Origin of the sequence: Nonomuraea ceibae, from assembly GCF_019396325.1 — a bacterium.
Taxonomy (GTDB): Bacteria; Actinomycetota; Actinomycetes; order Streptosporangiales; family Streptosporangiaceae; genus Nonomuraea; species Nonomuraea ceibae.
In genome coordinates, this window is the sequence record NZ_JAHKRO010000003.1 from 112,585 (window position 1) to 167,352 (window position 54,768).

General features: G+C 72.1%; 56 protein-coding genes and 1 tRNA gene (2 of these 57 cut by a window edge). 32 read left to right on the forward strand and 25 right to left on the reverse strand.

Annotation, left to right across the window (positions count from 1 at the left end):
• Both KME80_RS03475 and KME80_RS03480 read right to left on the reverse strand, forming a co-directional pair.
• Positions 1–375: the 5' portion of an SAF domain-containing protein gene (locus KME80_RS03475; protein WP_219500159.1), read on the reverse strand. The gene continues 189 nt to the left of window position 1, outside the view; only the first 375 of its 564 coding nucleotides appear in the window; its start codon is at positions 373–375; its stop codon lies off the left edge, out of view.
• A complete protein-coding gene (locus KME80_RS03480; protein WP_219500161.1) occupies positions 372–1,178 on the reverse strand; it encodes an S-methyl-5'-thioadenosine phosphorylase in 807 nt (268 codons plus the stop codon). Before KME80_RS03480 ends, KME80_RS03475 begins: the two co-directional genes overlap by 4 nt.
• A gap of 110 nt (positions 1,179–1,288) precedes the next feature.
• Between KME80_RS03480 and KME80_RS03485 the strand changes: the two genes are divergently transcribed.
• Positions 1,289–3,256 carry an MFS transporter gene (locus KME80_RS03485; RefSeq protein WP_219500163.1) on the forward strand — a complete coding sequence of 656 codons (1,968 nt, stop codon included), beginning with the start codon at positions 1,289–1,291 and terminating at the stop codon, positions 3,254–3,256.
• A 4-nt stretch (positions 3,257–3,260) separates the two neighbouring features.
• Here the strand turns inward: KME80_RS03485 and KME80_RS03490 are convergent, their stop codons facing one another.
• The 3 genes from KME80_RS03490 to KME80_RS03500 all read right to left on the reverse strand — a co-directional run bounded on the left by KME80_RS03490 (position 3,261) and on the right by KME80_RS03500 (position 5,720).
• Positions 3,261–3,551 (reverse strand): FmdB family zinc ribbon protein, encoded by a 291-nt coding sequence (locus tag KME80_RS03490; protein WP_219500165.1) that lies wholly within the window; start codon positions 3,549–3,551, stop codon positions 3,261–3,263.
• A 69-nt stretch (positions 3,552–3,620) separates the two neighbouring features.
• On the reverse strand, positions 3,621–5,126 hold the full coding sequence (locus KME80_RS03495; RefSeq protein ID WP_219500167.1) for a potassium/proton antiporter: 1,506 nt from the start codon (positions 5,124–5,126) through the stop codon (positions 3,621–3,623).
• Positions 5,127–5,150: 24 nt separating this feature from the next.
• Positions 5,151–5,720: a 5-formyltetrahydrofolate cyclo-ligase gene (locus KME80_RS03500; protein ID WP_219500169.1), complete on the reverse strand. Its 570-nt coding sequence runs from the start codon at positions 5,718–5,720 to the stop codon at positions 5,151–5,153.
• 24 nt (positions 5,721–5,744) lie between these two features.
• Between KME80_RS03500 and galU the strand changes: the two genes are divergently transcribed.
• From galU to KME80_RS03535, 7 genes are all read left to right on the forward strand, one after another.
• On the forward strand, positions 5,745–6,647 hold the full coding sequence (galU, locus tag KME80_RS03505; protein ID WP_219500178.1) for a UTP--glucose-1-phosphate uridylyltransferase GalU: 903 nt from the start codon (positions 5,745–5,747) through the stop codon (positions 6,645–6,647).
• A complete protein-coding gene (gene glp / locus KME80_RS03510) occupies positions 6,634–7,818 on the forward strand; it encodes a molybdotransferase-like divisome protein Glp (protein WP_219500180.1) in 1,185 nt (394 codons plus the stop codon). The genes galU and glp overlap by 14 nt, the downstream gene beginning before the upstream one ends.
• Complete coding sequence (gene moaC, locus KME80_RS03515; protein ID WP_219500182.1) at positions 7,815–8,285, forward strand: cyclic pyranopterin monophosphate synthase MoaC; 471 nt, start codon at positions 7,815–7,817, stop codon at positions 8,283–8,285. Before glp ends, moaC begins: the two co-directional genes overlap by 4 nt.
• Positions 8,282–8,761, forward strand: coding sequence for a MogA/MoaB family molybdenum cofactor biosynthesis protein (locus KME80_RS03520; protein WP_219500183.1), 480 nt, complete (start codon positions 8,282–8,284; stop codon positions 8,759–8,761). The genes moaC and KME80_RS03520 overlap by 4 nt, the downstream gene beginning before the upstream one ends.
• A 40-nt stretch (positions 8,762–8,801) precedes the next feature.
• Positions 8,802–9,446 (forward strand): GNAT family N-acetyltransferase, encoded by a 645-nt coding sequence (locus tag KME80_RS03525; RefSeq protein WP_219500184.1) that lies wholly within the window; start codon positions 8,802–8,804, stop codon positions 9,444–9,446.
• Between the two features lie 124 nt (positions 9,447–9,570).
• On the forward strand, positions 9,571–10,158 hold the full coding sequence (gene sepX, locus KME80_RS03530; protein WP_219500185.1) for a divisome protein SepX/GlpR: 588 nt from the start codon (positions 9,571–9,573) through the stop codon (positions 10,156–10,158).
• Positions 10,159–10,223: 65 nt separating this feature from the next.
• A tRNA-Ala gene (locus KME80_RS03535) sits at positions 10,224–10,297 on the forward strand.
• Between the two features lie 1,231 nt (positions 10,298–11,528).
• Here KME80_RS03535 and KME80_RS03540 read toward each other — a convergent pair.
• Entirely contained in the window at positions 11,529–11,912 is a 384-nt protein-coding gene (locus KME80_RS03540) for a winged helix-turn-helix transcriptional regulator (protein ID WP_308125601.1), read from the reverse strand.
• Between the two features lie 130 nt (positions 11,913–12,042).
• Here KME80_RS03540 and KME80_RS03545 point away from each other — a divergent pair, with 130 nt between their 5' ends.
• Entirely contained in the window at positions 12,043–12,501 is a 459-nt protein-coding gene (locus tag KME80_RS03545; RefSeq protein ID WP_219500187.1) for a nuclear transport factor 2 family protein, read from the forward strand.
• A gap of 557 nt (positions 12,502–13,058) precedes the next feature.
• Positions 13,059–16,358, forward strand: a complete 3,300-nt coding sequence (locus KME80_RS03550) for a WD40 repeat domain-containing serine/threonine protein kinase (RefSeq protein ID WP_219500188.1) — start codon at positions 13,059–13,061, stop codon at positions 16,356–16,358.
• 64 nt (positions 16,359–16,422) lie between these two features.
• On the opposite strand, the gene KME80_RS03555 is transcribed toward KME80_RS03550, so the two are convergent.
• Genes KME80_RS03555 through KME80_RS52575 form a run of 3 tightly spaced genes read right to left on the reverse strand, consistent with a single transcriptional unit; the run spans position 16,423 to position 19,949 of the window.
• Positions 16,423–17,196 (reverse strand): alpha/beta fold hydrolase, encoded by a 774-nt coding sequence (locus KME80_RS03555; RefSeq protein WP_219500189.1) that lies wholly within the window; start codon positions 17,194–17,196, stop codon positions 16,423–16,425.
• Positions 17,197–17,239: 43 nt separating this feature from the next.
• Positions 17,240–17,884 carry a response regulator gene (locus KME80_RS03560; protein ID WP_219500190.1) on the reverse strand — a complete coding sequence of 215 codons (645 nt, stop codon included), beginning with the start codon at positions 17,882–17,884 and terminating at the stop codon, positions 17,240–17,242.
• Complete coding sequence (locus KME80_RS52575; RefSeq protein WP_219500192.1) at positions 17,862–19,949, reverse strand: sensor histidine kinase; 2,088 nt, start codon at positions 19,947–19,949, stop codon at positions 17,862–17,864. The genes KME80_RS03560 and KME80_RS52575 overlap by 23 nt, the downstream gene beginning before the upstream one ends.
• 233 nt (positions 19,950–20,182) lie before the next feature.
• Between KME80_RS52575 and KME80_RS03570 the strand changes: the two genes are divergently transcribed.
• From KME80_RS03570 to KME80_RS03585, 4 genes are all read left to right on the forward strand, one after another.
• Complete coding sequence (locus KME80_RS03570; RefSeq protein WP_219500195.1) at positions 20,183–21,088, forward strand: NADP-dependent oxidoreductase; 906 nt, start codon at positions 20,183–20,185, stop codon at positions 21,086–21,088.
• Between the two features lie 137 nt (positions 21,089–21,225).
• Positions 21,226–22,305, forward strand: coding sequence for a hypothetical protein (locus KME80_RS03575; RefSeq protein WP_219500197.1), 1,080 nt, complete (start codon positions 21,226–21,228; stop codon positions 22,303–22,305).
• Between the two features lie 9 nt (positions 22,306–22,314).
• Positions 22,315–23,301, forward strand: a complete 987-nt coding sequence (locus KME80_RS03580; RefSeq protein WP_219500199.1) for a sensor histidine kinase — start codon at positions 22,315–22,317, stop codon at positions 23,299–23,301.
• A gap of 16 nt (positions 23,302–23,317) precedes the next feature.
• Positions 23,318–23,944: a response regulator gene (locus KME80_RS03585; protein ID WP_219500201.1), complete on the forward strand. Its 627-nt coding sequence runs from the start codon at positions 23,318–23,320 to the stop codon at positions 23,942–23,944.
• 48 nt (positions 23,945–23,992) lie between these two features.
• Here the strand turns inward: KME80_RS03585 and KME80_RS03590 are convergent, their stop codons facing one another.
• Positions 23,993–24,859: an LLM class flavin-dependent oxidoreductase gene (locus tag KME80_RS03590; RefSeq protein ID WP_246643896.1), complete on the reverse strand. Its 867-nt coding sequence runs from the start codon at positions 24,857–24,859 to the stop codon at positions 23,993–23,995.
• A 218-nt stretch (positions 24,860–25,077) separates the two neighbouring features.
• Between KME80_RS03590 and KME80_RS03595 the strand changes: the two genes are divergently transcribed.
• The 6 genes from KME80_RS03595 to KME80_RS03620 all read left to right on the forward strand — a co-directional run bounded on the left by KME80_RS03595 (position 25,078) and on the right by KME80_RS03620 (position 30,693).
• Positions 25,078–27,180, forward strand: coding sequence for a hypothetical protein (locus KME80_RS03595; RefSeq protein WP_219500205.1), 2,103 nt, complete (start codon positions 25,078–25,080; stop codon positions 27,178–27,180).
• Between the two features lie 54 nt (positions 27,181–27,234).
• Positions 27,235–28,095: an SDR family NAD(P)-dependent oxidoreductase gene (locus tag KME80_RS03600; RefSeq protein WP_246643898.1), complete on the forward strand. Its 861-nt coding sequence runs from the start codon at positions 27,235–27,237 to the stop codon at positions 28,093–28,095.
• A gap of 10 nt (positions 28,096–28,105) precedes the next feature.
• The gene (locus KME80_RS03605; protein WP_219500207.1) at positions 28,106–28,594 is read left to right on the forward strand and encodes a MerR family transcriptional regulator; all 489 of its coding nucleotides are present in this window, start codon (positions 28,106–28,108) and stop codon (positions 28,592–28,594) included.
• Positions 28,595–28,757: 163 nt separating this feature from the next.
• Entirely contained in the window at positions 28,758–29,345 is a 588-nt protein-coding gene (locus tag KME80_RS03610; RefSeq protein WP_219500209.1) for an RNA polymerase sigma factor, read from the forward strand.
• The gene (locus KME80_RS03615) at positions 29,338–30,042 is read left to right on the forward strand and encodes a hypothetical protein (protein ID WP_219500212.1); all 705 of its coding nucleotides are present in this window, start codon (positions 29,338–29,340) and stop codon (positions 30,040–30,042) included. The genes KME80_RS03610 and KME80_RS03615 overlap by 8 nt, the downstream gene beginning before the upstream one ends.
• Before the next feature lie 219 nt (positions 30,043–30,261).
• Complete coding sequence (locus tag KME80_RS03620; RefSeq protein WP_219500213.1) at positions 30,262–30,693, forward strand: hypothetical protein; 432 nt, start codon at positions 30,262–30,264, stop codon at positions 30,691–30,693.
• A gap of 18 nt (positions 30,694–30,711) precedes the next feature.
• Here the strand turns inward: KME80_RS03620 and KME80_RS03625 are convergent, their stop codons facing one another.
• The gene (locus KME80_RS03625; RefSeq protein WP_219500215.1) at positions 30,712–31,134 is read right to left on the reverse strand and encodes a MarR family winged helix-turn-helix transcriptional regulator; all 423 of its coding nucleotides are present in this window, start codon (positions 31,132–31,134) and stop codon (positions 30,712–30,714) included.
• A gap of 82 nt (positions 31,135–31,216) precedes the next feature.
• On the opposite strand from KME80_RS03625, the gene KME80_RS03630 reads away from it, so the two are divergent.
• Entirely contained in the window at positions 31,217–32,026 is an 810-nt protein-coding gene (locus tag KME80_RS03630; RefSeq protein WP_219500217.1) for an SDR family NAD(P)-dependent oxidoreductase, read from the forward strand.
• 339 nt (positions 32,027–32,365) lie between these two features.
• On the opposite strand, the gene KME80_RS03635 is transcribed toward KME80_RS03630, so the two are convergent.
• Both KME80_RS03635 and KME80_RS03640 read right to left on the reverse strand, forming a co-directional pair.
• Positions 32,366–32,770 (reverse strand): hypothetical protein, encoded by a 405-nt coding sequence (locus tag KME80_RS03635; RefSeq protein ID WP_219500224.1) that lies wholly within the window; start codon positions 32,768–32,770, stop codon positions 32,366–32,368.
• A gap of 115 nt (positions 32,771–32,885) precedes the next feature.
• A complete protein-coding gene (locus KME80_RS03640; RefSeq protein ID WP_219500226.1) occupies positions 32,886–33,626 on the reverse strand; it encodes a carbohydrate-binding protein in 741 nt (246 codons plus the stop codon).
• A gap of 197 nt (positions 33,627–33,823) precedes the next feature.
• Between KME80_RS03640 and KME80_RS03645 the strand changes: the two genes are divergently transcribed.
• Positions 33,824–34,411: a hypothetical protein gene (locus KME80_RS03645; protein ID WP_219500227.1), complete on the forward strand. Its 588-nt coding sequence runs from the start codon at positions 33,824–33,826 to the stop codon at positions 34,409–34,411.
• On the opposite strand, the gene KME80_RS03650 is transcribed toward KME80_RS03645, so the two are convergent.
• Positions 34,383–34,751, reverse strand: a complete 369-nt coding sequence (locus tag KME80_RS03650) for a MerR family transcriptional regulator (protein ID WP_219500229.1) — start codon at positions 34,749–34,751, stop codon at positions 34,383–34,385. The genes KME80_RS03645 and KME80_RS03650 overlap by 29 nt on opposite strands.
• 79 nt (positions 34,752–34,830) lie before the next feature.
• Here KME80_RS03650 and KME80_RS03655 point away from each other — a divergent pair, with 79 nt between their 5' ends.
• The 3 genes from KME80_RS03655 to KME80_RS03665 all read left to right on the forward strand — a co-directional run bounded on the left by KME80_RS03655 (position 34,831) and on the right by KME80_RS03665 (position 37,269).
• A complete protein-coding gene (locus KME80_RS03655) occupies positions 34,831–35,496 on the forward strand; it encodes an SDR family NAD(P)-dependent oxidoreductase (protein WP_246643900.1) in 666 nt (221 codons plus the stop codon).
• Positions 35,497–35,644: 148 nt separating this feature from the next.
• Complete coding sequence (locus KME80_RS03660; RefSeq protein WP_308125602.1) at positions 35,645–36,847, forward strand: glycerophosphodiester phosphodiesterase; 1,203 nt, start codon at positions 35,645–35,647, stop codon at positions 36,845–36,847.
• A 62-nt stretch (positions 36,848–36,909) separates the two neighbouring features.
• Positions 36,910–37,269 carry a DUF1801 domain-containing protein gene (locus tag KME80_RS03665; protein ID WP_219500232.1) on the forward strand — a complete coding sequence of 120 codons (360 nt, stop codon included), beginning with the start codon at positions 36,910–36,912 and terminating at the stop codon, positions 37,267–37,269.
• Between the two features lie 78 nt (positions 37,270–37,347).
• On the opposite strand, the gene KME80_RS03670 is transcribed toward KME80_RS03665, so the two are convergent.
• From KME80_RS03670 to cuyB, 3 genes are read right to left on the reverse strand one after another with little or no spacing between them, the layout of a single operon-like run.
• Positions 37,348–37,716, reverse strand: a complete 369-nt coding sequence (locus tag KME80_RS03670; RefSeq protein ID WP_219500234.1) for a MerR family transcriptional regulator — start codon at positions 37,714–37,716, stop codon at positions 37,348–37,350.
• 36 nt (positions 37,717–37,752) lie between these two features.
• Entirely contained in the window at positions 37,753–38,958 is a 1,206-nt protein-coding gene (locus KME80_RS03675) for an MFS transporter (RefSeq protein ID WP_219500236.1), read from the reverse strand.
• 35 nt (positions 38,959–38,993) lie between these two features.
• On the reverse strand, positions 38,994–39,737 hold the full coding sequence (gene cuyB / locus KME80_RS03680; protein ID WP_219500238.1) for a cysteate racemase: 744 nt from the start codon (positions 39,735–39,737) through the stop codon (positions 38,994–38,996).
• Between the two features lie 109 nt (positions 39,738–39,846).
• On the opposite strand from cuyB, the gene KME80_RS03685 reads away from it, so the two are divergent.
• Positions 39,847–40,875 (forward strand): AsnC family transcriptional regulator, encoded by a 1,029-nt coding sequence (locus KME80_RS03685; protein ID WP_219500240.1) that lies wholly within the window; start codon positions 39,847–39,849, stop codon positions 40,873–40,875.
• Between the two features lie 12 nt (positions 40,876–40,887).
• Here KME80_RS03685 and KME80_RS03690 read toward each other — a convergent pair whose 3' ends face one another.
• Both KME80_RS03690 and KME80_RS03695 read right to left on the reverse strand, forming a co-directional pair.
• Positions 40,888–42,063 carry an amidase gene (locus KME80_RS03690; RefSeq protein ID WP_219500242.1) on the reverse strand — a complete coding sequence of 392 codons (1,176 nt, stop codon included), beginning with the start codon at positions 42,061–42,063 and terminating at the stop codon, positions 40,888–40,890.
• 39 nt (positions 42,064–42,102) lie between these two features.
• Positions 42,103–42,978: a LysR family transcriptional regulator gene (locus KME80_RS03695; RefSeq protein WP_219500244.1), complete on the reverse strand. Its 876-nt coding sequence runs from the start codon at positions 42,976–42,978 to the stop codon at positions 42,103–42,105.
• A gap of 112 nt (positions 42,979–43,090) precedes the next feature.
• Here KME80_RS03695 and KME80_RS03700 point away from each other — a divergent pair, with 112 nt between their 5' ends.
• From KME80_RS03700 to KME80_RS03715, 4 genes are read left to right on the forward strand one after another with little or no spacing between them, the layout of a single operon-like run.
• Positions 43,091–44,659 carry an amidohydrolase gene (locus KME80_RS03700; protein ID WP_219500246.1) on the forward strand — a complete coding sequence of 523 codons (1,569 nt, stop codon included), beginning with the start codon at positions 43,091–43,093 and terminating at the stop codon, positions 44,657–44,659.
• A 16-nt stretch (positions 44,660–44,675) separates the two neighbouring features.
• The gene (locus tag KME80_RS03705) at positions 44,676–45,629 is read left to right on the forward strand and encodes an ABC transporter substrate-binding protein (RefSeq protein ID WP_219500248.1); all 954 of its coding nucleotides are present in this window, start codon (positions 44,676–44,678) and stop codon (positions 45,627–45,629) included.
• 1 nt (position 45,630) lies between these two features.
• Positions 45,631–46,539, forward strand: a complete 909-nt coding sequence (locus KME80_RS03710; protein WP_308125603.1) for an amino acid ABC transporter permease — start codon at positions 45,631–45,633, stop codon at positions 46,537–46,539.
• A gap of 29 nt (positions 46,540–46,568) precedes the next feature.
• Positions 46,569–47,336, forward strand: a complete 768-nt coding sequence (locus tag KME80_RS03715) for an amino acid ABC transporter ATP-binding protein (protein ID WP_219500383.1) — start codon at positions 46,569–46,571, stop codon at positions 47,334–47,336.
• 7 nt (positions 47,337–47,343) lie between these two features.
• Here KME80_RS03715 and KME80_RS03720 read toward each other — a convergent pair whose 3' ends face one another.
• Positions 47,344–48,378, reverse strand: a complete 1,035-nt coding sequence (locus KME80_RS03720) for an iron-containing alcohol dehydrogenase family protein (RefSeq protein ID WP_219500385.1) — start codon at positions 48,376–48,378, stop codon at positions 47,344–47,346.
• Positions 48,379–48,551: 173 nt separating this feature from the next.
• Here KME80_RS03720 and KME80_RS03725 point away from each other — a divergent pair, with 173 nt between their 5' ends.
• Positions 48,552–48,824 carry a hypothetical protein gene (locus KME80_RS03725; RefSeq protein ID WP_219500250.1) on the forward strand — a complete coding sequence of 91 codons (273 nt, stop codon included), beginning with the start codon at positions 48,552–48,554 and terminating at the stop codon, positions 48,822–48,824.
• Here KME80_RS03725 and KME80_RS03730 read toward each other — a convergent pair.
• From KME80_RS03730 to proS, 3 genes are all read right to left on the reverse strand, one after another.
• Positions 48,778–49,659, reverse strand: coding sequence for an alpha/beta fold hydrolase (locus KME80_RS03730; RefSeq protein WP_219500252.1), 882 nt, complete (start codon positions 49,657–49,659; stop codon positions 48,778–48,780). The two genes, KME80_RS03725 and KME80_RS03730, sit on opposite strands and share 47 nt — an antisense overlap.
• Positions 49,656–50,330: a TetR/AcrR family transcriptional regulator gene (locus KME80_RS03735; RefSeq protein WP_219500254.1), complete on the reverse strand. Its 675-nt coding sequence runs from the start codon at positions 50,328–50,330 to the stop codon at positions 49,656–49,658. The genes KME80_RS03730 and KME80_RS03735 overlap by 4 nt, the downstream gene beginning before the upstream one ends.
• A gap of 76 nt (positions 50,331–50,406) precedes the next feature.
• Positions 50,407–51,840, reverse strand: coding sequence for a proline--tRNA ligase (gene proS, locus KME80_RS03740; protein ID WP_246643905.1), 1,434 nt, complete (start codon positions 51,838–51,840; stop codon positions 50,407–50,409).
• A 65-nt stretch (positions 51,841–51,905) separates the two neighbouring features.
• Between proS and KME80_RS03745 the strand changes: the two genes are divergently transcribed.
• Positions 51,906–52,409: an SAM-dependent methyltransferase gene (locus KME80_RS03745; protein WP_219500256.1), complete on the forward strand. Its 504-nt coding sequence runs from the start codon at positions 51,906–51,908 to the stop codon at positions 52,407–52,409.
• Here the strand turns inward: KME80_RS03745 and KME80_RS03750 are convergent.
• Both KME80_RS03750 and KME80_RS03755 read right to left on the reverse strand, forming a co-directional pair.
• A complete protein-coding gene (locus KME80_RS03750; protein WP_219500258.1) occupies positions 52,394–53,935 on the reverse strand; it encodes a DUF5722 domain-containing protein in 1,542 nt (513 codons plus the stop codon). The two genes, KME80_RS03745 and KME80_RS03750, sit on opposite strands and share 16 nt — an antisense overlap.
• Before the next feature lie 92 nt (positions 53,936–54,027).
• Positions 54,028–54,768, reverse strand: partial view of a LacI family DNA-binding transcriptional regulator gene (locus KME80_RS03755; protein WP_308125604.1) — the 3' portion only. It continues 294 nt past the right edge of the window; only the last 741 of its 1,035 coding nucleotides appear in the window; its start codon lies beyond the right edge, outside the window; the stop codon is at positions 54,028–54,030.

The window sequence follows — 54,768 nt, forward strand, 5'->3', positions numbered from 1 at the left end:
CGTGGAGCCGGGGGAGATCAGGCGCACGACGTCGGGGTCGGAGATGCGTACGGGCGTGGCGACGGCGCCGGGAGGCAGGCGGAGGGAGTGGAGCAGGCGGACGTCCGTCAGCGGCTCGCCGCGGCGCATCGCGCCGGCCAGGACCCGGCCCACCGCGCCCGAGCGCAGGGCGCCGTCGGGCGGGTGGGGGAGCGGGACCGCGCGCAGGTCGCCGGGGCGCAGCACGCCGGGGGCGAGGTCGCGGGCGGCGACCAGCACCGTGGGGCCCGGAGCGGGCCGCAGGGCGACGAAGGCGGCCAGGACGCCCGCTGCGGCCAGGGCGGCCGCGACGAGGCGGCGGCGGCGCTCGCAGCGCCGCAGCCACAGGCGGATCACGGCAGCTCGAAGGGGAGCTTGATGCCGTCGAGGGCCGCGCCGCAGGGGCAGGAGCGCTCCTCGGGCAAGGACCGGACGGCGTCGGCGACCAGCGAGCGCATGCGGGTGACGTTGCGCGCGAAGAACTCCAGGACCTCGTCGTGCGTGACGCCCTGGCCCGCCTCCACACCGGCGTCGTGGTCGGTCACCAGGGACAGGGACGTGTAACACAGGGCCAGCTCGCGAGCCAGGACGGCCTCGGGGAAGCCGGTCATGCCGACGATGGCCCAGCCGTTGCGCTGGAACCACTGCGACTCGGCCCGGGTGGAGAAGCGCGGCCCCTCGATGACGACCAGGGTGCCGCCGTCGAGCGTCTCCCACTCGCCGGCCCGCGCCGCGGCGACGGCGACCGCGCGGCCGGCGGGGCAGTAGGGGTCGGCGAAGGAGACGTGCACGGCGCCGCCGGTGTCGTAATAGGTCTGGACGCGGCCGGAGGTGCGGTCGACCAGCTGGTCGGGCACGACGATCGCGCCGGGGCCCAGCTCGGCCCGGAGCGAGCCGACGGCGCTGGGGGCGAGGACCTGGCGCACGCCGAGCGAGCGCAGCGCCCACAGGTTGGCCCGGTAGGGGATGCGGTGGGGAGGGAAGCGGTGGTCGCGGCCGTGCCGGGGGACGAACGCGACCTGGCGCGAGCCGATGCGGCCCACGGTGACGGTGTCGCTGGGCGGGCCGTAGGGGGTCGTGACCTCGACCTCCTCCGCGTCGTCGAGCAGGGAGTAGAAGCCGGAACCGCCGATGACGCCGATGTCTGCGCGAGTGAGCATGGCGCCGACATTAGCGGCGCGCCGGGTGGCCGCCGAGACCCCGAACCCCGTTCTGTGGATAACCGGCAGCGGAACGTGTTCGAATCCTCACGATGAGTATGATCGCAGGCATGCGGCAACGTGGCCTGGGGCTCATCATCGTCGCGCTCATGCTCGGCATGCTGCTGGCAGCGCTCGATCAGACGATCGTGTCCACGGCGCTGCCGACGATCGTGAGCGACCTCGGCGGGCTGGAGCACCTGTCGTGGGTGGTGACGGGCTACATGCTGGCCGCCACCGTGTCGACGCCGCTGTGGGGCAAGCTGGGCGACCAGTACGGGCGCAAGAGACTGTTCCTGGCCGCGATCGTGATCTTCCTGGCGGGGTCGGCGCTGTGCGGGCTGAGCCAGAGCATGGGGCAGCTCATCGCGTTCCGGGCGATCCAGGGGCTCGGCGGCGGCGGGCTGATGGTGCTGGCCCAGGCGATCGTCGGTGACGTGGTGTCGGCCCGCGACCGGGGGAAGTACCAGGGGTTCTTCGGGGCGGTGTTCGCGGTGTCGAGCATCGTGGGGCCGCTGCTCGGCGGGCTGTTCGTCGACCATCTGTCGTGGCACTGGGTGTTCTACGTCAACCTGCCGCTCGGCGCGGTCGCGCTGCTGGTGATCGTGGCGGCGCTGCCCGGCGACGCGAGCCGCACCCGCCACACGATCGACTACGCGGGCGTGGCGCTGCTCGGCGGGGCGACCACGTGCCTGGTGCTGATCACGACGTGGGGCGGCAACACCTACGCGTGGACCGAGCCGGTGATCATCGGCCTGGCGGTCGCGGCGGTCGTGCTGGTGGCCGGCTGGATCCGGGCGGAGCGGCGGGCCAGGGAGCCGGTGCTGCCGCTCGGGCTGTTCCGCAACAGGGCGTTCGCGATGTCGTCGGTGGTCGGGTTCGTGGTCGGGTTCGGGATGTTCGGCGCGCTCACGTACCTGCCGCTCTACCTGCAGATCGTGCACGGGGTGACGCCGACGCTGTCGGGGGTGTTCCTGCTGCCGATGATGGCGGGGACGCTGACGCTCTCCATCGTGAGCGGATTCGTCATCTCGAAGACTGGCAAATACCGATATTTCCCGATCGCCGGCACCGCGATCGCCAGCGTCGGCATGTTCCTGCTGTCCACGCTCACCGAGCACAGCGGCACCGCCGTCATGGCCGCCTACCTGCTGATCCTCGGCATCGGGCTGGGCATGACCATGCAGGTCCTGGTGATCGTCGTGCAGAACGCCGTCGACTTCAAGGATCTCGGCGTGGCCACCTCCGGGGCGACCTTCTTCCGTTCGATCGGCGGCTCGTTCGGGGTGGCGACGCTGGGCTCGGTCTTCGCGGCCACGCTGAGCACCGACGTGGCCCAGGTGCTGCGCACGACCACGCTGCCGCCCGGCTTCGACCCGGCGCAGATCCAGCGCGACCCGACCGCGATCCAGCGGCTGCCGTCCGACCTCGCCGCCGACTTCCTGCACGTCTACGCCGACGCGATCGCCGCGGTGTTCCGGGTGGCGGCGCCGATCATGCTGGTGGCGTTCGTGCTGACCTGGTTCATCCCGGAGCACCGGCTCAGGCAGACCACCCGGGCCTCCGACATCGGCGAGGGGCTCGGCGCCACGTCGGCAGAGCGGTCGTCGCTGGCCGAGGTCGAGCGGGGCCTCGTCCGGCTGGCGGACGCCGACCTGCGCAAGGGCTACTACGCGCGGATGGGCGACTTGGCCGGGCTGGAGGGCATGCGGCCCGAAGGCGTGTGGATCATCGCCAGGCTGGGCGGCGAGGGCTGGGTCAAGGCCGTCGACCTGGCCGAGCGCGCCCAGGTCAGCAGGGCGCGCGGCAGACCGTACGTGGACCGGCTCGTCGCCGACGGCTACGTGGAGCGGTCGGCGGACGAGGAGTGGCTGCGGCTCACCGAGCGCGGGCAGGCGGCGGCGCTGCGGCTGCTGCGCAGCTCGCGCGAGGCCCTGGGCCGGCTGGTGGCCGACTGGGGGCCGCACCCGCAACTGGAGGAGCTCCTCGACCGGATCGCCCCGGAGCTGCTGGGCGCAGCGGGCGACAGGCCCCGCTAGCTCGTCAGTTGGACGCGGCGGCCGGAGCGGGCTTCGACTCGGCGGGCTTCGACGACGACTCGGCCGACTTGGACTCCGCGGGCTTCGAGGAAGCCGTGGCCGGAGCGGACGTCGACGACGAGCGGTTGTCGGTCTTGTAGAAGCCGGAGCCCTTGAACACGATGCCCACGGCGGAGAACACCTTGCGCAGGTTGCCCTGGCACGCCGGGCACACGGTCAGCGCATCGTCGGTGAACTTCTGAACGACTTCGAGCTGCTCACCGCAGTCGTTGCAGGCGTACTGGTAGGTCGGCACGCGCTCCTCCTTCAGGGGTTTGGCACTCGAGCGATGCGACTGCTAATGGTAACCGATACGGTCAAACGACTATTCCACTCCCCGCTCCCCGTACCATCCGGCCAGCTTGCCGCGGCGGCTGACGGCGCGCATGCGGGTCTCGGCCTGGTCGCGGCAGGCGGCGGTGGTGACGAGCAGGATCTGGTCGTCGACGCGGACGCGGGTGTTGGCGGCCGGCACGAACGACCTGCCCTCGCGGACGATGAGCGTCACCTGGGCGCCGGCCGGGAGCCGCAGTTCGAAGATCTCCACGCCGTGCAGCTTGGAGCCGGGCGGGACCTTGATCTGGAGCAGGTCGGCGTTGAGCTCCTCCAGCGGCGCCGACTCCACCTCCAGGTCGTGCGCCTCGCCGGGCGCGGCCACCTTGAGCAGCCGGGCCGCGAAAGGCAGCGTCGGCCCCTGGAGCAGCGTGAACACGATGACGATCACGAACACCTGGTTGAAGATGTCCTTGGAGCCGGGGACGTCGGCCGCCCACGGGATCGTCGCTAGCACGATGGGGATCGCGCCGCGCAGCCCGGCCCACGACAGGAACGCCTGCTCGCGCCAGGTGATCGTGGCCAGCCGGCCCACGCGGGCGACGGCCGCGCTGACCATCACCGACAGCGGCCTGGCCACCAGCGCGAGCACGGTGCCGGCGATCAGGCCGGGCACGATGGCCGACGGCATCTCCTTGGGGCTGGCCAGCATGCCGAGCATGACGAACAGCCCGATCTGCGCCAGCCAGGCCGCCGCCTCCGCGAAGCCCCTGGTCGCCGCCCGGTGGGGGAGCCGCGAGTTGCCGAGGATGAGCGCGGTCACGTACACCGCGAGGAATCCCGAGCCGTGCAGCATGACGGCGCCGCCGTAGGAGGCGAGGGAGAGCGCCAGGACGGCGATCGGGTAGAGGCCGGACACCGGCAGGGCGATGCGGCGCAGCGCGTAGGCGCCGGCGGGGCCGACGGCGAGGCCGACGCCGCCGCCGATGAGCAGCTCCAGCGTCGTCTCCAGCAGGAACGAGCCCATGCTGGGGGTCGGCTGGGCGGCGCTGCTCAGCAGCACGACGGCGATCACGGTGGGGGCGTCGTTGAAGCCGGACTCGGCCTCCAGGGTGCCGGACAGCTTGGAGGGCAGCGGCAGCCTGCGCAGCACGGAGAACACGGCCGCGGCGTCGGTGGGGGCGAGCACCGCGCCGAGGATCAGCGCGGTGGTCAGGCCGACGCCGAGCAGCGCCTGCACGGCCGCCGCGACGACGACGATGCTGACCGCGACGCCGATCGTGGCCAGGATGAGCGCCATCGGGACCGCACGGCGTACGTGGTTCCAGTTGGTGGTCAGGCCGCCCTCGGCCAGGATCACCGCGAGCGCGATCAGGCCGATGCGCTGGGCGACCTCCGGGTCGCTGAACGGGATGCCGAACCCCGCGTCGCCCAGCAGCAGGCCGAACCCGAGGAAGAGGAGCAGGCTGGGCAGGCCGCTGCGGTGGGCGACCCGTACGGACACGACTGCGGCGATGACGATGGCAGCGCCGAGAAGGAGCCAGACATCAAGCGTCATCCAGTCCCCTCTGTGCGTGCGTAGTCACTTTAGACTAGTCAGTCCCTCGGGGGTGATCGCAAAGCGGACCCGGCGATCATGCGGCTCGGCGGGCACGTCCTCGCGCAGCTCGCCGTCGTGGAGCAGGGCGACCGTGGGCACGTTCGGCCCGACCCTGCTCAGGGCCCGGTCGTACGATCCCCCGCCGCGCCCGAGACGTACCCCGGTGTGCCGGTCGACGGCCAGCGCCGGGACGATCACCAGCGCGGCCGTGCGGATCGCGCCGGTGCCGCGCCGCGTGTCGACCGGCTCCATCAGCCCGAACCGGCCCGGCGCCAGCGTGTCGGGCCCGTCGTACACCGCCCAGTCGAGGTCGTCGTCCTCGCGCAGGACCGGCAGCATCACGGTCGCGCCGTGCTTCCACAGCGCGAACACCAGCCCGTGCGTCTCCGGCTCGGTGCCGATCGACCAGTAGCAGGCGACGAGCCCGGCCATCTGGACCCACGGCTGGTCAAGGAGGGTTTCGCGGATCTTGATGGAGTTGGCGCGCAATTGGCCGGGAGTGAGGGAGGCACGCGCCGAAATCAGCTCACGGCGCAGGTTGAGCTTGTCCACAGGGTCCTCCACTAGGGTCTACTCATGGCTGACTTCGACCCTGTGACGAAAGCCGTGGTGCCCGCCGCGGGTCTGGGCACCCGGTTCCTTCCGGCGACCAAGGCGACACCCAAGGAGATGTTGCCCATCGTCGACAAGCCCGCCATCCAGTATGTCGTTGAGGAGGCGGCCTCCGCCGGGCTCCTCGACGTGCTGATGGTCACGGGCAAGAACAAACGGTCGATCGAGGACCATTTCGACCGCGCGTTCGAGCTGGAGGAGGTGCTCGAAGCCAAGGGCGACGAGCACCGGTTGTCCCAGGTCCGTGAGCCGGCCTCGCTGGCGACCCTGCACTACGTGCGGCAGGGCGAGCCGAAGGGGCTCGGGCACGCGGTGCTCTGCGCCAAGCAGCACGTCGGCGACCATCCGTTCGCGTGCCTGCTCGGTGACGACCTGATCGACAGGCGTGACCCGCTGCTGCAGCGCATGATCCAGGTGCGCGACACGTTCGGCGGCAGCGTCATCGCGCTGATGGAGGTGCCCAAGGAGCAGGTGTCCCTCTACGGCGTGGCGACGATCGAGGCGACCGACGAGGACGACGTCGTCCGCGTGACCGACCTGGTGGAGAAGCCGCCGGTCGACGAGGCGCCGTCCAATTGGGCGATCATTGGGCGTTATGTCATCGACCCGGCCGTGTTCGAGGTGCTGGAGAACACGCCGCCCGGGCGCGGCAACGAGATCCAGCTCACCGACGCGCTGCGCACGCTGGCCGGGCGCGACTCCAGCGAGGGCGGGCCGGTCCACGGCGTGCTGTTCCGGGGCCGCCGCTACGACACCGGTGACAAGCTCGACTATCTGCGCACCGTGGTGAAGTTCGCCGCGGACCGGCCCGATCTGGCTCCCGAGTTCCTGCCGTGGTTGCGAGAGTTCCTCGATGAAGTCGGTTGATCAGCACCTCGCTGACATCCTGTCCACCGTGCGGCCGCTCGCGCCGCTCGAGGTGGAGCTGGAGAGCGCGCTCGGCACGACACTGGCGGAGGAGATCGTCTCGCCGGTGCCGCTGCCGCCGTTCAACAACTCCGCCATGGACGGCTATGCCGTACGCGCCGTCGACGTCCAGGACGTGCCCGTCACGCTCCCGGTGATCGACGACGTGGCCGCCGGGGCCGGCGAGATGCTCGCCATCGGCCCCGGGCACGCCGCGCGGATCATGACCGGCGGGCCCATGCCCGCCGGGGCCGACGCGGTGGTGCCCGTGGAGTGGACCGACGGCGGCAAGGTCTCCGTCCGCGTCGACCGCGCCGCCTCCGTCGGCAACGCGATCCGGCTGGCCGGCGAGGACGTGGCGGCCGGTGACACGGTGCTCCGGCCGGGCACCGTGATCGGCCCCGCTCAGCTCGGCATCATCGCGGGCGTCGGCCGCCGCCGGGTTCTCGTACGCCCCCGGCCCCGCGTCGTCGTGCTGGCCACCGGGGCCGAGCTGGTCGAGCCGGGGCTGCCGCTCGGCCACGGGCAGATCTGGGACTCCAACAGCTTCACGCTCACCGCCGCCGTGCGCGAGGCGGGCGGCGACGGCTTCCGCGCGCCGACCGTGGGCGACGACCCGGCCGCGTTCCTGGAGCAGCTCGACGCCCAGCTCGTCCGCGCCGACGCCGTGATCACCAGCGGCGGGGTGTCGATGGGCGCGTACGAGCCGGTCAAGGAGGCCCTGGGGCCGCTGGGCACCGTACGGTTCGAGAAGGTCGCCATGCAGCCCGGCATGCCGCAGGGCTTCGGCGTGGTGGGCGACGACCAGGTGCCGGTGTTCGCGTTGCCCGGCAATCCGGTCTCGTCGTTCGTCTCCTTCATGCTCTTCGTACGGCCCGCGCTGCGGCGGATGCGTGGGCTGGAGGCCGGGTTCCCGGAGACGACGGCCGTCCGGCTCGGCGCCGACGTGCGCTCGCCGGAGGGCAAGAGGTCGTTCCTGCGCGGGCGGCTGGCCGGCGACGTCGTCGAGCCGGTGCGCGGGCAGGGCTCCCACCAGCTCGCGGCGCTGGCCTCGGCGGACGCGCTGATCGTGGTGCCCGAAGAAGTCACGGCGCTGACCGCCGGAGAGGAAGTGCGGGTGATCCGGCTTTGAGCGAGTTCACGCATCTGGACGAGACCGGCGCGGCGCGGATGGTGGACGTCTCCGCCAAGGACGTCAGCGTCCGCACCGCCACGGCGACCGGGCGGGTGCTGCTGTCCGGTGAGGTCGTGGAGCTGCTGCGGTCCGGCGAGGTGCCCAAGGGCGACGCGCTGGGCGTGGCCCGCATTGCCGGGATCATGGGCGCGAAGCGGACGCCCGACCTGGTGCCGCTCTGCCATCCGATCGCGCTGCACGGGGTGAAGGTCAGCCTCGACGTGGAGGACTGGGGCGTGGCGATCACCTGCCGGGTGAAGACGGCCGACCGCACCGGCGTCGAGATGGAGGCGCTGACCGCCGTCACCGTGGCGGGGCTGGCGCTGGTGGACATGGTGAAGGCCGTCGATCCGGCCGCCGTGATCAGTGACGTGCGGGTGGAGGAGAAGACCGGGGGCAAGACCGGGATCTGGAGGCGGGGATGATCCGGGCACTGGTGGTGACGGTCTCGAACCGCGCCTTCACCGGCGTTTACGCCGATAAATCAGGACCTGTCCTGGTTTCCCTGCTCCAGGACGCCGGGTGCACCGTCGACGGCCCCACCGTGGTGCCCGACGGCGACGCCGTCGAGACCGCCCTGCGCGAAGGCGTCGCCTCCGGCTACGACGTGATCGTGACCACCGGCGGCACCGGCCTCACCCCGACCGACCTGACGCCCGAGATGACCGCCCGGGTGATCACCCGCGAGATCCCCGGCATCGCCGAGACCATCCGCCAGGCCAACCGCGACCAGGTTCCCACCGCCGTCCTGTCCCGCGGCCTCGCCGGGCAGGCCGGCAACACGCTGATCGTCAACCTGCCCGGCTCGACCGGCGGTGTACGCGACGGGGTGGCCGTCCTCGCGCCCATCCTGCGCCACGCCGTCGACCAGATCCGCGGCGGCGACCACCCCGGTTCCTGACCCGTGGCGGCATCGCGCCGGTTGGGGGGATGATGGTGTGGTGGATCGACTACGCGGCTGGCCTGCGGCGCTGAGCGAAGGTCCGGTCGGCCTCCGGCCGCTCCGGCTGGCGGACGTGCGCGTATGGCGCGACACCCGGGTGCGCAACGCCGACTGGCTCCGCCCCTGGGAACCCAGCAACCCGGAGACCCCGCTGTTCAAGACCGGGCTCAGCCCGTACGTCTCCATGGTCGGCACCCTGCGCCGCGAAGCCCGCCAGGGGCTCGCCCTGCCGTGGGTCGTCACGTACGGCGGCCGGTTCGCCGGCCAGCTCACCATCGGCGCCATCGTCTGGGGCTCGGCCCGCTCCGCCCAGGTCGGCTACTGGATCGACGGCGCGCTCGCCGGCCGCGGCATCACCCCGACCGCCCTCGCCCTGGCCGTCGACCACTGCTTCTTCACCACCGGACTGCATCGGCTCGAAGCAAACATCCGCCCCGAGAACCAGGCAAGCCGTAGGGTGGTTGAGAAGCTCGGCTTCAGGGAAGAAGGCATACGGCGTCGCCAACTCCACATCGACGGAGCCTGGCGCGACCACATCTGCTACGCGCTGACCGTCGAGGACGTCCCCGGCGGCCTGCTGGTGCAGTGGCGTCGCGCGCGTGAGTCAGCGGCTCACGGTGGTTCTCCGGTTGAAGAGGTTTGACGATCTCGCGACACACCGCACCGAATGCTCGTCAATCAGTGACACGCGGTCTTACGGTGCGTGACGTGAGCACTTTGAAGACGCCGATGACCCACAGGCGTCTTCATGCTGCCCGGAGGTGGCCGTGAGCGGTGCCCTCCTCTACCTTGCCATCGTCATCATGTGGCTGTGCGTCCTGGTCCCCATGTGGCTGCGCCGGGACAAGACGAACCTCGCCGAACTGGCCGAACTCGAGGAACACTACACCGGCGAACACCAGCTCCCCGACCTGACCCGCTCGCCCCAGGACTCGGGCACGGGCCTGGAGGACGACGCGCCGCCGGCCGACTACGTCGACCCCCGCCAGTTCCGCGCCCGCCGCCGCGCGATCATCGTAGCGCGGCGCAGACGGTTGCTGTTCTTCACGCTGCTGCTGGTGGCGGCCTCCATCGCGACGGCCGCCTTCCAGCTCATCCCGTGGTGGGCCGTGGCCCCCTCGGGCGTGATCATGATCGGCTACCTGGCGTTCCTGCGGATGGCCGTACAGGTCGACCGCGAACGCCGCCAGCGCGCCGCCCGAGCCCGCGAACGCGCCCGCCGCATCCGCGAACGCCGCGCCGCCGAGCTCGCCGCCCAGCAGGCGGAGGCGGAGATCATCGAGTTCGAGGCCCGGCAGGCGGACGTCCTCTTCGACCAGTACGCCGAACCGCCCCGGCGCGCGGTGGGCGACTGACGGGGTGCGCGACCGAAAGGGTGGCGCGAGGACCCTCTGGAGTTTGCTAATCTGGTCGAGTCCTTGGGGATGTAGCGCAGTCCGGTAGCGCACTTCGTTCGCATCGAAGGGGTCAGGGGTTCGAATCCCCTCATCTCCACCCAGGTCGAAGGCCGCTTCCGAGTGATCGGGAGCGGCCTTTGCGTTACTAGGCGAGTAACTGAGTGACTGTCCGGTTGAATGCGAAGATGATCAATCGGCTGGTGGCGGCGACCGTGAGTGCGGCGCGCCGAGGCCATCGGGGTGCAAGGTGATGGTGGTCTGAGCACAGATGTGTGCTGGGTCGCCCTTGCCTCTGGGGGCGGAAGGGGTTCGTCGGCGGGCAGGGGGACGGTCGGCTTGGCAGTGCCGTGGGCGGCGCGCTGGCGGCTGTTGGTCAGGTCCACCGCGGTGGGTGGCGCGGCCGGGCTGCGGTGGAGGCGGTTGAGGCGGGGGCAGGTCACCGAGGGGGAGGTGCCGGCGGCCGGGTATTGCAGCCGGATCCGTCTCTGGGTGCCGGCGCCTTGCTTGAGCTTGAGCCAGTAGGGCTCGCGGGCGGCGATCAGTTGGGTGAGCTGCTCGGGTGGCCTGCGGATGATCTGATCGTCCAGACCGGTGGTGGCCTGGGCCAGCCGTTCGGGCATGAGGGGGGGGCAGGCCAGGTTGCCGTCGATGAGCAGGGCGTTCGTGGACGCTGCCTTGGACGCCGGCTGATCCTGTTTGTAGTCCAGGACGAGTTGGTAACCCAAGGCGCGGGCGGGCCGGGGGAAATGATCGGCCCGCCTGGTCGCTATAGGCGCGGTCGACGGCGAGGATGCCGGTGGGCAGGTCGAGCGGGAGGAAGCCCTGCAGAGTGGCGATCGCGTTCGCACCGATGCGCTTGTACGGAGTGTCGATGACCAGGCAGAGCGCGAGGATGAAAAGCGTTCACGGGGTGAGCCGGGAAGCGGTCTTCCCAGCCCTTACTCCACCCCTGGGTCCGTGCCTTTCGTGAACACCCCACCAGGAAGATGCAGGTGACCGCCGTCCGGGCCATCTGACCAGCGCGGACGCTCTACTTTGCGTCTGGTGACAGACCCGAGCCCCGGGCCTTCAAAATCGGCCCCTCCGCTGCCTACGAGGCGCTGACCCAGCGCTGAGCAGCGGCTCTGCTGTCCCGCGGCCCGTTTCTGCCAGCGTGGTACTCGTTCATAATCCACTCAATGTGGGTTTCGGGCTTATGTGGTTCTGACCGCCAGAATTCCAGAGTTCGCGAATACCGCAGGGCAACCTGATTGCCCTGCGAACCCCTAGCTCAGCAACAGTGTTCGCCGTTTGGCACCGCACAGGCATTGGTGTGCTCCGGCAGTTGCCTACCGTGGCCGAGGGGCTGTGGTGGTCGAGCCCCACTCCCACAGCGCCTGCAGGACCGGTGCGAGGGCGCGGCCGCGTTCGGTGAGGGCGTAGCCCACTCTTGGCGGCCAGCCCGGCTTGCGGTGGCGGTTGAGGGCGCCGGCCTCGACCAGTTGGGTCAGCCGGTCGGTGAGGACCTTGTCGGAGAGTGTGGGCAGGGCCTGTGCGAGCTGGCTGAAGCTGCGCGGACCGTGCAGCAGTTCGAGGATGACCAGGGCGGTCCACCGTCCGCGCAACGTGGCGAGGGTGATCTCTACCGGGCACGACGGGTCGGGCTCGACCACCGGGCCCGGGCAGCTGTGCAGGAACTCGGTCGCTGTGTAGCTGACCGTTTGGTGAGCCACGTAGGGCCTCCTTAGTGTTGCCGTCACATCCCAGCATGCAGGGCCGGGAGCCGGCCCCGGACATCGGTGCGGCATGTCCGGTCAACCGGCCAGGCGACCATTCAGGCGGAGGAGCGACGTGGTGCAATCCATGGAGAAGATAGCGATCGCGGAGTTGGTGACTCGGCTCTTTCATGCGCTGGACGCGCATGATTGGGAAACGATCGGCGCACTGGCAACGGAATTCGTTGATCTTGATTACCCGTCGAAACAGGGTGGTCCGGAACGGGTGTCTGCAGGCGATTTCGTATCGGGCCTGCAGAGTTTCCTTCCTGGCTTCGATGCTACGCAACACCTGCTGGGTCCGATCGTGGTCGACCTGGGTGAGGAACCCGAGGCGACGGCGCGCTTTGACGCCCGTGTCACGCACCTGATCACCGAGGCCGCCGATGCCCCTATCTGGGTGATCGGCTGCCACTACACGCTCGGCCTCGAACGGCGAGACGGTGAGTGGAAACTGTGCTCTTCCCGTGTCCGGGTGCTGTACGAGGAGGGCAACCGCGACCTGGAAGCCGCAGCGCGTCAACGGGCGCAGCCATCGTCCCAATAGTTGCTCGCCCCTGAGGAAGTCGCCGGGGTAAGTGCTTCCGAGCTCGGCAATTACAGCGCTGTGAGGCCTGGCGGGTTGAGAATGACGTTGCTGTCATTTTCGTCGGAGGTGGTGGCCGGTGCTGCGGTCTCGGGACGACAGGCCGCGTAGGTGGCGGCCTTTCTGACGCTGCCGGCGGTTCCGAATCCGGATCTTGTACATCAACTGCGTAGGTGTCTTCGGGCGGAGGCTCGCGGTGGTCGTGGGCTTGCCGCCGGGTGCGTCCTTCGAGAGCTTCGCTTCGTCCGGCTTCGGCGCTGTGCACACCTTGGAGCCGCAGACAGGTGCTGTCAGCAGGCCAGCGCTTTCCGGACCTCATCCAGGTGCGTGACGGAGGCTGCACCGGGCAGCGGGCCGCGTACGTGCTCAGGTGTCAGCCGGATGCCCGGTGAACGCCGGCCAGTGCCGTGGCTGCCGGCAGCGGGCGAACCGCGTCGCGCGTAGCCCTCTGCCTGCAGCGATGCGTACGTGGGTGTTTTGGGCGGAACTTCGTCGGTGATGATCGCATCAAACCAGGCGTGTTGATCGAAGGAGACCCACAGCGGCTCGGTCGTTACTGGCTGGCCGGGCGGCTCGGCGCCGGCGGCCAGGGAGTGGTGTATGAGGCATATGCCGAGGACGGCCGCCGGGTGGCGATCAAGGTGCTTCACGGCGATCAGGTGGCCCAGCTCGGCCGGGAAGCGGCGGCCGCCCAGCGGGTGGCCTCGTTCTGCACCGCGCCGATCATCGAGGCCAAGCTGGAGGGCCCGCGTCCCTACATCGTCAGCGAGTACGTGGAGGGCCCGAGCCTGCGTACGGCGGGCAGGATCTTCGCGGGTGACGACCTGCACCGCCTGGCCACCGCCATCGCGACGGCGCTGACCGCCATCCACGACGCCGGGGTGATCCACCGCGACCTGAAGCCCGACAACGTGCTGCTGGGCCCGGACGGCCCTCGCGTGATCGACTTCGGCATCGCCAGGACCGCCGAGATGTCGCTCACCGCGACCGGCGTGGTGAGCGGCACGCCCACCTACATGGCCCCTGAGGTGTTCATCGGCCAGCGAGCGGACGCCTCGGCGGACGTGTTCGCCTGGGGGGCCGTCATCGTCTTCGCCGCCACCGGCCGTGATCCGTTCCACGCCGAGAACCTGGGAAGCGTCATGCACCAGGTGTTGTCGGCCACCCCCGACCTGTCCGCGCTGCCCGGCACGCTGCGCCGGTTGGTCTCCTCGGCACTGGCCAAGGAGCCGGCCCAGCGGCCGACCGCCCGCGAGCTGCTGCTGGCGCTGGTCAGCGGCGACGGCGACCTCGACACCGCCCGCCTGCTCGCCCAGGGCGGCCACCGGGCCGCCGGGATCGGCGCGCAGGGGCACGATCCCGCACTCGGCACGCTGGCCGAGCAGGCGTACGCGATGCTCGATCCGGCCGAGCGCGAGCTGGTCCCCGAAGTGTTACTGCGGCTGGTGACGGTGGACGAGGTGGGCGAGCTGTCGACCCGGCACGCCGAGCTGGCCGAGCTCCTCGAGGGGCGGGCGTCGCACGAGGTGGCCGCCGTGCGCAGGATCCTCGCCGTGTTCGGCTACTTCCTGGCCAGGCAGGACGGCGGCGTACGGCTGGCCAGGCCGGCCCTGCCCCAGGCCTGGCCGCGGTACCGCCGGTGGATCGAGACCAACCGCGACGGCCTGGCCGTACACCGGCAGATCCTCACCGCGGCGCGACGATGGCAGGCGGCGGGACGCCGGGACGGCGACCTGTTCCAAGGCAGCAGCCTGGACAGCGCGTTGGAGTGGGCGGCCACCGCCCGCCGCGACATCACCCTGTCGCCCACCGAACGTGACTTCCTGTCCGCGGCGGCCACCCTGACCAGGCACAGGGCCAGGCGGGCCCGGCTGACCTCGCTGAGCCTGGGCGGGCTGCTGGTGATCGCGCTGGTGGCCGGCGGGCTGGCCGTACAGCAGGGCGCGGTGGCCGACGACCGGGCTGAGCAGATTGCCGGGCAGCTGACCAGGTCGGAGGCGGCCAGGCTCGCGGGGGTGGCGACCACGACCCGCGGGAGCGACCCTCACCAGGCGATGCTGGCGAGCCTGGCGGCCTGGCGGCTGGACCGCACGCCGGCCACCAGGGCGGCCCTGGTGGCCTCGCTGGCGCAGCGCGAGACGGCGATGTTCCGCGACCCGTCGACCGCGGGCGACACGGTACGCGCGCTCGGCGCCGACGGCCGGACGCTGATCAGCGCCGATTCCACCGCGACGCGCGTGTGGGACGTGCGCAACGGCCGGCTCCTGCGGACACGCGCCGCCCGGCGGGCCGAGCCGATGGACAGCGTGACGCTGAGCCCGTCGGGCAAGGTGCTGGTGACCGTGACGGCCAGGCGCGCGTCCGCGGTGGACCTCGCCAGCGGCAGGAAGATCAGCGACCACGTCTTCCCCGCTGCCAAGGATTTCACGAACGAGTGGGTCGACGTGGCGTTCGAGCGGGACGATTCCGTCCTGCTCGAGGAGGCTGACCGGCGTACCCGCTGGGACCTGCGAACCGGCGCCGCCAAGGCGCTCGGGCCCGCCGCCGCGGGCACATTCAGCCGGGACGGGGCCTGGCGGGCCGCACGGCGCGGTCGCCTGCTGGAGCTGACCAACCTGCGGACCGGGGCGAAGGACTTCATCGGCGACAAGGACGGCGCCGGCACCCAGGGCACCTGGAACGGTGGCGCGGCCGTGTTCGGCGCCGGCCTCGTCGCGACGGTGGCATCGCGGTCCATCCAGTTCTGGCGCAGGTCGGACACGCAACTGCTCACCACGGTCCAGGTACGGGGAGGAGTCGACGAGGCGGTTCAGGGGGCCTTCGACGGAAGTACGTTCCGCTATCTGGTGGGTGACCAGGTTTTCTCGGTGGACGTGGCCGACCTGACCACCGAGGACGACGATCGCCTGGTGAGCGCGGCGGCGCTGAGCGGCGACGGGCGGCTCGTGGTCCGCGACGGCGAGCTGTCGACCGTCGGCGGGAGGAAGGCCGGCGCGCTGCCGGAGGCGGAGTACGCGGTATTCAGCCCGGACGCCCGTTTCGTCGCCATGTTCGGGCCCGGGGTGCGGATCGTGGACACCGCCTCGGCCGCCGTCCAGGGCACGCTGCGTACGTCCGCCGCGCAGGTGGCCTTCTCTCCCGACGGCGCCAGGCTGGTTGTGGTCACCGAGAAGGGCGGGGTCGAGCTGTGGGACCGGCAGACCGGGCGGCGCATGTGGTCGGCCGCGGCGGGCGCGGCGAAGTACGCGGCCTTCTCCTCCAACGGGCGGACGCTGGTGGTGGCGGGCGACCGCGTTCACCTGCTGGAGACGGCCGCAGGCAAGGCGCTGGGGCCGGCGTTCGGCGGCGGTGGCAGGAACGCCGAGGGGGTGCGCGCGTATTTCACCCGCTCCGGCAAGGCGGTCGTGGTGCTCGACGCGCGGCGACGGATGACGGTCTGGGACGTGGCCACGCGCCGCAGGCTCGCCACCGCGCGCGGGTTCGGCGACCCCGCCGCCTACTCGCCGCGCGAGGACCTGCTCGCCAGCCTTCAGGTGGGGGGAAGGGTGCGGCTGGTCGACGTGATGTCGGGCACGGACCTGGGCGCGCTGCTCGACCAGGGCGGCGGGCAGGACCCGGAGATCGGGGCGCCGCTCGACGTGGCGTTCACCGGCGACGGGTCGGCGGTGCTGACCGTGAACGGCAACGGCGCGGTCAGGCGGCACGCCGTGGGCGGGGAGGCGTTGGCTGCGGCGGTGTGCGCGAAGGCGGGCGGGCTGAGCGCGGCGCAGTGGCGGGTGATCGTGCCCGCGCTGCCGTACAGAAAGGCGTGTCCCTAGCCGGCGACCCCGACGAAGACGCGCGTGCGCGATGCTCGCCTTGGACGTCGGGGGTCGTACCTGGTCAGGGTGATCGGAGGAACGTCAGCGCATCGGCTGCGAAACGCGGGTCGGTGAACGTCGCGCCGTGGCTTCGGCCCGGGTAGACGATCAGCTTGGCGCCGGGGATGCCGGCCGCGGTCTGGCGGGCCAGGTCGAGGGGGTAGGCCAGGTCTTTCTGGCCCTGGATCAGCAAGGTGCGGGCGGTGATCTCCGGTAGCCGGGCGCGCAGGTCGAAGCCGATTTCGGCGTTGAGCATGGTGGCGCCGTCGGTGTGGTCCCCGCGGCCGTCGGCCAGCCAGGCCAGCGCGGCGACGAGAGTCCGGCCGATCGGCGACTCCGTCACCAGGTCGGCCAGAGGGGGGCTCGGCCGCCGGCCGCGCCTGGCGCGCTCGACGTAGGCGCGGTTGGCGCGCTCGCAGATCGGGCCCGGTGCGGCGGCCGTACCGCCCAGGACCAGGCGCGCGACCAGGCCGGGGTGGTCGGCGGCCAGTTGCAGGGCCAGGGAGCCGCCCGTCGACAGGCCCAGCACGTGCACCGGTCCGGTGAACGCGGCCTCGATCCCCTCGGCGTAGTGGGCGGCCAGTTCGGCCATGGTGGTGTCCGGAGGCAGGCCGGGACGGCGGGTGAGGGCGTGGACGGTGAAGTGCTCGGTGAAGGGCTTGACCAGCCGCATCAGGTAGCGACGGCCCCAGCCGGCCGGCACTGCGGCCTGCGGGGTGAAGAGGAGGACGATCAGCGGCGGTCCTGTCCCGAGGGAGAGGCAGGGCAGTCCGCCCAGGGAGTGCGCAACTTCCATAATGGGATTACTGTAATAGTCTGATTATCAGAATGGCAAGATGCTAGCCGTTCGCGCCCAGGCCCGACTCCCGGGCGCGGACGATGGCCTGCGAACGGTCGGCGACCTGGAGCTTGGTGAAGATGGCCGAGACGTGGTTGCGTACCGTCTTCTGACTCAGCCCGAGCCGGGCGGCGATCTGCGGATTGGTCAGGTGCCTGGCGACCAGGTCGAGGATCTCGCTCTCGCGCTGCGTCAGGCCGGGCAGCGCCGCCCCGGACCGTTCGCCGCCGCCGCTGAAGTAGTCGGCCAGGCGATGGCCGAGCGCGGGGCCGAAGACGGCGCCGCCCTCGGCCACCACCTGCACCGCACGGACGATCTCCGCCTTGCGCGCCCCCTTGAGGACGTAGCCGCGGGCCCCGGCCCGCACGGCCGCGAACACCGAGTCGTCGTCGTCGGACATGCTGAGCACCACCACCCTGATGTGCGGATGGTCGCGGACCAGCAGCTCGGTCGCCGCGATCCCGCCCATGCCCGGCATCTCCAGGTCCATCAGCACCACGTCCGGCTGCGCCCGGCCCGCCAGCGCGAGCGCCTGCTCCCCGCTGCCCGCCTCGTCGGCGACCTCGATCCCGTCGGCTCCCGACAGCAGCGCGCGCAGCCCCGCGCGGAACCCCGGATGGTCGTCAACCACCAAGATCCTGATCATCGCCGTTCCCCCTCCCACCCGCGGGCAGCTCGACCCGGACGCGGGTGCCGCCGCCGGGACGCTCCTCGACGGTGCAGGATCCTCCCAGCTCCAGGGCACGTTCGCGCATCGACGCCAGCCCGACCCCCAAGCCCGCCGCGGCGGACTCCCGCCGCCCGATCCCGCGGCCGTCGTCGCAGATCTCCAGGTTCAGCCTCCCGCCGGCGAGCTCGATCCGCAGGCGGGCGTACGTGGCTCCCGCGTGCCTGCGCGTATTGGCCAGAGCCTCGCTCGCGATCCGGTACGCGGCGACCTCGGTGGCGGCGGGCAGCACGGGCACGTCGTCCGGGGCGTGCACCTCCACGCGCAGCCCTGAGGGCTGGCGGGCGGCGTGGGCGCGCAACGCCCCGGCCAGGCCCAGCGAGTCCAGCGCCGGCGGGCGAAGCCCTTCCACCAGGGTACGCACGTCGGCCAGCGCGGCCTCGGCGTCGCCGACGATGTCGGCCAGCAGTTCCCGTACGCGCTCGTCGGCCGCCAGGTCGTGGGCGGCCTCGGCCCGCATGGTCAGCGCGGCCAGGGTCGGCCCGAGGCCGTCGTGCAGGTCGCGCCGCAGCCGGCGCCGCTCCTCCTCGCGGGCCATGACGAGCCGCTCCCGCGACCGCCGCAGGTCGGCGGAGAGCCGTGCGGCGTGCACGGCCACGGCCACCTGCCGGGCCAGGTCCGCCAGGACGCGCAGGTCACGGGGGCCGAACCCGGTCTCCCCCGGCCGGGGGCGCAGGATCAGGCCGCCGACCTGCCGGCCGTTGTGCGTCAGCGGCAGCCGGGTCAGGCCCGCGTCGCCCGTCGCGGCCGGGCCCGGCGCGGTGTAGGCGTGGCGCTCGCCCCCGGCGGTCTCCACCGCCGCGTAAGGCAGGCGCAGCGCCTCGGCGATCGACCGGGCGATCCCGGACAGCCCGGCGTCGGGGCCGGCGGCGTTCTCCAGCCTGCGGCCCAGCCGGGTGAGCGCGGCGTACGGGTCGTCGGCCTCGCCGTAGGTCAGCAGGTTGACCCAGCCCTGCAGTCGCTGGCGCAGCGGGGCGAAGGCCAGCGCGACCAGCCCGGCGGCCCCTACGGAGATCGGCAGGTCCTGGGCGGGGAAGAGCGCCCCCAGATAGCCGACCACGAGGACGTACCCGCCGGTCACGCAGCCCGACAGCAGCACGTAGACCAGCGTCCGGTTGATCACCAGGTCGATGTCGAAGAGCCGGTGACGCAGGATCGCCACGCCGATGGTGACCGGGACGAGGGCGGCGCCCAGGGCGGCGATCAGCTCCCACACGGGGTCGTGGGCGGGCCACACGGAGCCGGGGACGTCGTCGGTGAGCCCCGCCACCAGCCTGGCCCCGATCACCAGGGCCTCGATCCCGGCCCCGTAGAGCAGCCAGGCGACCTGGCGGCGTTCGGGGCCGTCGCTGCGCAGCAGCCGCCTGCCCAGCCCGGCGGCGCCGACGGCGAACACCGCCACCAGCACGCCGTCCAGCACCGGCTCCAGCACCGGCGCGACGGGGGCCAGGGCGGGCACGCCGAGCGGGTTGGGCACCCCGGCGCCGGCGCCCACCTGGGTGTCCGGCCCGGGGCGCAGCGCGCTCAGCACGGCGACGACCGCCGCGACGGCCACCGCCGCGGCCGGCCACGGGCGTAAGGAGGCGGAGGGCAGCCGCCCGCCGGGGAAGAACAGCGGGACCAGGGCCGCCGCCGTGTTGGCCGGCACCCACAGCCAGGTCTGCGGCCAGGCCAGCGGCGCGGCCAGCGGCAGCCCCGGATGGGTGATCAGCCCGAGGATCGCGTACTGGCCGGTGGCCTCGTACAGCGCGAAGCAGAACGAGGACAGCGCGAGCAGCCGGCCCACCATGTGCCCGGGCCGCCGGGCGCAGATCAGGCCGCCCACCAGGGCGCAGGCCGTCACGAACAGCAGGTGGAGCACCGGCGCCGGCGCGCTGCCGTTGGCGCCCGCCAGGGCGGCGGCCGTCGCGGCCAGGGCCAGGGTCAGCCCGCACCACCACCACGCGGCCCGGCCCGTCGCCGGCTTCACCTCGGTCGCCGTCACGATCCCTCCGATCAGGAGCCAAGGTAGCCGTTCACGAGCCCGGCGGGGAGGGACGCCGTCCTGGGACACACAGGACATTCATCCCGGCCGGGCGGTCCGGAACGATCACCGTGCAAGGCGTCGCCGCGTCCGCGACCGTCACGATGGCACTGGAGGCTCGCCGGGTCTGCCGGCGGCGCGAAACGGGCCACCGTTTAAAGTTGGACGCTCATCGAACTCTAGGGGAGTTGGGTATGCGTGCTCTGCGGATCGACCGCTTCGGAGATCTTGACGTGCTGGCGCTGGTCGACGTGCCGGAGCCCCGGCCGGCCGAGGGCGAGGTGCTGGTGCGGGTCATCGCCTCGGCCGTGAACCCGGTTGACGACAAGACGCGGGAAGGGGCCATCGGGGAGGGCACGCCGCCGTTGCCGATGACGCTGGGCTGGGAGCTGGCGGGGATCGTCGTCGACCCGGGCACGAGCGGGCTGTCCGTGGGCGAGCGGGTGTTCGGCATGTCGCACCAGCTCGCGACCGGGCGTGGCTCATGGGCCGACCTCGTCGCCATCCCGGCTGCCTCCATCGCCCAGGCGCCCACGTTGATCAGCCTGGCCGAGGCGGCGACCCTGCCCCTGCCGGGACTGACCGCGCTGCAGACCCTGGACTGGCTGCAGGTCGGCCAGGGAGACAAGCTGCTGGTGGCAGGTGCGGCGGGAGCCGTCGGCGGGCTCGCCGTGCAACTCGCGGTTGCTCGCGGAGCGCAGGTGGACGCGCTGGTGTCCAGGCAGGCGCAGGTCAAGGTGGTACGGGAACTGGGGGCCGAGCACGTCACCACCGACCGGACCACCCTGCCGGCGGGCGGCTACGACGCCGTCTTCGACACCTTCGGCGCCTTCGTCACCGACGCGGTGGCCGCCGGCGGCCGGTACGCCTCGATCGCCACTCAAGCCGGGCCCGTCCCCGACCTGTCGCATCGTCGGGTGCGCACCACGGTCAACCAGGTACGCGAGGACGGCCGCGGCCTCGCCGAACTCGCCGCGGCTGTGGACGGCGGGCGACTGAGGGCGCGGGTCGACGCGCAGTACGCCGTGCAGCACGTCAAAGCCGCGCACGAGCATTTCCGGCGGGGGAGCCTGAACGGGAAGATCGCGCTGATCTTCTGAACGGACCATCCGGGAAGGGCGCGCCGCCGCCCTCTGTCCTTTTGCAGAGGCGGTGGGGTGGACGCCGGGGAAGTTCTGCCGTTCGGCGGATAGGGCGGCGCGGGGCCGGGATCGAGGCTTGAGCCATGAGGAAGGTCATGGTGAAGTGGCCCCACTGGGCCGGGTACGCGGCGGCCGTCTGGGCGTTGGGCTACGGGGCGCTCGGGCTGTACTGGGCGCTCGGCGGCAGCGGGTTCCCCTTCGGCAGGAGCGATCCCGACTGGGAGCCGGGGCTGTCGGTGCTCGGGGAGGCGACCCCGGAGCGGGCGGGGCCGGTGATCGCGGTGCTCGGCGTGCTGGGGGCGGTCGCCGGGCTGGCGCTCGCGCGAGGGGTGCGGCGGGGCCGTGCCGTGCTGCTGGGGTTCGCCTGGGCGGCGGCGGTCGTCCTGACGGTGGTGGTCACCGACAACCGGGTGCTGATGCTGGTGGCCTATGCGCCGCTGCTGGCGGTGTTCGCCTTCACCGGGGTGCCGGGAGGGCAGCCGATGTCGGAGCTGGTGCCGTGGTCGCGGGTCAACCTGTTCGTCGTCCTGGTGGGCGGGCTGCTGTGGGCGATGGCGGCGCTGGCCTGCCAGCGGCGTACGGCGGCCAGGTGCCTGATGTGCGGGCGGGGCGCGTACGGGCCGGCACGCTGGGCCACGCCGCAGGCGGCGCGGCGCTGGGGCCGGTGGGCGGTGGTGGTCGCGGCGGCCGTCCCGGCCCTGTACGACGCCAGCCGCTTCGCCTGGGCAGCGGGCATCCCGCTGGGGATCACCGAGGAGTTCTGGCGGTGGCTGGACGAGTCGGGGCTGCGCTGGGGCGGGCTGTTCCTCAGCCTGATGGGGCTGGCCGGGGCGATTCTCACGCTGGGGCTCGTGCGGCGCTGGGGTGAGGTCTACCCGCGGTGGATCTGGTTCAGGGCGGGCCGGCCGGTGCCGCTCATGCTGGCCGTCGTTCCCGCCTCGATCGTGTCGGTGATCGTATTGTCGGGCGGGCTCACTTACTGGCGCCTGCGCATGGTGCGCGGGTTCGAGGACTGGGGCATGTGGGCGACGTGGTTGCCGCCGCTGACGTGGCCCCTGTGGGGCGTCGCGCTGGCCGCCGCCGCCCTCGCCTACTACCTGCGCCGCCGCGGGGTCTGCCGGGTGTGCGGAGGCGGTGCGCGCCGGGAAGCCGAGCCGGCGGCCGAGCGTGGTTAGGCTTTCGGCATGAGGGCGTACGGCGAGGCGGAGGGCCGGCGTGGTGACGCGGCACGCCGGCTCCCGGTGGCCTGGGGAGCGGGAGCCGCCGGGGCGCTCTCGCTGGCCGTCACGCTGGCGCATCCGCTGACCGGGACGGTCAGCGGCAGCGCGCCGTTGCAGGTGGGCGAGGTGTCGGTGCTCCTGGTCCTGACCGCTGTCACCGTCCGGCGCTCCCCAGGAGGGCGGGCGGCCGTGTGCGCGGGGCTGAGCGGGCTCGCGGTGGCCTTCATCCTGCTGCGGGCCGTGTGGCAGGGGCCGCCGCAGCTGGCGTTCGGCGCCTGTGCCGGGTGGGCGCTCGGCGCTGTGGCGGCCGTGGGGGCCGGGCTCTACCTGCGTGGGCTGGACGACAAGCGGCGGCGTGCGGTCGAGGAGGCCGAGCGGGCGCAGCGGCTCGGGCTCGCCCGTGACCTGCACGACTTCGTCGCCCACGACCTCAACGGCATGCTGGTGCAGGCGCAGGCCGCCCAGGTGGTGGCCGGCACGCTGCCGGAGCCGGTCGCCGAGGCGCTGCGGCGCATCGAGGACGCCGGGCAGCGGGCGCTGGCCTCGCTGGACCGGGCCGTGCACGCGCTGGGCGAGCGGGGGCCGGGGATCGAGGAGCTGGAGCGCCTGGCGGACGCGTTCTCGCCGGCCGTGCGGGTGGAGCTGGCCGTCGAGCCGGGCATGGCGGTACGCCACGAGGTCTCGTCGCTGGCCTACCGGGTGGTGACGGAGGCGCTGACCAACGTACGCCGGCACGCACCGCGTACCACGACCGTGCGGGTGGACATTCGTAAGGAAGGGGAGGTCCTGCGCGTACGGGTGGAGGACGACGGCGGGGGCAGGTCGCAGAGCACCAGAGCCGGCGGTTTCGGGCTGGCGAGCCTGGCCCACCTGCTGGAGGCGCGTGGCGGGAAGCTGGCGGCAGGCCCGGACCGGCGAGGCTGGCAGGTAACCGCGCGGATCCCCGCATGACGGCCGGCGGTTACGGATGACGACGCGGATTCTCATCGCCGACGACCAGGAGGACGTGCGGATCGGGTTCCGGCTGATCCTCGACGCGCAGCCGGACATGACCGTGGTGGGCGAGGCCGCCGACGGCGCGCGGGCGCTCGAGCTGGCCCGTCACCTGCGTCCCGATGTGGTGCTGGCCGACATCCGCATGCCGGGCCTGGACGGGCTGGAGGTCACCCGGCAGCTCGCCGCCGAGACCCGCGTGATCGTCGTGACCACCTTCGACCTGGACGAGTACGTCCACACCGCGCTGCGGGAAGGGGCGTGCGGCTTTCTGCTCAAACGGTCGGGCCCCACCCTGCTGGTGGAAGCGGTCCGCGCGGCGATGGCAGGTGACACGCTGATCAGCCCGCAGGTGACCCTCCGGCTGCTCCGGGGCCTGATCCGGACGGCCCCGCCGCCGCTGAAGGACCCGCTCACCGCGCGTGAGCTGGAGATCGCCCTTCTGGTGGCGCGAGGGCGCACCAACGCTGACATCGCCGCCGAGCTGGTCATCAGCCCGGGCACGGTCAAAACGCACATTGCGCATATCCAGCGCAAGGTGGGAGCCGCCAATCGGGTCGGCATCGCCGCCTGGGCCTGGAGCAGCGGTCAGGTCCGCTGAGCGCGGACCCGTCGAGCGGCTCGGGTCCTGGTTCGCGGGTCGCCTGCTTCAGGCGTCCCGGACATGGGTCAGTTGTGCTCTGGCCTCCGCGAACGCCTCCGCCTGCCGGGTCCAGTCCCCGCCGTCGAGGCTGAGCCCGACCGTGTCGGCGCCCGCCTCCGCGTAGGCGTGGAGGCGGTCCGCCACCTGTGCCGGGGTGCCGGTGACGGGTACGGCTGCCGCTTCCTCCGGGGCCATGCCGTGCACGTCCACCAGGATGCGGGTGAAGGAGGCGACGGCGGCCGGGTCGTCGACGAGGATCGCATGGCCGCCCACCGAGATCGTCGGAACCGGGCGGCCCAGCTCGTCGGCGATCTCGCGCAGCCGTGCCGCCTTCTTGCGCAGAGCCGCGGGGCTGATCAAGGAGGGCACCCAGCCGTCACCGAGGCGGACGGCGCGGCGCATCGCCGCCTCGGAGTTCCCGCCGACGAGGATGGGCGGGACCGGGGCGGCCGGGCCGAGAGTGACCTCGTCCTCGCCCAGTTGGGTCGCCTCACCACGGATCAGGCCGGGGAGCGCTTGCAGGGCTTCGTCGGCCCGGCGCCCCCGGCCCTGAACGGGCGCTCCGACCGCACGCCAGAACGGCGAGCCGGGGAAGCCGCCGATCCCTACGCCCAGGGTGACTCGGTTGCCCGACAAGTGCTGAAGTGTCTGTATCTGCGTGGCGATCCAGGCGGTCGGGCGCAGCGGGAGGCTGAGCACGCCGAACTCCAGCCCGATCGTGTCGGTCACCGTTGCGGCGGCGGACAGGACGAGCATGGCGTCGAAGCTCGGCGTCCCGTCTCCGACGATGAAGTCGGCCATGCCGAGCGAGTCGTAGCCGAGGTCCTCAAGGCGCTTCGCCATCGCGATGTCAGGCACGCCGGTCTTTGTCATGGGCAAGGTGGTGCTGATCCGCATGGTGATCCTCCTGGACGTTCGGACCGGAATTGCAGATCACGCTAGGAACTCAAGGCGGGTTGAGGTCAAATTGCGGGGCGCGTGGGGAGATCGTTCGCCGGGGGACGGAATTCCTCAAGGGAGGGAGTCCGCCTGTTCCGGGAACGGCCGGAATTGTTCAGTGAGTTGAAAGCGGGCCTGGTTGGATCTTCCGCATGGCAGAGAATTCCGGCGCGGTGGCGGACGTCTGGGCGGAACGCATGCGGGCCGCGCTGGTCGGAACGTCGGCATTGAGCATCGTGGGCACGCGCGTCCTACGCCACCTGTTCACGCTGATGGTGCCCACGACGGTGCTGTCGATCCCGGTCGGCCTGCTGGCGGCGGCGCTGTTGCCGATCGCGGCCGCCGGGCGGCTTCTGGTGGTCAACGGGCGGATCGACCTGGTCGGGGACGCGGATGTGCCGCTGTTCGCCTGGCTCGGCGTGCTGGTGCTGATCGGCGTGCCCGCCGCCGCGGTCGCCGGGGGCGCGACCATGCTCATGGCCGCGGGCCGGGTGCTGGGCTGGCCGGTGCCCTGGCGGTCCGCGCTCCGGGTGGCGGTACGTCGGGGGCGAGGGCTCACCGCGCTCGCCTTCGTCCAGGTCGCCTTCCTGGCACTGACGGCGGCTGCCGGGGTGGCGTTGACCGTGTTCGTGAACCCGTGGGCGGGCATCGCGGCGATCGTGGTCGTCGGACTGGCCCTGATGCCCGGCCTGCTGGCGATGCCCGCCATGCTGCTGGAGGAGCTGGGGCCGTTCGCGGCGCTGCGCCGGGCGTACCGGCTCGTGGCGACGATGCGGTTCACCTCGCCGCTCCTGCTGGCGATCGGCGTGATCATCCTGCCCGGCCTGGCCGCCGGCGGCTTCGACTGGGTGGCCGACCGCCTGCCCTATCCGGTGAACGTCGCGGTGAACTCGGCCGCCGCCGTCCTGCTGTCCGCGTTCCAGGCCGCCGTGCTCGCCGTGGTCTTCCTGAACCGCATCGCGAAGCAGTGGCACGAGGTGAGCCGTCCCGAACTGCGCGCCATCGTCGACCGGTTACCGGAGCGGGACGGAGCGCGTACCCGGACGGCACCGATCCTGGCGCTGCTCGTGCTGCCCGGCCTGGTGACCGGCGCCGTCGCCGCGGTGAACCCGCTGGGGTGGGTGGAGGTCTCCGACCACGTGGCCGCGTTGTCCCCGGCGGACGAAGCGGACGACGACGGCGGCGACCGCGGGCCTGTCGTGTGGTCGCGGGACCTCACGGCGCTGTACGTCTCTCCCGGGCCGAAGCTCGCGATGTACATGCAGGGCTTCGACGACGACGCGCCCAGGATGCTGACCTGCCCGGACCTCACCTGCGCCGACCTGGACATCTTCTACGCGGGCGACAACCGTACCGACCGGTTCGCCGCGACCGCGGCTCTGCCCGACGGCAGGACGGTGGTCGCCTCCTGGGACTGGGACCAGGCGGAGCGCAACTACCGGCTCCGCTTGGCGGCCTGCGACCAGGCCCGCTGCTCGGCTCCCGGGAAGCCGATCGCCTGGTGGTCCAAGGACGACGGGCAGTTCCTGTGGTCGAGGCTGGCGGTGGCGGCCCACCCGGGCGGCGTGGTCCTGGTTCAGGCCGACAGGCCCGACGACGCCAAGACGCTGACCTTCACCTCGTGCCGCGACCTCGCGTGCGCCGATCCGGTGCGGCATACCCCGGTACGGCTGAGGCGTGACATCGCGGGGACCACCGACAAGCACGCGTTGAAGGTCGCCTTCGGCCCGGACGGCCGGCCTGTCGCCGCCGTCCGTGACGGTGACAGCGGCGCGGTCTCCCTGGTGACCTGCGAGACAGCGGACTGCGCGTCGGCCACGGTGACCACACCGGGACCGCCGCTGACGGCAGCCGGGGCCCGGATGCGCGGCCTGTCCCTGGCCGTACGGCGGGACGGGCGGCCGGTCATCGCCTACGGGGACCCGGCAGCCGGCGCGATCAAGCTGCTCGACTGCCAGGACCGGGCCTGTTCCAGGGCGGAGAGCGCCACGCTCGCCGGGGATCGTCACGAGGACCCGCCCGGCCTGGTGCTCTCCGGCGACCGGGCGCTGGTGGCGACGTTCGCCGACGCGCACCTGGTCGTCCATTCCTGCCGGGGCACCGCCTGCCGGGCCACGAGGATCGCCAAGGCACGGAACGTCCCGGAGCGGCTGGCCATGTCCCTCACCGGCACCGGCCGGCCGGTGATCGCCTGGATCGACGCGAACCCGCGCGTGGACGAGTGGTCCCTGCGGGTGACCTCGCCCCTCATCTGACCGAGCCGGCGACGGTTTGCGTTTGAGCGCGCTCCAACGCCTAGCGTCCACGCCATGACAACACGGACTTGGATCATCACCGGCGCGTCCCGCGGATTCGGGCGCGCACTGGCGGAGGCGGCGCTCAAGGCGGGCGACCGCGTGGTGGCGGCGGTACGCAGGCCCGGGAGCGTGGCCGACCTGGCGGCCGAGTACCCGGACAGTTGCCTGGTCGCGGCGTTCGACGCCCGGGACGTCGCCGGGGCCGAGCGCCTCGTACGGGACAGTCTCGACCGTTTCGGTCAGATCGACGTGCTGGTCAACAACGCGGGCCGGGCCGTGGTCGGAGCGGTCGAGGAGGTCAGCGACGCGCAGTTGCGGGAGCTGATGGATCTGCACCTGTTCGGCCCTGCCGCGCTCATCCGCGCGGTGCTGCCCGCCATGCGCGAGCGGGGGACGGGGACGATCGTGCAGATGAGCAGCCAGGGCGGGCGGACGTCGTTCCCCGGCGTGTCGGCGTACTCGGCGTCGAAGTTCGCGCTCGAAGGCTGGTCGGAGGCCCTGGCCGGGGAGGTCGCGCCGTTCGGCGTCCGCGTGATGATCGTCGAGCCGAGCCGGTTCAGGACCGGTTTCAACGGGGGTGACGTGCTGGAGTTCGTCGAGCCGTCCGCGACGTACCGGGACCTGCTCGCCAACGTCCGGGCGGACATGGCCGGGACCGACGGCCGCCAGGAAGGCGACCCGGTGCGGGCGGCCGAGATCATCGTGTCCCTCGCGCACGGCGACGAGGTGCCGCTGCGGCTGCCGCTGGGGCGGGAGGCGGTCGAGCGCATCTCGGGCGCCTACCGGCGCGGCCTGGACGAGGTCGAGCGGTGGGCCGAGGTCGCCCGCAGCGCCGACTTCGCGGGTGTCCCCGCATCGGTACGGCCCGTCTAGGCTCGTGGTCATGGCTACCGACGAGCTGATGGCCAGGGCGCTGGCGGCGCTCGGGGACGATGGGCCGCTGTCGGTCGAGGCGATCCACCGCCTGGCCGACCTGGGCGATCTGCCCGAGACGATGACGATCGCCGAGGTCGCGGACCTTCTCGACATCTCGCCGCACACGCTGCGCTACTACGAGCGGGCCGGGCTGGTCGAGGTGGCCCGTGACGGCAACGGGCATCGCATCTACGACGCCGACGTGGTCCGGCGGCTGGTGTTCCTCACGCGGATGCGGCTGTCCGGCATGCCGATGCGCGACCTGCAGCACTACATCTCGCTCGTCGACTCCGGGGCGCACACGGTGCCGGAGCGGCTCGATGTGCTGGTCGAGCATCGCGACACCATCCGCCGCCGGATCCGTGAGCTCACCCTCTCCCTCACGGCGGTCGAGTACAAGATCGCCACGTACGGGGGCGCGACCGGGCCGGACGTCCAGGACCCCGGCCCGGCATGACCCCCTGACCAGGCATAGCCGACGGGATCCCGTCCGATCATCGCGATCGGGCGGGATTCGTCGTTTCAGGACCCCGGCGACGGCACCGGTGAACACTTCCGGCTCTCGTGACAAGACACAGATGACATCTCGAAGGGGGTCCCATGCTGGAAACAGATCATCTATGGTGACCGACACGTCACCAGCGGTGGTGGACTCCGAGATCATCGCAGGCTCGCTCGATGATCCGGAGAAGTTCGCCGCCCTGTTCGACCGCCATGCCGCGACGCTCTACCGGTACATCTCCTTCCGGCTCGGCCCGGAACTCGCCGAGGACCTTGTCGGGGAGACGTTCCTGATCGCCTTGCGCCGGCGCGACGCGTACGACAGCTTCTACCGCGATGCCCGGCCGTGGCTGCTGGGGATCGCGACCAGGCTCATCACCGGCCACCGCCGGACCGAGGTCAGCCGCTACCGGGCGCTGGAACGGCAGAGCCCGGCCCGGCCCGTCGAGGGGCCGGAAGAGGCGATCACCCGCGAGCTGACCGCCCAAGGGTCGCGGACGGTCCTGCTGAACGCGCTCACGCTGCTGTCGCGGGGCGACCGCGACGTCCTGCTGCTGGTCGCCTGGAGCGACATGACGTACGAGGAAGCGGCCCGCGCGCTCGGCATCCCGGTCGGCACGGTCAAGTCACGGCTCAACCGGGCCCGGCGCAAGGTCCGCCACACGCTGGGCGGAGTCAACCCATTGGAGGAGAACGATCATGGATGACCTGAAGACGCTCATCAAGGAACTGGAGCACGAGCCGCCCCGCTCCCTGGCCCGGCAACGGCTCCGGCTCGTCCGGGAGGCGACCGCGCCGCCGCCCCGGTTCGGTCGGCGCACCGGGCGGTGGCTCGCGATGGGCGCGGCCGTGGCGGCGGCCGTCGCGGTGGGCGTGGCCGTGCCTTCCCTGCTCGGTTCCGCCGAGCCTGCGTACGCCCTGACGAAGAACCAGGACGGATCGATCAACCTCAAGATCTACGACTTCCGGGACCCCGAGCACCTTGAGAAGGAGCTGGCCGATTGGGGGGTGCGGGCCGACATCACCTACCTGCCTCTCGGCAAGCGCTGCGGAAACAACCGGGCGCCCTTCCTCAAGGGTGACCACTTCGGCGCGACCAGGGAGGAGCTGTCGAGCAACGATGCCGCCACGCAGGCCAGGCTTCGGCAGAGACTGCAGAAGTCGATCTCGTACCAGGCGATTCGCCCGCAGGACGGCATCACCATCTACCCGCGCCACATCCAGCCGGGCCAGATCGCGATGATCGAGGTCAGCGAGAATCCGGTCACGCCCACGGTGGAGCGTCCCGGGGTCGCCTGGCAGTTCAGCGGGCGGCTGACGACCGGGCCCGTCGAGCCGTGCGAGGTCGTGGCGGACCCTTCGGCGGGCGACATCGGTGACGCCACGCCGCCGCCCGGCGGGTGATGCTCAGCTGAGGGCGGTCAGGGCGGTCTCGTCATGGACGCCCGCATGACGGCCGGCACCGTACGTGACGGCATGCGTACCCCGGCCATGTGGCTCAGCAGGGACGCCTGCCGGCCTTCTCCGGCGTGCGCGCCGAGACCACGCCGGCCGCGGGCTCCCTGCACCGGATCCGCACACACGCTGCGCGTCGTCCGCATACGGGTCTGCTTCGATGACGCCGTGACGGTGCGGCGAAGGCCACAGGCGCGTGAGGTCTACTGGGCGTTCGGCTGCGGGCTCTCCGCGGTCATCGCCCTGGCGTGCGCGACGTTCGGGACGTTCCTCGATATTCACCTGGTGGCTCGGGCGCAGCTCTACTGCCTGGGTGACCTGGGCTCCGGTGAGAAGTTCGCCGGCACGGGCTGGGCCCTGAGCAGGATCGTGATCTTCCCGGCCGTCTCGGTGCTGTCGGCGCTCGGCGCGCAGTCCTTCCACCTGCTGGCCCGGCTGCCGTGGCCGGCCGGGCGGGTGTGGCCGGGGGTGCTTCTGCTCGCTCTCACCGTCGCCGGCTCCGTCGCCGGGCCCGTGGCCATGACGGTGTACGACCTGGCGGGCGAGGGCACTCCCGGTGATTGCGTGCTTCCCTGGTGGCCCTCGTGGCTCCCCTCGTAGGCCACGACCGGGTCGGCCTCATCGCGCCCTGGTCAGCACGCGCTGGAGGATTTCGGCGAGCCGGCTCAGGTCTTCGGGGTCGCAGTGGGCGAACGGGGTTTCGGCGAGTGTGACGTCGATGACGCGTTCGCGTGCCTGCCGGCCTTGCTCGGTCAGCACCACGACCCGCGAACGCCGGTCGCCCGGGTCCACGGCGCGTTCCGCGTATCCGCGATCGGTCAGCTGGTTGACGACGAAGCTGAGGTTGGGCGCGTTGCAGAACAGGCGTTCCGCCAGGGCCTTCATCGACGGCGCGGGCTCCGCGGGGTCGATCGCCCAGAGCGCCTGGGCCGTCGCGTAGGTGAGGCGGAGCTCGTCGAGTGCCTTGGCGATGCGGTCACTGGTCAGCATGAAGAGCTCGTGGTTGGCCCGTACCACCTGCTCCAGCATCTGCCTCGTCATGCCGTGAGAGTACCAGTTTGTTTCGAGTCTCGAAGCTGATAGCGTCCATTTCGTTTGAGTCTCGAAGTAGATAGGAATGATCATGTACGGATACCGTGGCGTCACCGCGCTCGTCACCGGCGCGTCCAGAGGGCTCGGCACCGCCTACGCCCGCGAGCTCGCGCGGCGCGGGGCGAACCTCGTCCTCGTGGCCCGCTCCGGCGACGCGCTGGACCGGGTCGCCGGCGAGATCCGCCAGGCGCACCAGGTCGAGGTGACCCCGGTGGCCGCCGATCTCGCCGGGCCCGGCGGCGTGACGGGCCTGGTCGAGGAGCTGGACCGGCAGGGTCGTACGGTCGACCTGCTGGTCAACAACGCGGGCGCGGGCGCCGTCGGCCCGTTCCTGACCAGCTCGCTCCAGCGGAACGTCAGCTCGGTGGAGCTGAACGTCACCGCCCTGATGAAGCTGAGCCACGTGCTCGGCAGGCGCATGGTCGACCGGGGACATGGCGGGATCATCAACGTGGCCTCGACCGCCGCCTTCCAGTCGATGCCGTACCAGGCCAGCTATGCGGCGACGAAGGCGTTCGTGCTGTCGTTCACGGAGGCCCTCGCCGAGGAGCTGCGCGGCACGGGGGTCCGCGTCATGGGAGCCCATCCCGGGGCCACCGACACGTCGTTCTTCGACGGCACCTCCGCCACCATGAACCCGGCGTTCACCGACGCCCCCGAAGGCGTCGCGGCCAGAACCCTCGACGCCTTCGCCAAGGGCGCCGTCAACTCCTACCCGGGCCGTACGATCAACCGGGCGATGACCTGGGCGCCCCGCCTGCTGCCCCGCGTCACGGTCACCCGGCTGACCGGGCGCCTGAACCGGAGCCTCGGCCTCCACCGGGCCCAGGACCTCGGATAGCGGCGCTCAAGCCGCCCGGCGGCTCATGATGAGATCGGCGGGGATGCGTACCGGCAGGCACAGGGTCTGACCGTGCCGGTCGAACAGGTCGTCACGGGAGTCGAAGCAGCCCAGATCGGCCAGGACATGCCCGGACAGGTCACAGGAGGAGCAGGTGCTGCCATCCCAGCAGCGCCATCCGCCGGCTGCACGAACCCCGCCCCAGGCGCAGGGTCGTCGATTCGTTCATCGCGTACACCGGGCGTACGCGGGCCGCGATGAGCCGGTGGGCAGTGGTGAGGAAGGCGCGCTCTGTCTCAGGTGCGGCGTCGCGGATCGCGGGATCATAGCCGCGCTGCCCTATTTCTTCCCCTTGTGAATGCCGGCCACCATCACCGTCCAGCGGGCGTCAGGCGGCGCCTTGATGGTCAACGTGCGCGGTCTCGGTTTCTTGGCGGGGTAGTTGTCCAACGTGAACGTGGTATAGCCAGCGCTGCACCGCCGCGTCGTCCGGAAGCTCTCGCTGAGTACTATTGCCAGCTCCCCCCAGGAGCCGGTGCAGTCCACGGCCAGCTTGTACGAGTTCCCCACCTTCAGTTCGCCTGTCCAATCAGTCTCGCCGCTTTTGGCAATGTGGTGCAGCAGGACTTTCCCTTTCCGCTTCACCTCCTTGCGCAGATCGACCAACGGCCGCGCCGATGGGCTCTTTTCCGTAGGTACGGAGGCGCCCCTTACGCGCTCTGAGCAGGCGGTCAGCAGAAGCATGGCCGTGAGTAAAGCGACAGGAAACCGGGCGGATCGGCTGGAAAGAATCACGAAAGCACTCTAACGACGTGATGCACGCCGATAGGGGAGACCGTCTTTGCGTGCGGAAATCTGGTCAGGTGATTTCGATGTAGTCCAGTTCGGCGAACCTGGCGTGATGCTGGAAGCGCAGCGTGTTCCAGCCCTGGTTCAGCTTCACCGGGAGCGAGGCGGTCGCCCAGGTTCCCCAGCCGAGCGCGGGATATTCCAGGATTTGCCTGTCCTGGCCATTAACCGTCACGAAGTGGCGCGCGTGGCCGTCGCCGGCGCGGTAGCGCACGTGCGCGGTGTAGGTGCCGGCCTGGGGTGCCTGTACGCGGATGTCCACCCAGCTGTCGGGCTCGTTCAGATAGCCCATCGAGGCGCGGTTCGACGCGCCGTCGACACCGTTGAGCGGCACTGCCTTGTGGGGCACGCCCGCCTCGGCCTCGTAGCGGGGCGGGCCGCCCGGCAGCGCGACCCAGACGACGGCCAGCACGATCAGGGCCGCGGCGGCGGGGACGGTCGCGAGCAGCATGGTCGTACGACGTCGGGGGGCCGGGGTGACCGTGGGGGAGTGGACGGTGTCGGCAGGACGGTTCTGGAGTTGGGCGCGCAATCCCAGGGTCGCGATGACGAGCCCGGCCGCGCCGGTGAACATGCCGATCACGCTGGCCCGTTGGTCCAGCGCCTCCAGCACGTCCTCAGGCACGTGGAGCGGGTCGGTGAAGAACCAGGTCAGCGCCGAGACCCCCAGCACCGTGATCGCGGCGATCCGCACGGCCCGCCACGGCTGCGGACCGGCCGTCCGCCCCTGCTCTGCCGGATTCTTCGACATGGTTCCAGACTGCCCCTTCGATCACTCCTGGGTGCGCGTGGGTAGGGAGAATGTCACCCCCCGTACGTGGGATGGGCGGAGGTCGGGCGTTCTGGCATGGTGGGCGGGTGCGGGCGACTGCGGGTGATCGGGCTGAGCCGATCTCGACGTGCTGGAATTACTGGATCGCGGTTCCCACCGGTGATCAGGCCGGGGTCATGGCGATCCTGGGGTTGTCGTCGCCTCGGCCGGTCACGTTCGCCGAGGCGCGTGCGGGGATCGACGCCGATGGGCATGGCGAGCCGGGGGACCGTGAGCACCTTTCGCGGGTGTTCGTCTCTCCCGAGGTGGACGGCTGGACCCTGGTGATGGGGGCCTGGTGCGATCCTTGCGGTGAGCGGCATGCGGAGGTGCTGCGGTCGTGCCAGGAGCTCAGTGACCGGTACGGAGCGGCGCAGGCTTACTACTTCGGCGCGCAGGACGACGGGTCGGCCTGGCTGGTGGCGGAGAACGGCCAGGTGATCCGCCGGTACGCGGCAACGGGCGAGCCGGACGACGCCTCGCTCACCCTCGGCACTCCGCTGCCCTGCGAACGGGTGAAGCTGCTGGAGCTCGGGCTGCCGGCCGACGGTGATCTGCGGGCGGCGAGCGCCGAGCAGGTCGAGGAGTGGACGGTGGCGGCCTTCGAGCTGGCTCCCGAGGTGGCCGCCGCCTTCGGCGTCACGCCGTTCACGCTGAGCGGCGACACGAAGGTGCGGGGGACCGGCCTGCTCGCGGTCACGCCCGACGGCGCTGGGCCGTGTTGAGGAGGGCGTCCAGGAGGTCCTGGGAGGTCTGGAGTGCGGCGATCGCGTCGGCGATGCGGGTGCGTTCGTGGTGCAGGGCCTCGATGAAGGCCGGGCAGTCGGCCGGCACGGGCAGGCCGGTGTCCGTGTCGTGGACGCAGTGCAGGACACGGCCGATGACCGCGGTGGGGAGCCCGGCGGCGAGCATGGCGCGGATGTGGCGCACGGTCGCGATGTCCGCCTCGCTGTACTCGCGGTAGCCGTTGACCAGCCGGGCCGGGCTGAGGAGGCCCTGCTCCTCGTAGTAGCGAAGCAGCCGCCGGTGCACCCCGGTCCGGTGGGCGAGATCGCCGATGCGCATCCGGCTCCTTCCGCTTGACCTTCACATCGATGTGACGCCTTACCGTCCCCAATTATCACTGGTCACGAAAAAGGGGGAGATGTCGGTGTCGAGTGCGGTGATCATCGGGGCGGGGCCGGGGATCGGGCAGGCGGTGGCTCGCCGGTTCGCCAGGGAGGGGATGTCGATCGCGCTGGTCGCGCGGAGCGGGCGGACGTTGCGCGCGGTGGGGGAGGCGGTCGCCGCCGAGGGGGTTCCGGTCCTGCGGCTGGAGGCGGACAGCACCGACGAGGCCGCGCTGCGCGCCGCGCTCGACGAGGCGGTCAGGGCGCATGGCGTGCCGGACGTCGTCGTGTACAACGCCGCGATCATCCGGGCCGACCGGCCGGGCGAGCTGTCGGTGCGCGGGCACATGGAGGCGTGGGCGGTGAACGTGGTCGGCGCGCTCAACGCCGCCGCCCGGCTCGCACCCGCGATGGCGGCGCGCGGCCACGGGACGTTCCTCGTCACCGGCGGCATGCCCGAGCCCAAGCCGCAGTACGTGAGCCTCTCGCTGGGCAAGGCGGGCGTGCGGACGCTGGTCACGCTGCTCGACCAGGAGTACGGGCCCGCCGGGGTGCACGTGGCGAGCGTGACCGTGGCGGGTCCGGTCGCCCCGGGCACCGACTTCGACCCGGACGACATCGCCGAGCACTACTGGCGGCTGCACACGCAGCCACGCCCCGAGTGGGAGCGGGAAGCCCTGCACGCCGGCGGCCCCCGGTGACCGGCTCGGCGGAGGCACAGGCTCGTTGCCATGCCGGTCACCGGAAATTTCGCCATTGTTGTCCCATTGGGGGATTTCGGTCCGTACCATAATCCGCGCGGTGATCACCGGTGAGAGTCTCCGGTGCAGCTGCCGCAGGGAGCTTCACGTGCGCAAGATCGCAGCCACCACCCTCGCCGTCCTCACCCCCCTCGCCGGAGCCGCAGCCGTGGCCGGTGCCGGAGGAGCCGCCGCCGCGACCCCGGCCCCCGCCCCGACCGCGGCCGTGGCGGCGGGGAAGCCGGACCGGTCCCAGGTCGTCGTCATCGGCCACCGCGGCGCGGCGGGCCACCGCCCCGAGCACACGCAGGGCAGCTACGAGCTCGCCGTCGCCCTGGGCGCCGACTGGATCGAGCCCGACCTGGTGCCGACGAAGGACCACGTGCTGGTGGCCAGGCACGAGAACGAGATCTCCGGCACCACCGACGTGTCCCTGCGCCCCGAGTTCGCCGCGCGCAGGACCACCAAGGTCATCGACGGACGGAACGTGACCGGCTGGTTCACGGAGGACTTCACCCTGGCCGAGCTGAAGACGCTGCGCGCGGTCGAGCGGCTGCCGTCGATCCGCCAGCGCAACACCGTCTACAACGGCTACTACCAGGTGCTCACCTTCCAGGAGGTGATCGACCTGGCCGAGCGGATGTCGCGCCAGTACGGCAAGCGGGTCGGCGTGTTCCCCGAGACCAAGCACCCGACGTACTTCAGGTCCATCGGGTTGCCGCTGGAGGAGCCGCTGATCGAGACGGTCAAGCGCAACGGGCTCAACCGGCCGAACAGCCCCGTGGTGGTGCAGTCGTTCGAGCCGTCGAGCCTGAAGCGGGTGGCCAAGGACCTGCGCGTGCCGCTGTGGCAGGCGCTCGGCACCAGCGGCCAGCCGTACGACCTGAAGGCGGCCGGGGACCCGACGACGTACGCCGACATGATGAAGCCCGAGGGACTGGCGAAGATCGCCGAGTACGCGCAGTGGATCGGGCCGGACAAGTCCTCCGCCATCCCCGTCAACCCGGACGGAAGCTGGGGCAAGCCGACGACGCTGGTGTCCGACGCGCACCGGGCGGGGCTGAAGATCGGCGTCTACACCTTCCGCAGCGAGAACCAGTACCTGCCGGGGCCGCTGCGCCGGGGCCAGGTCCCGACGGACCACGGTGACGCGCTCGCCGAGTACCGCGCCCACCTGGACCTGGGCGTGGACGCCTTCGTCACCGACTACCCGGACACCGCCGCGCTGGCCAAGGCCGAGCGGGGCGGGCCGCACAAGCACGTGCAGCCGAAGCAGTTCGACAACGGCCTGCCCGAGGAGGGCCAGGAGTAGGGACGCCGGTCGAGCACGATGGAAGAAGCTGACGGGACCGCAGCCGGTGTTAGCTTTGCGAAATGTCCAACTCCGCGAAGGTTGACGACTTCCTCGACAAGCTCGACCACCCGCTGAAGGAAGAGATGGCCGCCGTCAGGGCCATCATCAGCGCGCATCCGGAAATCGAGGAAGACGTGAAATGGGGCGGCCCCAGCTTCAGCTACAAGGAGGAGCTGGCCACGTTCAACCCCAGGCTCAAGGACTGCGTCGCGGTCATCTTCCACCAGGGCGCCCTGCTGACGGACGACACCGGCCTGCTGGAGCCGGGCCCCAAGGGCAAGGCCTACGCCAAGCTGCGCAGCATGGACGAGGTCACGGCCGCCAAGGCGACGCTGGAGAAGCTGGTGAACGACTGGATCGCGCTGATGGACGCCAAATAGCGCGCAGAACAGAGGTTCCCGATCCCTGGACGGCGTCGTGGAGTCGCAGGAGGAATGGCAGGGCCCCTGGACGTTCAATCACGCGCTGAGGCCGGGGCCGGACCGCAGCGCCCGGAGCTCGGCCTGGAGGCGGGAGCGCAGGTCGGCGAGGGTGTCCATGCGTTCCTCGACGGTCCGCAGGCGCTGCTCGTACAGCTTGACGGCCGCGTCGCACGGGGGCTCGCCCGCCAGGTCTACGGTCAGGCAGCCGCTGATCTGCCGGATGTCGTCCGAGGTGAGCCCGGCGGCCAGCAGCGTGCGGATGTTGCGCACCAGGGTCTCGGCGGACGGGTCGTACTCGCGGTAGCCGTTGCCGCCCCGGACGGCGGTGAGCAGGCCCTGCTGCTCGTAGTAGCGCAGGGCGCGGGTGGTCGTCCCGGTCCGGCGGGCCAGCTCTCCGATGCGCACGGTTGCTCCCACGGTCGTCGGCCTTCCCTGTGCAGGCTAGCGGCGGCAGGCCAGCGCGAACATGGCCAGGCCGAGCAGCGTGAACCCGGAACCGGCCAGCAGCACCCCCGCCGCGCCTCCGGCGGCCAGCGCCAGCCCGCCGGCCGAGCCTGCGACGGCGATGCCGGCGTACATGGCGCTGGTGTTCAGCGCCAGGGCCTCCGTGCCGGAGGGGCCGGCGATGCGCAGCAGCCGCGCCTGGCTGGGGGCGTTGAACGCCCAGCCGCCGATCTGCCAGCAGGCCAGCACCAGGGCGAGCAGCAGCGCCGGCGTCCGGCCGGGCCACAGCCACGCCAGCGCGGTCAGCGTCAGTGTGCCCGCGCTCTGCACCGCGAGAGCCAGGAAGATCGTGCGCTCGGGGCCCAGCCGGTCGGCGCCCCGGCCGCCGAGCCACGCCCCGGCCATCCCCGCGACGCCGATCACCGCGATGAGCAGCGCGAGCCCGTACGTGGTCACCCCGGACAGAGCTTGCGCGATGGGGTCGATGTAGACGAACGTCATCAGGCCGCCGGCTGCGCCGGGCACCATGGCGGCGAGCGAGACGAGCACGGGACGGCTCGCCAGCGGGGCCAGCCGCCGCCCGAGTGTGAGGGGCGGCGCCTTGTCCAGGGCGGGCATGAACAGCCCCAGGCCGGCGGCCGTCACCAGCGCCAGGGCCGCGACGAACAGCATGGTCGAGCGCCAGCCGGACAGGCCGCCCAGCCAGGTGCCGAGCGGGACGCCCGCGAGCAGCGACAGGGTCAGCCCGGTCGCCACGGTCCCCATGAACCGGCCCGCCCGCCCAGGCGGGGCCAGGACGGCGGCGGTCGCGAACGCGGCCGGGGTGATCATGGAGGCGGTGACCGCGGCCAGGACCCGGCAGACCATCAGGGCGGTGTACGTGGGAGCGAGCGCGGCCAGGGCATTCAGCGCGGCGAAGACCGGCATCCCGCAGATCATGACGGCCCGGCGGGGCAGCCGCGCGGTCGCCACGGCGGCCAGGGGCGCGGCGGCGGCGTAGGCCAGGGAGAACGCCGTGACGAGCTGGCCGGCCGCCGATTCGGTCACCCGGAGGTCGGCGGCGATCTCGCCGAGCACGCCGGCGATGACGAAGTCGTCGGTGCCGATGACGAACGTCAGCAGCGCCAGGCAGAGCAGCCACGCGGGGGAGCGGCCGTGTCCCGTGGTGGACCGGAGGCGGGCTGCTGGGGTGGGAGCAGTCATGCCGGGACGCTAGAACGTTGACCCCGGCGTCAAGGTCAAGCCCGCTGGGGGAACCGGTCCGGGAGACCCAGGGAGACGGCGGCGACGCGGCGGGCCAGGAGGCGGGCCGGATCCAGGACGGGGACGGGCACCCGGCGGCTGTCCAGGGCGAGGACGATCTCGGTGCAGGCCGCGACCACCCGTTCGGCGCCGCGATCGGCGAGTGCGCGGGCGACCTCGGCCAGGGCGTGCCGGTGCGCCGGGGTGACGGCGCCGGCCTTGACCGCGGCGATCGCCGCCGACACGCGCTCCTGCTCGTCGCCTGACGGTTCGAGAGGTGCGACGCCCCGGCCGCGCAGCGCGTGCGCGTACAGGCCGGAGTGCAGGGTGCCGCTGGTGGCGAGCAGCCCGGCGGCGGTGACGCCGTCGGCGGCGAGGGCGTCGGCGGTGACCTCGACGATGCTGACGAGCTCGAGGCCGGCCTCGTCGGCGAGGCGGGGGACGAAGGCGTGCGCGGTGTTGCACGGCACGGCCAGCACCTCGCACCCGGCGCGGCTGAGCGCCTGGATGCCCTGCCGGAGCTGCGGGGTCGGGTCCTCGCCGAGGCCGAGCAGGCTCAGCGAGCGGTCGGGGACGCGCGGGTCGCCCCAGATGACGACCGGCACGTGGCTCTGGTCGCCGTGGGCGGGGGTCTCCTCGACGAGCTTGCCGTAGAAGTCGGCGGTGGCGGCGGGGCCCATGCCGCCCAGGACGCCGACCAGGCGCGGCGGACGGGCCGGCCGGTGGTGCGACCGGGTCACGGGATGCGTCCTCTCCTTCGCGGCCGGTGGGACAGCCGCGGGCAACAGGATCGCCGGATAAGGTGACTTTTCGCGAAAAATGCTGCAATCGGTCATCCAGGGAGGCTCGGTGCAGGAATCCGGCAGACTGCTGTCCGAGGCCGAGCTGGAGCTCATCGACGCCCTCCAGATCAACCCCCGGGCGAGCTGGGTGGACATCGGCCAGGCCACCGGCTCGGACCCGGCCACGGCGGCGCGGCGCTGGCAGCGGCTGACCGGCTCGGGCGAGGCGTGGACCACCGTCGCGCTCGGCAAACGGCAGATGCACGAGATGAGCATGGCGTTCCTGGAGATCGACTGCGCGGCGGGCGCGGCCGTCGAGGTCGCGGCGACGCTGGCCGAGGCCAGGCACCTGATCACCGTGCAGCACGTCGCCGCCGGGCACGACCTGTTCGTGATCGCCGCGGCGGCCTCGATGCCGGCGCTGGCCGACTACCTGCTCACCGACCTGCCCCGGGTGCCCGGCGTCGCCAAGGTGCGCACCCACCTGGCGACGCGCGTGTTCGAGGCGTCGTGCCGCTGGCGGCTGCGGGTGCTGCCGCAGGGCGCGGCGGCCGGGCTGGCCAGGCGGAGCGGGCCGCCCGAGTCCACCCGGCGGATGGACGGGATCGACCGGCAGCTCTTCCACGCCCTGCTGGCCGACGGCCGGGCCGGCTACGCCGAGCTGGCCGCGACCGTCGGCACCTCCGAGCGGACCGTGCAGCGCAGGCTCTCCAGACTCGTCGCCACCGAGGACATCGACTTCCGCTGCGACCTGGCCCGCTCGCACGCCGGCTGGCACTCCTCCGCCGTGCTGTGGCTGCGCCTGCCCGACCGCCTCCTGGAGGAGACCGGCACGGCGCTGCTCGGCTGGCCGGAGACCCGCACCTGCGCCGCCCTGGCCGGGACCAGCAACATGCTGCTCACCGTCGGCCTGCACGCCGTCACCGACCTGCACCCGCTGGTGATGCGCCTGGAGCGGAAGTTCCCGTACGTGACCGTCGCCGACCGGCAGGTCGTGCTGCGCCAGACCAAGCTGTACGGCAGGCTGCTCGACCCGGCGGGACGCTGTACCGGGGTCGTGCCCGTCGATCCGTGGAGCCTGGCGCCGCACCCGTGACGGGTGGGGCGGTCAGCGGGGCGGCGGGATCAGCTCGCCCAGCGACTCCCAGGCCAGCCCGGCACGCAGCACCGCCTCCTCGGACCAGGCGACCAACTGCAGGTCGCCGATCGCCAGCGCGGGCAGCCCGAGCGCGGACACCACAGCGGTGATCCGGCCGGCCTCGCCCCGGACGGCGGCCTCGTCGCAGCCCGCCCGGGGCGCGGGGCCGCCGAGCGTGGGCATGATCAGCAGGTCCAGCCCGGTCGTCCGGTCGGCGAACCCGGCCCGCGCGGCGCCCAGCGCCTCGACGGCCGCCGCGTAACGGTCGCGGCCGATCCGGCCGGCGTCGTCGAGCTTGCGGCGCACGCCGTCGCTGTAGTGACCGGCGTTCCTCGGGTAGGTGGCCTCGTGCGTGCGCCGCGCCTGCGCGCCGACGATCGTCCAGTAGGGCGCGAGGATGTCGTACGGCAGCGCGACCTCGCGGAGTCCGGCGCCGAGCCCGGCGAAGGCGGCGGCCTGCGCGCAGCCCTCGGCGACGCCGACCGTCCACCCGGCCAGGGAGGAGAGCGGGGCGACGGGGGCGCCGGACAGCACCTCCCACACCCGGGCGAGGTCGGCGACCGAGGTGGCCATCGGGCCGACCACGTCGAACATCGGCGCCAGCGGCGCGACGCCCGCGCCCGGCACCGCGCCCGCGCGGGGCCGCAGCCCGACCACGCCGCAGCAGGCCGCCGGCATCCGCACCGAGCCGCCGGTGTCGGTGCCCAGGCCGAACCTGGCGATGCCGGCCGCCAGCGCCGCCGCGGTGCCGCCGCTGGAGCCGCCGGGGGACAGGTGCGGGTGGCGCGGGTTGCGCACGTCGCCCCAGTGCGGGTTCTCGCTGGTCACACCCCAGGCGAACTCGTGCTGGTTGGCCTTGCCCACCAGCAGCGCACCGGCCGACTCCAGCACCTCGACGCACGGCGCGGTCGTCAGCGCCTCCTCGGCGCCGTACAGGATCGAGCCCCTGGTGGTGGGGAGGCCGGCCACGTCGATCATGTCCTTGGCCACGAACGTCCAGCCGTCGAGCGGCCCGCCGGGCGGCCGGGCGGGGAGCGTGGCCAGCCTGTCGATCACGGGGGCCGGGCCGGCCTCGATGAGGATGTTGTGGTCACCGTGCCGTCTGATGGCCTCGGCCGAAGTGGCGATCGCCGCCGCGCGTTCCATGGATCTCCTGTCGAAGGTGCTGTGCGGAATTGATAGCGCTCAGACCTCCAGGGCGTCCAGGAGCGCCCGCAGCCTGGCGGTCTCGCGGTCCGGCCTGACCAGGGCGAAGATGCTGCGGCTGGTGTTCAGCCAGGGCACGTCGGCGACGACGACGCCGGGGCCGTGCCGGGCCAGCGCCAGGTCGGCGACGAACGCCGCGCCCACCCCGGCCTCGATCAGCGACAGCGTGATCTTGAAGTCGTCGGAGTGGCAGGCCACCCGGGGGTGCAGGTCCCAGCGGGAGAACACGCCGTCGAAGAACGAGGCGTCGCTGCTGCCCGGGTGGTGCACGATCCACGGCAGGTCGACGAGCTGCTCGGCCCGGTACGGCGACAGGTCGGGCCAGCTCGCGGGCAGCACCAGCCGGTAGCGGTCCTCGGCGATCCACCGCCTGCTCAGCGCCGACGGCCACGACAGCCCCGAGTTGCCCACCTGGTAGACGATCGCCGCGTCCATCTCGCCGCCCGCGCCCAGGTGCGGGATGAGCTGCGACGGCTCGGCGACCGAGATCCGCACCCCGGCCAGGTCCGCCTGCTCCAGCTGCCCCAGCACCTCGGCCAGCCGGTCGGCGAAGCTCGGGAACACGCCGAGCCGGATCTGCCGCTCGCTGCCCCGGTGCACGGCCTGGACGGAGGCGATCATGCGCTCGATGTCGACCAGGACCGTCTCGGCGTGCCTGGCCAGCACCTCCGCCGCGTCGGTCGGCAGCACGCTGTGCGCCGAGCGCTCGAACAGCCGCACGCCGATCTTCTTCTCCAGCGCGGCCATCTGCTGGGAGACGGCCGAGGAGGTGTAGCCGAGCCGATTCGCCGCCGCGGCGAAGGAGCCCAACTGGATGACCTCACGCAGAGTGCGAAGGTGTTCCGGCTTCAGCATTAGCGTTCCTTGCTCTCAGGGTTGCTAAATGCCGTGTTTATAGCGCTTCCGCGTTCTTTTAGCTACTCCTACAGTGATGCTCACCGTCACTCCAGCACCCTTGAGAGTCACTTTGAGCATCCGTGTGTACCGCAACGCCGCCATCCACACCGGGGCGGACGGCCGCCCGCCGGCCCAGGCCATGGCCGTGGACGGCGAGCACCTCGTGGCCGTCGGCACCGAGGCCGAGGTCCGCGAGGCCGCGGGCCACGGCGCCGAACTCGTCGACCTGGACGGCGCCGCCGTCCTGCCCGGCCTCTACGACGCCCACATCCACACCGCCCAGTACGCCCACAGCCTCGACGCCATCGACCTGCGCGACGTCCGCTCCCTGGCCGACGCGCTCACCCTGATCGGCGCGCACGTCGCCAGGTTGCGCCCCGGCGCCTGGCTGTTCGGCGGCCGGTGGAACAGCAACACCTGGAACCCCCCGGCCCAGCCCGACCGGTACGCGCTCGACTCCGTCAGCGGCGACCTGCCGATCGCGCTGCCGAACATCGACGGCCATACCGTGTGGGCCAACTCCGCCGCCCTGCGCCTGGCCGGCATCGACGCCACCACCCCCGACCCCGTCGGCGGCGAGATCGTCAGGGACGCGAACGGCGAGCCCACCGGCATCCTGCGCGAGTCCGCCTCCTACCCGCTGCGCGCCCTCATGGTCTCCGACGACCTGAGCGACAAGCTGCGCCGCGCCCAGGACGAACTGCTCTCCCTCGGCCTCACCAGCGTGCACGACATCGACGGCGAGGACTGCCGCGACGCCTACCTGCGGCTGCGCGACGCCGGCCAGCTCAAGATCCGCGTGCACAAGGCGATCCCGACCGTCCACCTGGAAGCGGCCATCGCCGAAGGACGCCGCACCGGCCAGGGCGACGACTGGATCCGCACCGGGCCGGTCAAGATCTTCAGCGACGGCGCGCTCGGCTCGCACACCTGCCACATGAGCGAGGCGTTCGCCGGCGACTCGGACAACGTCGGCATCGCGGTCACCCCGTACGACGACCTCGTCAAGCTGTTCAGGACCGCGGCGGACGCCGGCGTCGCGATCGCCACGCACGCCATCGGCGACCAGGCCAACCACCTCGTGCTGGACGCCTACGAGGCCATCGGCCGCACCCCCGGGCTGCGCCACCGCATCGAGCACGCCCAGCACCTGCGCCCGGCCGACCTGACCAGGATGGCCAGGCTCGGCGTCGTCGCCTCCATGCAGCCCGTCCACTGCACCAGCGACATCGACCTCGTCGACTCGCTGCTCGCCGGCCACGACCTGGCCTCCTACGCCTGGCGCGGCATGCTGAACGCCGGCGTCGCGCTGGCCTTCGGCTCCGACGCCCCCGTCGAGCACCCCGATCCGTTCGCCGCGCTGTACGCCGCGGTGACCCGTACCCGCCAGGACGGCACCCCCGTCGGCGGATGGCAGCCGGAACAGCGGCTGAGCATGGCCGAAGCGATCACCGCGCACACCCTCGGCGCGGCCTACGCGGCAGGCGAGCAGGACCGCAAGGGCCTCCTCGTCCCCGGCATGCTCGCCGACTTCATCGCGGTGGACACCGACCCCTACCAGGAGTCGCCAGACGCGGTGCTGCGCACCAAGGTCATGACCACCGTTGTCGGCGGCGAAGTCCGCTGGCAGCGAGCCTGAAGGAGAGCCACCCCCCGTGAACACCCGTATCCCCACCCTGCTCGTCAGCGGCGCCCTGCTGGCCGCCAGCGCCGCCTGCGGCGCCCAGTCCCTCGACGCCGCCGCCGGTGGCGACGCGGAGCCCGCGGCGGAGGTGGTCCTCGACCAGGCCCCCGCCGAGGAGAAGGCGGCTGGCGTCATCAACGCCATCACCCCGGACAAGGAGCTCGCGGCCAAGGTCCCCGCGGACGTCAAGGCCGAGGGGCTGAAGGTCGTCTCCTCCATCGGCTACCCGCCCATGGAGCTGTGGGCGAGCGACGGCAAGACGGCCATCGGCTTCGACCCCGCGCTGGCCAGGGCCATCGCCAGGAAGCTCGGCGTCAAGTACACGCTCACGGACGAGGAGTTCAACTCCCAGATCCCCGGCGTGCTCACCGGCCGCTACGACTTCGTGATCTCCTCCATGACCGACAACGCCGAACGCCAGGCGAAGATCACCTTCGTCGACTACGTGAAGGCCGGCTCCGGCCTGCTCGTCAAGAAGGGCAACCCGGCCGGCGTCAGCACCCCCGCCGACCTGTGCGGCAAGACCGTCTCCGTCGTCGACAACGGCTCGTCCCTGGAGCTCGCCGAGAAGTACGACGCCGACTGCAAGTCCGGCGGCAAGCAGGCGCTGAACATCCTCAAGTTCCCCGGCGACACCGAGGCCATGCTCCAGGTCATCAACGGCCGCGCCCAGGCGACCATCACCGACTACGTCGTGGCCGCCTACAAGGCCGCCGACCCCAAGGTCGAGGTCGAAGCCATCGCGCTCGAAGGCACCGAAAGCCCGTGGGGAATCGGGATGAAGCCCGACAACACCGCCCTCATCGAATCGGTCAAGGGCGCGCTCGACTCCCTGATCAAGAGCGGCGAGTACGGCAAGATCCTCGCCGCCTGGAACCTCGACAAGCTCGCCGTCGAGTCGGCCGTCGTCAACGGCGGGAAGTAGCGTGCGCACCGAACCGATCGCCGGCCCGTCGGGGGCCATGATCCCCGTCGCCCGCACCCGCCACTGGGGCCGCGTCCTGTCCGCCGTGGCCGCCCTGGCGATCTTCGGCTGGCTGCTCTTCCTCATCGTCGTCAACCCGCGCCTCGACTGGAGCGCGGTGGCCACGTACCTGTTCAACGAGCGGATCCTGGCCGGCGTCTGGGTCACCGTCGAACTGTCCGTCCTGGCCACGATCCTCGGCCTGGTGCTCGGCGTGGTCATCGCGATCATGCGGCTGGCGCACAACCCGGTGCTGAGCCGGCTGGCGACGCTCTACATCTGGTTCTTCCGCGGCACGCCCGTGCTGGTCCAGCTCATCTTCTGGTACAACCTGGCCTTCCTGTTCCCGGCCCTCATCATCAAGATCCCGTTCACCTCGATCGGCCTCATGTGGGACACCAACCAGGTGATGACCGGGTTCACCGCCGCCATGCTGGGACTCGGGCTCAACCTGGCCGCCTACTTCGCCGAAACCGTGCGCGCCGGCATCCAGGCCGTCGACACCGGCCAGAGCGAGGCCGCCTACGCGCTCGGCATGACCCCGGCCAAGCGCATGCGGGTGATCGTGCTGCCCCAGGCGCTGCGCATCATCATCCCGCCGACGGGCAACGAGTTCATCTCCATGCTGAAGACCACCTCACTCGTGTACGTCGTCGCCGGGCACGACCTGATGACCAACGCGAGCCAGATCTACAAGACCAACAACATGATCATGGAGCTGCTCATCGTGGCCAGCCTCTGGTACCTGCTCCTGACCACCGTCGCCACCTTCCTGCAAGGCCGGCTGGAACGCCGCTTCGGCTCCGACGCCGTCCGGCTCGTCCGGCGCGGCGGCGTCGCCGCCAAGGTCCTGCCCAAGGTGCCCGCGTGAGCCCCGTCGTGCGCGCCACGGGCGTGCGCATGAGCTACGGCGACGTCCAGGTGCTCAACGGCGTCGACTTCGAGGTCGCCGCCGGCGAGGTCAGCTGCGTCATCGGCCCGTCCGGCTCCGGCAAGTCCACGTTCCTGCGCTGCCTCAACGGCCTCGAACCGGTGCTCGGCGGCAGCCTGCGCGTGCTCGGCGAGGAGGTCGGCCACACCCTCCGCGACGGCCGCTACCACCCCTGGTCGCCCAAGGAGTACGCGGCCTTCCGCAAGAACATCGGCATGGTGTTCCAGCGCTTCAACCTGTTCGCCCACCACAGCGCGCAGGAGAACGTCGCCTGCGGGCCCGTCCACGTCCTCGGCACCCCCAAGGACCAGGCCGGCAAGCTGGCGCTCGAACTCCTCGACCGGGTCGGCCTCGCCGACCACGCGCACAAACGGCCGCACCAGCTCTCCGGCGGCCAGCAGCAGCGGGTCGCCATCGCCAGGGCGCTCGCCATGAACCCCGCCCTGATGCTCTTCGACGAGCCCACCTCGGCGCTGGACCCCGAACTGGTCGACGAGGTCCTGGAGGTCATGCGCGACCTGGCCGCCGACGGGATGACCATGGTCGTCGTCACCCACGAGATCGCCTTCGCCCGCGAGGTCGGCGACCGGCTCACCTTCTTCGCCGACGGCGTCGTCGTCGAGCAGGGCCGCCCCGCCGAGCTCCTGGCCAACCCGGCCCACGAACGGACCAGGGCGTTCCTGTCCAGCGTCCGCGGCCCCGGCGCCCCGGAAGCGGCCCTCCGATCGGACGCCTGAGGAGTGGTCAGGCCGTGAACGTCTTGACGTAGGCGCTCACGCGGTCGGTGAGCTGGGGCTCGGAGAGGTCGAGGTGCTCGAGGATGGTGTAGCGGCCCGGACGGGTGCGCGGCGCGTACGCCACGGCCTTGGCGAAGTCGGCGTCCGACAGGCCGAGGTCGGCGGGCGTGCGCGGGAGGCCGTGGCGGCGCAGGCACGCGGAGATGAGCTCGGCCTTGGCGTCGTCGCCGCGCAGGAACGTGCAGAACAGCGCGCCCACTCCGGCGAGCTCGCCGTGGCTGGCCGTGCCGGGGAAGAGCTCGTTGACGGCGTGCATGATCTCGTGATCGCCGCCGCTGGCCGGGCGGCTGGACCCGGCCACGGCCATCGACATGCCCGACATGATCAGCGACTCGGCCAGCACGGTGAGGAACTCGTCGCCGCGCGCCGGGCCCGGCTGGTGCAGCACCACCAGAGCCGCCGACCTGGCCATCGCCACCGCCAGGCCGTCGATCTGCTCGCCTGCCTCGGCCGCGGCCAGCTCCCAGTCGGCCACCGCCGACAGGTCGCTGATCACGTCGCCGATCCCGGCCGTGGACAGCGCGGCCGGGGCGGACCGGACGCGGTCGAGGTCCACCAGGACGGCCGTCGGCATGACGACCCCGTAGGAGCCGGTGCCCGATTCGTGGCGCAGCGTGCTGACGGGTGAGGCGATGCCGTCGTGGCCCAGGCTCGTGGTCACCGCGACCATCGGGATGCCCGCCATGTGCGCGGCGAACTTGGCCACGTCGATCGTCTTGCCGCCGCCGATGCCCGCGATCGCCTCGAACTGGCCGGAGCGCAGCCGCTGCCCGAGCTCGACGGCCGAGGCCAGGCTGCCGTCGGGGATGCGGAGCACCTCGGCGCCGTCGATGCGCAGCTCGTCGCGGATGGCGTCGCCCTGGCTTGGGCCGACGGCGACGGCCACCCGGCCGCTGCGGGCGATCTGCAGATCGGACAGCAGCGTGCCCAGACCGGCGACCGCGCCGGCCCGTACGTCGATGAACAGGGGTGCGGCGAGCATGCGGGCCAGCAGGGGCATGGGTGTCCTTGTCGTCGGTGGCCAGGTGTCCGGCCGATCATAGGCCGGAGGTCCCGCCCCGCTGCACCGGACGAAAGGACGATTCCGCCCGGTCATGCGGTGGGCGTGGTCGGCGGGTGGCATTCTGGGAGGCGGCCGTCGTAAGGAGACCAGTGATGACGCAGCCCGCGTTCCGCCGCACCCCGCTCACCACGGACGAAAGGGCCCGGAGTGAGGCGGGCTTCGTGCCGCTGGTCGTCGAGCACCTCACCACCCACGGGCGGTTCCGGGTGAGCGCCGACACGCCCGAGATGGTGGAGCTGTTCCAGGCGGTCGCGCGGCAGGCGGGCGAGAGGCTGGGGCGGCCCGTGGTCAGCTACGCCAACGGCCGCTACATCGTGATCACTTTCGCCGACGAACCGGCTGAACTTCGTCCAGCAGGCCCATGACCAGGGCGTTGACCTCGTCGGGCCGGTCCAGCGGGGCCAGGTGGCCCGCGCCGGGCACGACGGCGTAGCGGCCGCCGGGGGCGAGCGAGGCGGCGCGGCGGACGACGGCCTCGTTCACGGCGGTGTCGTGCTCGCCGTGCACCCACAGCGACGGCACCGCGAGCCGGTGCAGGTGCGGCAGGTGGTTCAGCCGCATGCGGCGCGGCCCGTACGCGGTGATCTGCCAGTCGTCCAGGGCGGCCTCGCCGTGCGCGGCGCGGGCGCGCGCCTCGGCCTCGGTCATCGCCATCACCTCCGCGAAGTCGCGCGTACGCTCCCCTTCGGTGAGCGCGTCGACCATGGAACGCCGCAGGTAGGCGGAGGAGGCCAGCCACTTCATGGTCCAGCGCAGCGCGGGCCGGGAGCGCAGCGCGAGCCAGGTGACGAACTGCCAGGGGCGCACGTCGTCCAGCCCGCCCGGGTTGACCGCGACGAGCGCGCTGACCCGTTCGGGGCGGGTGAGCGCGTAGCCGGTCGCGAGGCCGCCGCCCATCGACAGGCCGACGAACGGGGCCCGGGCGACGCCGAGCCGGTCGAGCATGTCGTCGAGCACGCCTTCCAGCCGCTGCTGGTCCAGGGTGCCGGTCCAGGGGCGTGAGCCGCCGTGCCGGGGCAGGTCGGGGGCGATCACGTGCCGGGTGCCCGCCAGGGCGGGGATCAGGTGACGCCAGATGAGCGGGGCGACGTCCAGCATCGCGCCGTGCAGCAGGACCACGGGCGGGGCGGCCGGGTCTCCGCTCCGGTGCACGCTGAGCGGGCCGCCGTCGAGTCGCAGCACGGTGGTGGAGGTGGTCATGGTGCTCCCATCTGGGCGTCGAGCCGGTCGAGCAGGGTGTCGTGCGCCCGGCGCACCGCCGCCGCGTCGGCCCCGGCCGGGTCGAGCTCCCAGCCGGCGCTGATCAGCGCACTCATCTCGCGTACGGCCCGCGCGAGCCGCTCGCGGGGCAGGTCGCCCAGCACGGGGGCGGCGTTGATCAGGCCGACGGAGAAGACGGACATCACCAGCGAGGCCGCGTCGGGGTCGACGTCGCCGCGCAGCAGCCCGGCCTCGCGCAGGTCGCTCGCGTAGCCGGTCAGCCAGTCGAGGCGCGGCCCGTACCGTTCGGGGCCCTTGTCGCGTACGTAGTCGCCGAGGACGGCCGTGTCGGCCAGGTAGAAGGCGAGCATGAGCTCGTCGGCCAGCAGCGCGTCCATGCTGATGCCGTACAGCTGGGACAGCGTGACGGGGCCGTCGTGACGCTCGACGCGCCCGCGCACGGCGGCGGCCAGCTCCCGCATGGAGCGCGCCAGCACGGCGTCGAGCAGCGCCTCCTTGGAGGGGAAGTCGAGGTAGACGGCGCCCTTGCCGATGCCGGCGCGCCGGGCGATGTCGGCGATGGTGGCGCGCGGGTAGCCCTTCTCCAGGATCACGGCGCGGGCGTGGTCGAGGATCACCGCGGCGCGGTCGGGGATCGTGGGGCGTGGCATGCGGCCTCCCGGGATCGAGGTAGTGACCACACTAGCAGTTCTGGTCACTACCGCCGATCCCGGGAGGCCGGCCCGGTCAGTAGGAGCGGCCGAAGACCACCCGCTTGCCGTAGGCGGCGGGCCGGCCGCAGCGCACGCAGACGCCGCTCTCGGCGGCCCCGTCGAGCGGGACGCACCGGGGCGTCGCGCCGGTCTCGGCCTTGATGTCGTCCTCACAGGCGGGCTCGCCGCAGTGCGGGGCCAGCGCCCAGCCCGAGGCGACGGCATCGGTGAACGAGCCCCAGTCGCCGGCCGCCCGCGTGTGGGCGTCGCGGAACTCGGTGGCCCGACGCAGCAGGAACGCCTGGAAGTCGTCCAGCACCCCCGGCAGCACCTCGGCGGCCGAGTCGAGAGGGATCGGCTGCTTGCCCTCGTCGCCGAGCCGCTTGGCCATGACCACCGTGCCGGACTCCAGGTCACGCGGCCCGAGCTCCAGCCGGACCGGCACCCCGCGCAGCTCCCAGTCGTTGAACCGGTAACCCGGCGACAGATGGGCCCGGTCGTCGACGTGCACCCGCACCCCGGCCGCCCGGAGCCGCCCGGCGAGGTCGCGGGCCGCGGCCGGCACCTCGTCGCCCCGGCCGATCGGCACGATCACCACTTGGTGCGGCGCGAGGCGGGGCGGCAGCACCAGGCCCTTGTCGTCGCCGTGCGTCATGATCACGCCGCCGATCATCCGGGTCGACATGCCCCAGGACGTCGTGTGGCAGGTCTCCTGCCTGCCCGTCTCGGCGGTGTAGCGGATGTCGAACGCCTCGGCGAAGTTCGTCCCCATGTAGTGGGAGGTGCCCGCCTGGAGCGCCTTGCCGTCGCGCATCATGGCCTCGATGGTGAACGTGCGTTCCGCGCCCGCGAACCGCTCCCCGGCGGTCTTCTCGCCCGGCACCACCGGCAGCGCCGCGATGTCGCGCGCCACCTCGGCGTAGAGGTCGAGGGCCAGCATCGTCTCGCGCATCGCGTCGTCCCGGTCGGCGTGCGCCGTGTGGCCCTCCTGCCAGAGGAACTCCGTGGTGCGCAGGAACATCCGGGGCCGCATCTCCCAGCGCACCACGTTGGCCCACTGGTTGAGCAGCAGCGGCAGGTCGCGGTGGGAGGAGATCCACTTGGCCATCATCTCGCCGATGATCGTCTCGGAGGTCGGCCGCACGATCAGCGGCTCCTCCAGCTCCTTGCCGCCCGCGTGGGTGACGACCGCGAGCTCCGGCGAGAAGCCCTCGACGTGCTGGGCCTCGCGCTGCAGGTAGCTCTCCGGGATCAGCAGCGGGAAGTACGCGTTCTCGTGACCGGTGTCCTTGATCCGCCGGTCCAGCTCTCCCTGGAGCAGCTCCCACAGCCGGTAGCCATACGGTCGGATGACCATGGTGCCCTTCGCCGGTCCCCGGTCCACCAGCTGGGCCTTGGCGACCAGCTCGTTGTACCAGGCAGAGAAGTCCTCGCTCTGAGGTGTCACACCGCGTTCATCACGTCCCATCCACAGAGGATATCGGGCGCTGTCCAGGGATTTTCGGCGTTCCGGCCCGCTGCTAGGGTGCCCGCATGGCGGTGCCGGAACGGCTGGCCTGGGCCGTCGACACGCTCGACATCCAGGCGGGCGAACGGATCCTGGAGATCGGCTGCGGCCGCGGCGTGGCGGTCGAGCTGGCCTGCGACGCCGGAGCCACGGTCACCGCGATCGACCGCTCGGCCACGATGATCGAGGCCGCCCGGCAGCGCAACGCCCACCACGTCGCCGCCGGGCGGGCGATCCTGCGGACCGCGGCGCTGGCCGACGCCGACCTGCCGGAAGGCGCGTTCGGCAAGGTCTTCGCGGTCAACGTCAACGTGTTCTGGACCGGCGTCCCCGCCCGCGAGCTGGACGTGATCCGCCGGGCCCTGGCGCCGGGCGGCACGCTCTTCCTGTTCTACGAGCCGCCCGGCGCGGCCAGGCGCGACGACCTGCTGGGGCGGCTGCGGCTGGACGGGTTCGCCACCGAGGTGCTGACCGGCGGCGACACCCTGCTGTGCGTGCGCGCCCGGCCCGAGGGTCAGGTCAGCGCGTAGCCCAGCACCTGTTCGTGGACGAGACCCTCGCAGCCGGCCTGGTCGGTGACGAGGTGGTCGCCGCCCGCCGAACGGCACCGGTGCAGGGCGACGGAGCCGGGCACCTGGCTCGTGTGGATGTGGCCGACCGGCCCCATCGCGAACTGGCCCTCGCAGCCCGGGTCACGGGTGAGCATGGTGTGCGCGGCGACCTTGCACTCGTACAGCGGCACGGTGCCGGCCGCCTGGTTGCGCAGCAGCTTCCACACGCGCTCCTGGGTGAAGCCGGGCGGCAGCAGCCGGGAGGTGGCCACGTGCCCCTTGGCCGGGTCGTAGCCGCGCCGGAGCTGGGTGTGGGGCAGCAGCTCGAACCCGCACGACAGCCGGGGCGGCGACAGGTCGGCGCGGTTGGCCAGCGCCCAGGTCGCCCAGGCGGGCTTGGCCGAGCCGTCGGTACGGCGCAGGCCCACGCCGAGACCGGCGGCCGTCTCGTCCGGGTGGTCGGTCATGCGGTGCCAGATGTAGCTCTCGATGCCCGGGGTGCCGAGGACGTTGCGGAAGCTGTTGCAGAGCTGCGTGGCCTGGGCGGCCTCCGACGAGGGCGACAGGGAGTTGACGCCGCTCTCGGTGAGCTGCACCTGCCAGGCCGAGGGCGTGCCGGGGAACTGCTGCCGCAGCCAGCCCACGAGCACGCCGATGTTGCCGTAGGTGACGCGGGGGAAGTCGTCGGCGGAGAACTGCGGCGCCAGCAGGTTCGGCGGGTACGGGTGGTAGGCGACGCGCCAGGCCCGGTTGCCCGCCCGGGCGGCCAGGCCCTTGAGCACGGTCATGCCCGACAGCATGGCCTCGTGCGCGGCGGGCCGGTCGTAGGCGGTGCCGAAGTAGTGGTCGAGCGAGGTGAGGACCTTGGCGGTGGGCTGCTGGGCCATGACGGCGTCGTAGGCGGCGTTGTACGTGGCGGCGATCGCGTCGAGCCAGGCGGTGGTGTCGCAGGGCGTGCCCTGGCCGCAGCCGATGTCGAACCAGATGTTGCTGTTGACCTCGTTCATGACGACGAAGTCGGCGATGCGGCCGTTGCCGTGCTGCCCGTCGTAGCGCTGGGCGAGCATGCCGGCGAAGCGGCCGTACTCGGCGGGGTCGTTCGGCACGCAGAACTTCTCGAAGCCGGGGGCGTGCGGGGTGCAGGTGCGGCCCTGCCGCGCCCAGGCGGGGGTGCCGTAGACGACGGCGGTGACGACGAGGCCGCGGGCGGTCCAGTCCTTGACGGCGGAGTCGACGGCGGCGTTGACGGTGTAGCAGCGTCCGCCGAACTCCTGGGCGCCCGAGGCGCACGGCGGGGTCCTGACGGTGGGCTCCCAGTCGGACCAGACGAGGTTCATGGCGACGCCGCCGGCGTTGTTGCCGGATATTTCGTTCTTGTCGGGCCAGAAGTCCGGCTGGAGGCCCTTGATGCGGTAGTCGGAGCGGGTCGGGTACGGCAACGCGGCTGTGGCGTCAGCGGGGACGGCGGCGACGAGGAGTAAGAGGAAGGCGACGAGCCAACGCATGGGACCTCCTGGATTTAAACGTCTCAACAATGACGCCCAGAAGGCGGCCCGGCAAGACCCGTTTTCCTGCGAGGATCGGCTTTGAAACGCGCCTAGCCGCTCGTCGACGCCCTGACCATGAGCTCCGGCTGGAAGACGATCTCCTGGTGCCAGTGGCCCGAGTCGCCCCGCGCGTCGGTCAGCAGCAGCTCGGCGGCGGCCTGGCCGAGCTGGTGCTTCGGCTGGCGCACCGAGGTCAGCGCAGGCGACAGCAAGGCCGCGAACTCCACGTCGTCGTAGCCCATGACCGCCATGTCGTGCGGCACCGAGACGCCGCGCCGCTCCAGCCCGCGCAGCGCGCCCAGCGCCACCGTGTCGTTGACGCAGAACAGCGCCGTCGGCCCGCCGCGCGCCGGCAGCCGCTCCAGCGCGGCCTCACCCTCACGCGGGGTGAGCGCGGGCAGCGTGATCTCGGTGATCACCTCGTCGGGGTCGAGCCCGGCCGCGCGCACCGCCTTGACCAGCCCTTCCCTGCGGTCGGCGCACTGCCGCACGATCGGCGGCCCGTTGAGGAACGCGATGCGCCGGTGGCCCAGCGACAGCAGGTGCGCGCCGGCCAGCTCGCCGCCCCGGACGTTGTCGACCGCCACCGCGCACAGCTGGGAGTCGGCGCCCGGCCGGTCGAGCAGCACCATGCCGATGCCGCGCCGGCGCAGCTCGACCAGGTGGGAGATGTCCTGCCCGGCGGGCGTGATGAGGATGCCGGGCACCCGGTGCTGCTCCAGGATCTGCAGGTAGTGGGCTTCCTTCTCGATCGAGTCGCCGGAGCTGCAGAGCACGAGCAGGAGCTGCTC

Excerpts from the sequence above, each read along its gene's own strand:
- KME80_RS03675 (WP_219500236.1), bottom strand. The coding sequence starts at position 38,958 with ATGACTGCTCCCACCCCAGCAGCCCGCCTCCGGTCCACCACGGGACAC.
- KME80_RS03730 (WP_219500252.1), bottom strand. The coding sequence starts at position 49,659 with ATGACCACCTCCACCACCGTGCTGCGACTCGACGGCGGCCCGCTCAGC.
- KME80_RS03665 (WP_219500232.1), top strand. The coding sequence starts at position 36,910 with ATGTCCAACTCCGCGAAGGTTGACGACTTCCTCGACAAGCTCGACCAC.
- KME80_RS03495 (WP_219500167.1), bottom strand. The coding sequence starts at position 5,126 with ATGACGCTTGATGTCTGGCTCCTTCTCGGCGCTGCCATCGTCATCGCC.
- galU (WP_219500178.1), top strand. The coding sequence starts at position 5,745 with ATGGCTGACTTCGACCCTGTGACGAAAGCCGTGGTGCCCGCCGCGGGT.
- KME80_RS03635 (WP_219500224.1), bottom strand. The coding sequence starts at position 32,770 with ATGCTTCTGCTGACCGCCTGCTCAGAGCGCGTAAGGGGCGCCTCCGTA.
- KME80_RS03480 (WP_219500161.1), bottom strand. The coding sequence starts at position 1,178 with ATGCTCACTCGCGCAGACATCGGCGTCATCGGCGGTTCCGGCTTCTAC.
- KME80_RS03645 (WP_219500227.1), top strand. The coding sequence starts at position 33,824 with ATGGCGATCCTGGGGTTGTCGTCGCCTCGGCCGGTCACGTTCGCCGAG.
- KME80_RS03720 (WP_219500385.1), bottom strand. The coding sequence starts at position 48,378 with ATGCTCGCCGCACCCCTGTTCATCGACGTACGGGCCGGCGCGGTCGCC.
- KME80_RS03580 (WP_219500199.1), top strand. The coding sequence starts at position 22,315 with ATGAGGGCGTACGGCGAGGCGGAGGGCCGGCGTGGTGACGCGGCACGC.
- KME80_RS03690 (WP_219500242.1), bottom strand. The coding sequence starts at position 42,063 with ATGGAACGCGCGGCGGCGATCGCCACTTCGGCCGAGGCCATCAGACGG.
- KME80_RS03655 (WP_246643900.1), top strand. The coding sequence starts at position 34,831 with ATGTCGGTGTCGAGTGCGGTGATCATCGGGGCGGGGCCGGGGATCGGG.
- KME80_RS03590 (WP_246643896.1), bottom strand. The coding sequence starts at position 24,859 with ATGACAAAGACCGGCGTGCCTGACATCGCGATGGCGAAGCGCCTTGAG.
- KME80_RS03545 (WP_219500187.1), top strand. The coding sequence starts at position 12,043 with ATGGAGAAGATAGCGATCGCGGAGTTGGTGACTCGGCTCTTTCATGCG.
- KME80_RS03625 (WP_219500215.1), bottom strand. The coding sequence starts at position 31,134 with ATGACGAGGCAGATGCTGGAGCAGGTGGTACGGGCCAACCACGAGCTC.
- KME80_RS03560 (WP_219500190.1), bottom strand. The coding sequence starts at position 17,884 with ATGATCAGGATCTTGGTGGTTGACGACCATCCGGGGTTCCGCGCGGGG.
- KME80_RS03630 (WP_219500217.1), top strand. The coding sequence starts at position 31,217 with ATGTACGGATACCGTGGCGTCACCGCGCTCGTCACCGGCGCGTCCAGA.
- KME80_RS03520 (WP_219500183.1), top strand. The coding sequence starts at position 8,282 with ATGATCCGGGCACTGGTGGTGACGGTCTCGAACCGCGCCTTCACCGGC.
- KME80_RS03750 (WP_219500258.1), bottom strand. The coding sequence starts at position 53,935 with ATGCGTTGGCTCGTCGCCTTCCTCTTACTCCTCGTCGCCGCCGTCCCC.
- KME80_RS03725 (WP_219500250.1), top strand. The coding sequence starts at position 48,552 with ATGACGCAGCCCGCGTTCCGCCGCACCCCGCTCACCACGGACGAAAGG.
- KME80_RS03715 (WP_219500383.1), top strand. The coding sequence starts at position 46,569 with ATGAGCTACGGCGACGTCCAGGTGCTCAACGGCGTCGACTTCGAGGTC.
- KME80_RS03570 (WP_219500195.1), top strand. The coding sequence starts at position 20,183 with ATGCGTGCTCTGCGGATCGACCGCTTCGGAGATCTTGACGTGCTGGCG.
- KME80_RS03610 (WP_219500209.1), top strand. The coding sequence starts at position 28,758 with ATGGTGACCGACACGTCACCAGCGGTGGTGGACTCCGAGATCATCGCA.
- KME80_RS03585 (WP_219500201.1), top strand. The coding sequence starts at position 23,318 with ATGACGACGCGGATTCTCATCGCCGACGACCAGGAGGACGTGCGGATC.
- proS (WP_246643905.1), bottom strand. The coding sequence starts at position 51,840 with ATGGGACGTGATGAACGCGGTGTGACACCTCAGAGCGAGGACTTCTCT.
- KME80_RS03650 (WP_219500229.1), bottom strand. The coding sequence starts at position 34,751 with ATGCGCATCGGCGATCTCGCCCACCGGACCGGGGTGCACCGGCGGCTG.
- KME80_RS03615 (WP_219500212.1), top strand. The coding sequence starts at position 29,338 with ATGGATGACCTGAAGACGCTCATCAAGGAACTGGAGCACGAGCCGCCC.
- glp (WP_219500180.1), top strand. The coding sequence starts at position 6,634 with ATGAAGTCGGTTGATCAGCACCTCGCTGACATCCTGTCCACCGTGCGG.
- KME80_RS03745 (WP_219500256.1), top strand. The coding sequence starts at position 51,906 with ATGGCGGTGCCGGAACGGCTGGCCTGGGCCGTCGACACGCTCGACATC.
- KME80_RS03640 (WP_219500226.1), bottom strand. The coding sequence starts at position 33,626 with ATGTCGAAGAATCCGGCAGAGCAGGGGCGGACGGCCGGTCCGCAGCCG.
- KME80_RS03575 (WP_219500197.1), top strand. The coding sequence starts at position 21,226 with ATGGTGAAGTGGCCCCACTGGGCCGGGTACGCGGCGGCCGTCTGGGCG.
- KME80_RS03605 (WP_219500207.1), top strand. The coding sequence starts at position 28,106 with ATGGCTACCGACGAGCTGATGGCCAGGGCGCTGGCGGCGCTCGGGGAC.
- KME80_RS03735 (WP_219500254.1), bottom strand. The coding sequence starts at position 50,330 with ATGCCACGCCCCACGATCCCCGACCGCGCCGCGGTGATCCTCGACCAC.
- KME80_RS03600 (WP_246643898.1), top strand. The coding sequence starts at position 27,235 with ATGACAACACGGACTTGGATCATCACCGGCGCGTCCCGCGGATTCGGG.
- KME80_RS03595 (WP_219500205.1), top strand. The coding sequence starts at position 25,078 with ATGGCAGAGAATTCCGGCGCGGTGGCGGACGTCTGGGCGGAACGCATG.
- KME80_RS03485 (WP_219500163.1), top strand. The coding sequence starts at position 1,289 with ATGCGGCAACGTGGCCTGGGGCTCATCATCGTCGCGCTCATGCTCGGC.
- KME80_RS03695 (WP_219500244.1), bottom strand. The coding sequence starts at position 42,978 with ATGCTGAAGCCGGAACACCTTCGCACTCTGCGTGAGGTCATCCAGTTG.
- KME80_RS03555 (WP_219500189.1), bottom strand. The coding sequence starts at position 17,196 with ATGGAAGTTGCGCACTCCCTGGGCGGACTGCCCTGCCTCTCCCTCGGG.